This is a genomic window from Parabacteroides sp. Y3-G-102 (genome assembly GCF_023656845.1).
GTDB lineage: Bacteria > Bacteroidota > Bacteroidia > Bacteroidales > Tannerellaceae > Parabacteroides > Parabacteroides distasonis.
The window spans coordinates 1-43,216 of sequence record NZ_JAMOKU010000046.1 but is presented as its reverse complement, the minus strand read 5'-3'; the positions used below and the strand labels follow the sequence as shown (position 1 = coordinate 43,216).

Here is a 43,216-nt window from a genome sequence, read left to right as displayed (position 1 = left end):
TCTTTTAATGCTAAAATTAAGGCGTTTAGAGCTGCTTTAAGAGGAGTAACGGATATAAAATTCTTTCTTTTCAGACTTACAAAGCTGTATGCTTAATCCCCCAGGTTTATCGGGTGAGCCATCCTTAGGGGGATTTGTGGTTTTCCTCTTGAGGTATTCATCTTCTAATGGCTGTTGCATGATTGTCCACCATCCGTTGCATGATCATGCAACGGATGGTGGACAATCATGCAACAGATGGTGGATAATGAATATCTCAGGAAGAAAGGCGTAATAGGACAAGGGAAGATCCTTTAAAAGTATCGTGATAAGGAAGAATATTTGCCCAGTGTGTTTATGCTTCCCGAATTTATTACTACCTTTGCGCCACTCAATTAAATAATCATAATTGCATGCACGAGAAACTTATTATTCTTGATTTCGGCTCGCAAACAACCCAGCTTATCGGCCGTAGGGTCAGAGAGTTGAATATGTATTGTGAGATCGTTCCTTATAACAAATTCCCGCATGACGCTACCGACGTGAAAGGTGTGATCCTTTCCGGAAGTCCTTATTCCGTATACGATGAGAATGCCTTTAAGGCTGATTTGACCGAGATACGGGGGAAGTATCCCGTCTTAGGTATTTGTTATGGAGCGCAGTTTCTAGCTTATACATCCGGAGGTAATGTGGAACCGGCTAATTCACGTGAGTATGGACGTGCTAATTTGTCGCACATTGATGGTGAGGATGAATTACTGAAAGGGATCCATGTGGGTTCGCAGATATGGATGTCTCATGGAGATACGATTACCGTATTGCCGGATAATTTCAAGGTGATCGCCAGCACGGACGACGTGAGGGCTGCCGCTTACCATGTGGAAGGTGAGCAAACGTGGGGCGTTCAGTTTCATCCGGAAGTATTCCATTCGACAGACGGTACGAAGTTGCTGGATAACTTCTTGAATATTTGCGGATGTGCCAAGGATTGGACACCGGCTTCCTTTATCGAATCTACCGTAGCTGAGTTGAAGGAGCAATTGGGAGATGATAAAGTGATCTTGGCTCTTTCCGGCGGTGTGGATTCATCTGTTACGGCCGTATTGCTGAATAAGGCGATCGGTAAGAACTTGACTTGCATTTTCGTGGATCATGGTTTGCTGCGCAAGAATGAGTTCGAGAACGTAATGAGGGATTATGAGCATTTAGGATTGAACGTGATCGGCGTAAACGCAAAAGATAAGTTCTATAAAGAACTAGCGGGCGTTACGGAACCGGAGAAGAAACGTAAGATCATCGGCAAAGGATTTATCGATGTCTTCGATGAGGAGGCGCATAAGCTGAAAGATATCAAGTGGCTGGGGCAAGGTACGATTTATCCGGATGTGATCGAGTCGCTGTCTATCACAGGTACGGTTATCAAGAGCCATCATAATGTGGGCGGACTTCCGGATACGATGAACTTGAAACTCGTCGAGCCGCTTCGTCTTCTTTTCAAGGATGAGGTTCGCCGTGTCGGTATGGAGTTGGGTATGCAACCGCATTTGATCAAGCGCCATCCGTTCCCGGGACCGGGATTGGGTATCCGTATCTTGGGTGATATCACGCCGGAAAAGGTACGTATCCTGCAAGACGCTGACGATATCTATATGTCATTGATGCGTGAGTGGGGACTTTACGATAAGATTTGGCAAGCTGGGGTAATCTTACTTCCGATTCAATCCGTAGGTGTAATGGGCGATGAGCGTACCTATGAGAATACGGTAGCTTTACGTGCGGTAACTTCCACGGACGCCATGACCGCCGATTGGGCGCAGCTTCCGTACGAGTTCCTCGCCAAAGTTTCCAACGAGATTATCAATAAGGTGAAAGGCGTAAATAGAGTCGTGTACGACATCAGCTCGAAGCCGCCTGCAACCATCGAGTGGGAGTGACATTTGTCTTAGGTATAACAAAGTGTAAAATCAATAAAATTTAAAAGTCACATGAAGCAAGATATGATTGTTATCTTGGATTTAGGTAGTCATGAGAATACGGTGTTGGCTCGTGCTATTCGTGCGTTAGGCGTTTATAGTGAGATTTATCCGCATGACATCACGGTTGAGGAATTAAAAGCCTTGCCAAACGTGAAAGGTATCATTATCAATGGTGGTCCAAACAATGTTATCGACGGTGTAGCTATCGACGTGAATCCGGGTATTTACGAGATGGGCACTCCTGTAATGGCCGCAGGTCACGATAAGGCGTTGTGCGAGGTTAAATTACCGGAGTTTACGGATGATGTCGAGGCGATCAAGGGCGCTGTCAAGTCTTTCGTGTTCGATACTTGCAAGGCTGAGGCAAACTGGAATATGACGAATTTTGTCAATGACCAGATTGAATTGGTAAAGCGTCAGGTAGGGGATAAGAAAGTTCTGCTGGCCTTGTCTGGAGGTGTCGATAGCTCTGTAGTAGCCGCTTTGCTTTTGAAAGCGATCGGCGATAAATTGGTTTGCGTGCATGTGAATCATGGTTTGATGCGTAAGGGCGAGTCCGAGGATGTCGTTGAGGTCTTCAAGAACCAGTTGAATGCCAATTTGGTGTATGTAGACGCTACAGATCGTTTCTTGAACAAGCTAGCTGACGTGGAAGATCCGGAGCAAAAGCGTAAGATTATCGGTGGTGAGTTTATCCGTGTATTTGAGGAAGAAGCTCGCAAATTAGATGGAATCGATTTCTTGGCTCAAGGAACGATCTATCCGGATATCGTGGAGAGTGGAACGAAGACGGCTAAGATGGTGAAATCCCATCATAACGTAGGCGGTCTGCCGGAAGATTTGCAATTTGAGTTGGTTGAGCCTTTGCGTCAATTATTCAAGGACGAGGTTCGTGCTTGTGGCGTAGAGTTAGGTTTGCCTTATGACATGGTTTATCGCCAGCCGTTCCCCGGACCGGGTTTGGGCGTACGTTGCTTGGGCGCTATCACTCGTGATAGACTGGAAGCGGTACGTGAGTCGGATGCGATCTTACGGGAGGAGTTCAAGAACGCCGGATTGGATAAAAAGGTATGGCAATACTTTACGGTAGTACCCGACTTTAAGTCGGTTGGCGTACGTGATAACGCCCGTTCTTTCGAATGGCCCGTGATTATCCGTGCCGTCAATACGGTAGATGCCATGACCGCTACGATCGAGCCGGTTGATTGGCCTATCTTGATGAAGATTACGGATCGTATTTTGAAAGAGGTGAAGAACGTGAACCGTGTATGCTACGATATGTCTCCGAAACCGAATGCGACAATTGAGTGGGAGTAATTAGGCTTACTTATTAAACAGATATAAAAAGGCCCGGTGATTTATCTGAATCCCGGGCTTTTTATTTATATACGATAGATTCGAAGAACTATTTTAGTTCACGGATCTTGATATTACGGAACCAGATCGGATAGCCATGATCTTGCAGACCGATATAACCTTCTTTAGAAATACCTTCGGTAAAGCCCGGGAAGTTCTTGAATTTACTGTTAGCTACCAAATCATCCCACTCTTTGCTCCATAAAGTATACTCAACAACTTTCTTACCATTTTGGGTATGCGTTACTTTTCCTTCTTTTACACGGATTACGATCGTATTCCACTCGCCGGCAGGATTAACTGTTTTCGGATCTGCGGGAAGCATGTCATATAGAGAACCTGCTAAGTGGTTCGCTAATTTGTTGTCGGTTGCGTCCACGTTATCTAGTACCTGTACTTCGGGAGCCGCATAATAAATAGGTTTACCGGGTACTTCGCGTACATAATAGAAGATACCGGAGTTTCCCATCTTGCTCGCTTTCCAGTCTACCGAGAGCTCGAAGTTTTTGAATTTCTTGTTCTGGTAAAGGATATCGCCATTAGCGCCTTGTCCCGGTTTCTTACCTTCGCCGGTAAATACTTTCATGGCATTGTCTTCTATAACCCAGTTTGCGGGCATAGCGGTACCGTTACATTGGCGCCATCCAGAGAAGTCTTTTCCGTTGAATAATAATTCCCAGCCAGCTTTTTTTTCCTTCTTAGTCAATGTATTCGGAGTTTGAGCGAAACAGGGGATAGCCATAGCTATGGCCGAAAGAATCAAGAATGATTTGAACAACTTTTTCATGTTACTTAAATTGTTATTAGATTAGATTTGTTAATATCATTACAAATGTAGCAATTTGCTTAATAACCCTTATGAGGATTAACGTATTTTTAATGGAAATAGGATTATTCTATTGATTTAACACATGAATCGTATGGCAAGCCACTAGCGCAGCCGTTTCCGTACGCAGCCGGCTCTCTCCTAAAGAGATCGGCTCGAAGCCATTCTCTTGAGCCAGCTTGATTTCTTCCGGGCTAAAATCACCTTCCGGTCCGATGAGGATTAAGGCATTCTCTCCCGGCTGATACGTATGTTTTAATAGTGGCTTCTCGCCTTCCTCGCAATGGGCGATAAACTTACGCCCGTCAAAGGGAGTGGCGACAAACTTCTTGAAATCTGTCATTCCTTCTAACGCCGGCAAAGTCGCTTTCTGGGATTGCTTCATGGCACTGACCAATATCTTCTCCAATCGAATCGGCTTGATCTCTTTACGCTCCGAGAAACGACAATTCAAACAGGTGATCGCATTGATCCCTATTTCCGTCGCTTTCTCCACGAACCACTCCATCCGGTCCATGTTTTTGGTAGGAGCTATGGCTATATGGAGATTGAAGTTCCAGAGATCGGGTTGTTTCCAACTCTCTAAGAGGGTCACCTCACAATGTTTGGGATGCGCCCGACTAATAGCCGCTTTATAAAAAGAGCCTTGCCCATCCGTCAATACTATCTCATCGCCTTCACCTAGACGAAGTACCCGTATACAATGTCCTGCTTCTTCTTCCGGTAATTCCGGCTTGATAGCTATATCTGGTGTATAAAAAATCTGCATGACCATCTAATTTTCAATTCTCAATTCTCAATTACCCAAGGATCATACCAATTATAGTAGCCGATAGCACAGAGACCAGGGCTCCGCCGATCATGGCCGGTACGCCGATACGTGAAATTAATCCTCGTTTTTCCGGGGCTAATACGCCCAATCCGCCTAATAAGATACCGATAGACGATATATTAGCGAATCCGCAAAGGATATAAGTAGACATCAAGATCGATTTCTCATACATGAATAATCCGGCATCTTTCCATTGCTGTAATTGGAAATAGGCGACAAATTCGTTCAATATGGTCTTTTGTCCCAATAAAGAACCAACTAACATGATGTCTTGGCTGGGAACCCCGATCAACCACATGAAAGGAGAGGTGATTACGCCCAGTATAAATTGGAAGGTCAAGCCCTGCGCCTTACCGTCCGTAATCTTTACAATCCAGTCGTTCAGTCCGGTATAACGCCCTATCACACCTTCCGTAATATAATTCGCTAACGCTACAAGGGATATGAATACCAATAACATCGCGGCAATATTCGTCATCAACTTTACGCCGGTAACCGTACCCGATGAGATGGCATCTAGAATATTCGAGTTCTCTTTTTCCTTACCGGAGATAGCTACATGGTCCGTGGCTTCTTCCGTCTGCGGACAAAGCATTTTCGCTAAAACGATTGAACCCGGTACTGCCATTACGGAAGCCGAGAGCAAGTGAGTGGCGAATAAAACCTTCGCCGCCGGGTCTGTTCCTCCCAACATACCTATGTAAGTACCCATTACGGAACCGGCGATCGTACCCATTCCGGATACCATGACCAAAAATATCTCCGAACGATTCATCGTCGGCAGGTAATTCTTGATCAACACAGGAGATTCTGTCATTCCCATAAAAATATTACCGGCGGCCACTAATCCCTCCGAGCCGGATATATTCATGAATTTACGCAATACCCACGCAAAGGCACCGACTACTTTCTGGATAATCCCCCAATGGTAAAACATGGAAACCAAGGCGGAGAAGAAAATAACAATCGGTAGCGAATGAAGCAAGAAACTGAATCCTGCCGCTTTAGAGGCATACGGGCCTAATAAGAAAGTAAGACCGGCATCCGTGAAGTCCATCAACTTAACAAATATCTTGCCACATCCTTCCAATAGGATTCCGACGAACGGCACATATAAAACCGCCAAGGCGAATACGATCTGCATGAACAAACCTCCACCTACTAATTTCCAATCGATCCGTTTACGATCATAACTCATCGCATAGGCGATACCTAAAATCGTAATGATCCCAAGCAGACCCCTTAAAAGTGAGACCAGTCCGAATCCTCCTTGTTCTCCAATCATTTGTTTGTGTCCTCCTCTTCTTCTCGACGGCGCAACTCGTCTTTATACATTTTCGCGTATTCGTAATTTTCGTCGGCTATAGCGTCTTCCAATCGCTCGTTTATTTCTTGGATATCCAATAGGCTTAACCATTTCTTTAACTGGGCTTCGTCCTTAATCTCATCCGGTTCTAATTCTAATAAATTGTCATCCTCCTCCGGTTCGTCAGCGGGGATGGACAGGGTGTCTTCCAGTACGACACCGCATTCCTTTACAATCTCCTCGGAAGTAAAGATGTCGCAATTTACCCGAAGCGCTATGGCAATCGCGTCGGAAGTACGAGAGTCCAGCTTTATCGAGCGCTCACCGTCGCTAAACTCTAATTCTGAGTAAAACACACCATCTTCGAATTTGTATATGTAGACTTCCTTAAGAATGACGTTGAAGGCTTGCGCAAAAGTGGCGAATAAGTCGTGTGTTAATGGACGAGGAGGTACGATATGCTCCAAAGCGATCGCTATAGACTGTGCTTCAGCGGTTCCTACGATGATTGGAATTCGCCGTGGACCATTTTCCTCTGCCAAAATTAACGCATAGGCCCCGGATTGAATTTGGCTGTTCGCTAATCCTTGAACCCTTAATTTTATTCTTGTACTCACAGATCTGAAATTTAAAATTGTATACAAAAGCAAAAGTAATATTATTTTCGGGATTATCGCGAATAAATGTGATTAATCACTTTCAGTGTGTTTGGGGTTAAGGGGAAGGATAATGGAAAAACGGCTTCCTTTTCCTATTTCGGACTCTACGGCGATATACCCATCGAAACGTTCGGCTATCACTTTACAAATGGATAGTCCCAAGCCGGTACCTTTGGCGAATTCATCCAGTTTCGTGAAACGATTGAAAACGGCGTCTTGCTTTTCTTTCGGGATACCAATGCCGGTATCTTCTACGAAAATATGTACATGCCGCTCTTCCTCTCGGTATTCATAACCAATCAATATATATCCCTTTTGCGTGAATTTAATAGCGTTGCTAAGAAAGTTGGTAATCACTTGTGTCAACCGAAGCTTATCCGTGAGAATGGATATGCTTTTTTCCGGTATTTGCATACGAAGTTCTACGTTCTCCGGCATTAAAACTTGGAAAGTCTGGTAAATCGTGCTTATTAATTCATTTAGAGAATATTGCTGGAAGGAGAATGACATACGGCCCGATTCGATACGGGAAAGATCTAAGATATCATTGATAAGGTTCAATAACAGATCGCTGTTCGTATTGATTAACTCGGTAAAGTTTTCCCGTTCTTCCTTACTAAGCTCGATGTCTGTGTTCATAAGATTCGAGAATCCGACAATAGCGTTCAATGGAGTCCGTATCTCATGGCTCATATTCGCTAAAAATGCCGATTTCATTTGGTCGGACTCTTTAGCCTTCTCTAAGGCTACTTCCAGTTCCTTGTTCTGTTTTACCAAATTGGCTTGCGCTAATTTCTTATATTTCTGTTCTCTGGAATATAGCTTCCATAATCCCGTGGCAACGATATTGATAAAAATGAACGCTACGCAAATGAAAGCGATTAGCTGTTTCTTGTATAGCTCATAAAAAGGGATATTGACTAAACGGGCATAAGAAGGGATCTTCTCGATAGGTATTCCCCATGCTTTTATGGTATGCCATACGAGAATATATTCCTTACTGCTTTCTTTGATCGGAATTTCTACGACAGGGGTCCCTTTCAACACTAACGAAGCCATTTCCGCCTGTTCTCGTGCTTGTATTTCTATGGATGTGAAATAACCTCCGATGTATCGATTCCGTCTTTTAGCCGGATGATATTGAATCGGTTCGTAATGAGCGGAGAAGCTGGGATAATTGACTAATTGATAAAAAGCTTCGGAGGTATGATCGTATTTTATATCTAGATAAGTGCTTTGATCCAGAGTGCCGGACAAATTAAAGAGCAAAGAAGATCCCGGTAAAACTCGGTATGGAAGGGTATTTATTTTTGCGATACAGTTTTTTCCCGGTAGCGACCGCATCTGAGTGCCATTTTGGGTAAGGTCTATGAGCCTCTTTACAAATAGACTGTCATTTGTTCCGATTTTATCTAACTCTAGCCCCCGGATTTTAAGGCGGATTATTTCTATTTCCGGGTGTCCTTGTATTTGTTGCCAAAAGTCATTAAAGGATTTTCTTCCAAGGATTGTCCGGTCGCAAGGAATCTGGATTTGCAATACTCCGAATAATTTATGTATAAATTCTATATTCTTGATGAAGTCTTGTTTGTCGTGTAGTCCGGTAACATTGGGGTACTTCTTTAAAAGCGACCAATTCGGATAATTTACGCCGGCGAAAACAATCGGTATTTCTTTTAGATACGGGTGTCCGCAAGCTAATAAAGAGTAGCAAGCTTGATCATCGTTTACTAATATGATATCGGGTTTAATCTCTTTGATCGAGTCAATATAATTATACATTCGGGCTATTTCGGCACTATCCAGATATTGCTCGCAATCTAGATAGAATGTATGAATCTTCGGGTTTATTTTTTGCTTATTGAATGTTCGTTCCAGCACTTCATTAAAAATCGGGTAGGTATCTTTCTTTTGCTCAAAAGAATGGATAAGCACGACTTTCTTTTCTTCTTTTTCTTGGCAACCTAGGGTTAACAAAGAGACAAGAAATATGGATATAGCAAAAATTAAATATTTATGTGTGTGTTTCATGATTCTTAATAGATAGATCTTTTGCAAAGGTAGAAGTTTTTTTGATTATCAAAGCAAAAAAAAATGGTCATCCGTCACGGACGACCAATCTTCATTGCTAACCTTAAATCTAATACCATGAAAAACACGGTGCAAATATATAGTATTTTATGTTGTACAGCATGATTCCGTGGCGCAAATCCTTGATACGTTAGCTTTATTTTAATAATAGTCCTTCCTGCTAAAGGACCGTTAACAGTTATTGCTTGCTTTTCACGTACTCATCGGCCTTCTCTTTTACCCGATCGGCACGTTTTTGAGTTTCGGGATGGCTTGAGAACATCTGCATAAACTTGGACGATTTAGCTTCTGACTCACTCAGTTGTAACAATTTATTTAATGAGTTAGACATTCCGTACGGATCTCGCCCGTTATCTATACAAAACTGGAAACCGAATTCGTCCGCCTCATACTCTTGTTTCTGGGAATATTGAGCGCCGGCCAAGGCCTGTGCCATGTCTCCCAGTTGAGAGTCGGTCAGTTTGGATACGGTTCCACTTACAGCTCCGGCGGCGTTTTTAGCGGCGGAGGTCAAGTAAGCGTTTTTCATGGCGTCTTTAGAGTCGGAATGAACGACGTGCCCGATCTCATGACCGATAACGGCGAATACCTCGTCATCGTCCATGATTTTCATCAATCCGCCACATACGCGTACACTTCCGTCTCCACAGGCGAAAGCGTTTACATCTACTACATTATATACTTTAAAGTTTAAGTCTAGGCCGGAAACTTTCTTTACATTGGCGGTCAAGCGTTCCAAGCGTTGTCCCATTTCCGTATCCGGACCTGCTACCTCGTTATGAGTGTCCATCCATTGGATGTACTCTTTTGCCATTTTGGCTACATCCTCGTCGGATAGAGTAGCGGCATGCGCTACATCAGTCGCGGCATTAATCACTTTTTTCGTATTAATGGTCTTGCCGCCAATCTTGAATTGGGCGGAAACCGTTAGGCTCACTCCTGCTAAGAAAGCCAAGGACAATAAGATTTTTTTCATGTTTTAAATTAGTTAGTTGTTTGTGATAAATAATTTTCGATCTGTTGAAAAGTAGCGTCTTTCAACAATACTTTTTTCTCTTTGTTTAATAGATATAATGTGGGTATCGCTTTTAAGTCGTAGATCTCGTCGTTTTTAAGCGAAACACTTTTGTCGTATGAGTTGATCCAATCTTTAGGCATGACGGAAACATGCTCTTTCCATGCGTCCAGATCCTCGTCCGGATAAACGGCTAAGATCTTTAGTTTGTTGCTTTTTGAAAATTCATTGATCAAGAAGGACGATTCCATTTGTCTGGTTATTTCTTGACAAGCATGACAGTCCGGATTATAGAAAAATAATAATAGATAATCCGCTTTTATATTGTATAATTTCCCGGTTTTTCCGTTCGCTAATGTGTACGTGAAATCGGTCGCAGGCGTCCCGATTCTGTTTTTTAATGCGAGCTCTAGCAAATGGGCGGGACGTATCTTTTCCACATCGCTTAATGACGAGGATTCGGTAAGATATTCCAATACCGCTATATACATTTCCTCATTCCTTAGGGGGGAGTTCGGGTCGTATAGATATTTCTCCATCATCTCGGAAAAGTACTGAAACATGGCACTGTCTTGTTCTGTTTGTTTCATCATCGCTTTTACGGAAGAAGACATAGCCGCAGGCGAGACATAGTTCATCAAATCTATATAGTTGGATAATGCCTGCTCGGTCACTTGAGGTTCATGGATATAGGTCGTATCCTTGAAGTCGAATTTATCCCAATAATGTTTCACTAAATATTCGGCCCTTTCCACTGGGTCCGTGATTAAGGTGGGGACCGAGACCATTTCAAAGGTGGGTGGCGCTACATTGGATTCCTCCGTTTTTTGATTGCGTTGACCACTGCATGCGTTGACGGTCAACGTCAACAATAAAACATATAGATATTTCATATTCATTCATATATTTATGTTTCAATCCACAAATATATAGTATTTTTTTTATCTTTGTTAAATTAAAACAGCAAAAGGTAGAATATCATGGATTTTCGATTAAAAGTATTTCATAGCGTAGCTTGTAACTTAAGCTTCACGAAAGCGTCCCGGGAATTGTTCATTAGCCAACCCGCTATTAGCAAGCATATCCATGAGTTGGAGGTTCAGTATAAGACGCCTCTCTTTGAACGAACAGGTAGCCAGATCCGTTTAACTCGTGCGGGCGAGTTGTTGTTTTCGCATACCCATTCCTTATTGGCTTCGTATCGTCAATTGGATTTCGAGATGAATCTGTTGACAAATAATTTTCTGGGGGATTTACATTTAGGTGCCAGTACGACAATATCCCAATATGTTCTTCCGCCCGTGCTTGCTTTATTCATTAAGATGTTTCCGGATATACATGTATCTGTATTGAATGGGAATAGCCGGGATATAGAGTTGGCTTTGCGAGATGGAAAAATAACGTTAGGATTGGTGGAAGGGACTACCCGTCAAAATACGATGCATTATATACCTTTTATGAAGGATGAGTTAGTGGTTGTCACTCATGTAGGGTCTAAGTTGGCTGCTTATGACGAACTGACGTTGGAACAACTTTGTGCTTTGCCCGTAGTACTTCGTGAAAACGGCTCCGGTACGCTTGAGGTCTTGGAGGGGACCTTGGCAAAACACCAGATCAAACTGTCGCAATTGAACGTATTATTGCAGCTAGGTAGTACGGAGAGTATCAAATTATTCTTGGAAAATTCCGATGCTTTGGGAATTCTATCTATTCGGGCGGTGACACGTGAGCTGATGGCTGGACGTTTGAAAGTGATCGATATTGAGGGCTTTAAGGCCGAACGGACTTTCTCCTTTGTGGAGCCGCAGGGACAGAACAGCGGTATGGAAGAAAGTTTCATGCGTTTTGCCAGTCAACATTGGCAATAACTTTAGGTTATTCGCTATAAAAACTTGTGAAGTAAGGGATCGGATGAAAATATGTACTTTCGCGAACGAAATCAAATAATGATATGTTGTACTAAATAAATCAATAATTATGTTTAGTGAAAAACGAGGTAACGTATTACATGGTGTCTTGCTGATAGCCCTTTTCTCTTGTTCCGCATTCTATATCGCGGAGTTCCAGTTTATTAAACAATTGTCATTCAGTCCGCTGATTGTCGGTATTATTTTAGGTATGTTGTACGCCAACAGCCTAAGAAACCATTTGCCGGAGACGTGGGTTCCGGGTATCCTGTTTTGTACTAAGCAAGTGCTTCGTGCGGGTATCGTACTATATGGGTTTAAGCTGACCTTCCAGAGCGTGATTGCGATCGGCCTTCCGGCAATCCTGATCGATATGGTGATCGTGGTGCTTACCATCTTGATCGGTGTTTGGGTGGGGCGATTGATGAAAATGGATAAAGACCTTGCTTTACTGACCGCCACGGGTAGCGCTATTTGCGGGGCTGCCGCGGTATTGGGCGCTGAACCGGTCGTGAAGTGCGAGGCTCATAAGACGGCGGTTGCCGTATCGACAGTCGTGATTTTCGGTACGCTTTCTATGTTTATTTATCCGGTGATGTACCGTGCGGGTATTCTTGATTTAGACCCGGAGCAAATGGGACTTTATACGGGTGCGACCTTGCATGAGGTAGCTCATGTGGTAGGAGCCGGTAACGCTATGGGAAAGGAAATTTCGGATGCGGCTATTATCGTGAAAATGATTCGTGTGATGATGTTAGCTCCTGTGCTAGTGGTCATGAGTTTCATGTTGGCTCGAACCGCCGTGAAGTCCGTGGTTAACGGGGGGAGGAATGGCGGAGGCGTTGCCCCTTCTCGTGGTAAGATCACTATTCCTTGGTTTGCGTTTGGTTTCTTGGCCGTGATTGGTTTCAATTCGCTCGACTTGCTTCCTCATGCGGTTGTAGATGGGATCAATCAGGTAGATACATTCATGCTGACAATGGCCATGACTGCTCTTGGTACGGAGACTAGTATCGAGAAATTTAAGAAAGCTGGCGCTAAGCCCTTTGTTTTGGCCGCTATTTTATATGTTTGGTTACTAGCTGGTGGTTATTTGTTGGCGAAATATGTGCCTCAACTTGCATAAGATCGTATTTTCCTCTATTTTTGTGATCTTAAATAGGTCGTTGTGGATAAGATGAGTCTTTTATCCATACCGTGAAATATAAAAAGATGGCATCAAAGATTACAAAAGGTATCCTTATTTCTTGTTGGATAGTATACCTCGCTATATTAGGGGCGGTGGTAATGGTGTTTATGGCGATAGCGAATGGTTCAATTGGTTATATGCCTCCGGTGGAACAATTGGAGAACCCGATTGATAAATATGCTTCCCAAGTTATCTCCTCGGACGGAAAGGCGTTGGGAGCCTATGCGCATAGCAAAGACAATCGTATTTACGTGAATTATGAGGATCTTTCGCCGGATTTGGTGAAAGCCTTGATCGCTACCGAGGATATCCGGTTCGCCGAACATAGCGGTATCGATGCGCAGGGTTTGTTTCGTGCCATCGTGAAGCGGGGTATCTTGATGCAAAAAAGCGGTGGTGGCGGTAGTACCATTACCCAGCAATTAGCGAAGCAATTATTCTCGCCGAGTGCCGATAATATGATGGAACGTCTTTTCCAGAAACCGATCGAATGGGTGATCGCGGTTCAATTGGAACGTTATTACACAAAGGAAGAGATTATAAATATGTATCTGAATAAGTTTGACTTCTTGTACAATGCCGTGGGAATCCAATCCGCATCTCGTGTGTATTTCGGGAAGACCCCTAAAACCTTGAAGATCGAGGAAGCCGCCACGTTGGTAGGCATGTGCAAGAACCCTTCTTATTTCAATCCGGTTCGCCATAACAAGCGTACCATCGGCCGTCGTAATACGGTTTTGGAGCAGATGGAAAAGGCCGGGTACATAACCAAGGCGGAATGTGATTCGTTGAAGGCTTTACCCTTGGTCGTACATTTTACCCGTATGGACCATAAAGACGGTTTGGCTCCTTACTTCCGTGAATACCTTCGTCTGACAATGACCGCGAAGAAACCGGAGCGTAAGGATTACGCCTCTTGGCAATCTCAGAAATTCAGTGAGGACTCATTATCTTGGGCGACGAATCCATTATATGGATGGTGTAACAAAAATAAAAAAGCCGACGGAGAATACTATAATCTTTATACGGATGGCTTGAAAATCTATACGAGTATCGATTCCCGTATGCAGAAATATGCGGAAGACGCTGTCCGTGAACATATGAGTAAAGATCTTCAACCGGCTTTCTTCCGGGAAAAGAAGGGACGTAGCTATGCTCCGTTCTCAAGAGACGTAAGTGTCGGTCAAGTAGACACGATGTTGATGCGTGCGATGCACCAGACAGATCGTTACCGGGCGATGAAGAAGAGTGGAATGGCTGAGGCCGATATGCGCAAGGAGTTTGAGAAGCCTGTCGATATGCGTGTGTTTAGTTGGGATGGTCCGATCGATACGATCATGTCTCCCTTGGATTCGATTCGTTATCATAAGAGTTTCTTGCGTACGGCGTTTATGTCGATGGACCCTCGCACCGGGCAGGTCAAGGCATATGTAGGTGGTATTGACTATAATGACTTCCAATATGATATGGTGAATGGCGGTCGCCGTCAGATCGGTTCTACCATGAAACCGTTCCTTTATTCGTTGGCGATGATCGAGGGGATCAGCCCTTGCGACCAGATGCTACATGTGCAGCAGCAGTTGATGGACGAGAACGGCCGTTTGTGGGTTCCCCGTAACGCCAGCGCGAAGCGAATCGGCGAGATGGTTACGATCAAGTGGGGATTACAGAACTCGGATAACTGGGTAACCGCTTATCTGATGAGCCAGCTCTCACCTTATACGTTTGTTCGTTTGCTTCATTCTTTCGGTTTGAAGAATCATATCGATCCGGTTATCTCGGTCTGTCTGGGTACTCCGGATGTATCGGTGGGTGAGATGGTCGGAGCCTATACGGTATTTGCCAACAAGGGCATCCGGGTAGAACCTTTATTCGTGACCCGTATAGAAGATTCATATGGAAATACAATTGCGAACTTTACCCCACAGATGAGTGAGGTGCTGACGGAAGATGCTTCCTATAAGATGCTACATATGTTGAAAAGCGTAATCGACGGTGGTACCGGAGGACGTGTACGTTTCCGCTACGGTATCAAGGCGGAGATGGGTGGTAAGACCGGAACGACCCAGAATAACTCCGACGGTTGGTTCATGGGATTTACGCCTAGCTTGGTTTCCGGCTGCTGGGTAGGCGGCGAGGACCGTTCCATCCATTTCGACCGCTTGGCGGAAGGGCAGGGAGCGAGTATGGCGTTACCGATTTACGCCCTTTATATGCAAAAGGTTTATAAAGATAAAACGTTAGGCTACTCGGAAGACGAGACTTTCGAGATCCCCGAGAAATACGCGAACCCATGTAGCGAAGGAGGGGAGGAAGATAGCCCTACGACTCCACCGGATACAGGAGGTATCGATAAGATGTTTGAGTGATAATAATCAGACTATTACAGTTTTTTTAATTCCCCGTAAGGAAAACTTTTGTTTCCCTATAGCAAAACAAAAGTTTCTTCAGCAGGAAACTTTTGTTTCTTCCAATAGAAACTGCAGTTATCTTTATGGAAAACAGAAAGCGCTACTGATCCTTTTTCCCAAATCCTTTGTTATACTAAGAATTAATGGTTAGATTTGTGACTGTTAATCTTAATAAAGGAGGAGCTATATGGACCGTAGTAAAATGATTTCTCAGTTGGAAGACCCGTCTGAAGTCTTTGATTTTCTTGTGATCGGAGGAGGAGCTACCGGCATAGGTATCGCTCTGGATGCTTCGACAAGAGGATATAGAGTCGCCTTATTCGAACAATCGGACTTTACGAAAGGAACTTCCAGCCGTAGTACGAAGTTGGTCCATGGCGGTGTCCGTTATTTGGCGCAAGGAGATGTCTCCTTGGTTCTGGAAGCTTTGCGCGAACGAGGCCTGCTACGCCAGAACGCTCCCCATTTGGTAAAAGATCAAACCTTCTTAATCCCTTGTTATCGTTGGTGGGAAGGCCCGTTTTATACGATAGGCCTGATCCTATATGATGTGATGGCCGGAAAATTAGGTCTGGGACGTTCGGTTTGTATCGGCCCGAAACGGGCGCTTCGTACCATTCCGATGCTTCGTCCGAAAGGGATGACCGCCGGGGTGCTTTATCACGACGGCCAGTTCGATGATTCCCGCCTTGCGATTAATATGGTCCGCAGCTCTATCGACGCCGGTGCTTGTATCTTGAACTACGCGAAAGTCATAGGGCTTCTGAAGGACGGTGACCACAAAGTATCCGGCGTTACGGTTCGAGATGAGGAGACCGGTACGGTTTATCAAGTAAGATCCCGTTGCGTGATCAACGCTACTGGTGTCTTCGCCGATGAGATCTTGCAAATGGACGAGCCGGGTAAACGCCCGACCGTTCGCCCCAGTCAAGGCGTCCATTTGGTATTGGATTCCTCTTTCTTGCAAAGTGATTGCGCCATTATGATTCCTAAGACATCGGATGGACGTGTGTTGTTCGCCGTACCTTGGCATGATAAAGTCGTGGTAGGGACAACGGATACCTTGATGGAATCGCCGGAAAAAGAGCCGGTAGCCTTAGAGAAAGAAATCCAATTTATACTCGATACGGCCGCTAACTATTTGACCCGGCCACCCAAGCGAAGCGATGTCTTATCTGTGTTCGCGGGGCTTCGTCCGCTCGCCGCTCCCCGTAGCGAAGGTAAAAAGACAAAAGAGATATCACGTAGCCATAAATTGATCCGGGAGAAATCCGGCTTGATCACCATTATCGGAGGCAAATGGACAACCTACCGGAAAATGGCTCAAGATACCCTAGACCTAGCGATACGTTACATGCATATTCCTACAAAAGACTGTATTACCGAGCGTTACCAAATCCATGGTAGCCGGAAGAATCCGGATTTCTCCGATCCTTTATACGTATATGGTACGGATGCCGACGAAATCCGTAACTTAGTGGCCTCTTCCCCCGCCATGGCGGAGAAGTTGCATCCGGACTATGCCTATACGGTAGGAGAGGTAACTTGGCTGGTCCGTAATGAGATGCCTCGTACTTTGGAGGATGTATTGGCACGCCGTTTGCGTATCTTATTCTTAGACGCACGGGCGGCGATGGCGATGGCTCCTAAAGTAGCGGGGATTCTGGCTACGGAATGGGGGAAGGACGAGACTTGGACCTCTGCTCAGGTAAAGGCGTTTAATGAGGTTGCCTCGAATTATATACTGAATTGACAAATTGATAAACGATACTAATATAGAAGGATATGAATTTTCGAAATAAATATGTGTTGGCGATCGATCAGGGAACCACTAGCTCCCGGGCTATACTGTTTAATCATCAAGGAACTATTATTACGTTGGCTCAGAAGCCATTCCAACAGTATTTCCCGAAACCGGGCTGGGTAGAGCACGACCCGAATGAGATTTGGTACACCCAATCGTCTGTCATCAAGGAGGCGATGGCAAAAGCGGATGTCACGGATAGCCATATCGCCTGTATCGGAATCGCTAACCAACGGGAGACTACCATCATCTGGGACCGGGAGACTGGCTTTCCCGTATACAACGCGATCGTATGGCAGGATCGCCGTACGGCGGATTATTGCGAGGAACTTAAATCGCAAGGTTGGGCGGAACGTATCCAGCAGAAGACCGGATTGGTGATCGACGCTTATTTCTCCGCCACGAAGATAAAATGGATATTGGATAACGTAAAGGGTATCCGGGAGCGTGCGGAGCGGGGAGAGCTATGCTTCGGTACGGTAGATACTTGGCTGGTTTGGAAACTTACCCGGGGCGCTCAATTCATTACGGATGTGACGAACGCTTCCCGTACCATGCTTTTCAATATCCGTACTTTGAGATGGGACCAAGAGTTATTGGACTTGTTTACGATACCTGCCTCGATGTTACCGCAAGTGAAAGCCTGTAGCGAGGTTTACTGCGAGACATCAACCCCTATTTTTAAGAAAGGCATCCCGGTATCCGGTATGGCCGGCGACCAACAGGCGGCTCTGTTCGGTCAGCTCTGCGTAGAGGATGGTATGATCAAGACAACCTACGGAACCGGCTGCTTTATGATCCTGAATACCGGCAAGGAACCCGTTCTTTCCCAGAATAACCTATTGACAACGATCGCGTGGAAATTAGGGGATCAGACGACCTATGCGCTGGAAGGTAGTGTCTTTGTGGGAGGTGCCGTCGTTCAATGGTTGAGGGATGGGATCGGCTTGATTCCGAATGCCTCGATTACGGAGCAAATGGCGAAATCCGTCAGTGATAATGGGGGTGTTTATTTTGTGCCGGCGTTAACGGGTTTGGGTGCGCCGTATTGGGATCAATACGCACGTGGCGCTATTATCGGGATTACCCGCGGAACTACGGCGGCTCATTTAACCCGTGCGGCTTTGGAGGGCATCTGCTATCAAGTATATGATGTATTGATGGCCATGGAAAACGATATTCACGCCAAGCCGAAAGAGATTCGGGTAGATGGCGGTGCTATCGCTAATAACTTCTTGATGCAATTCCAGTCCGATATCTGCCGCTGTCCGGTCGTACGTCCGAATGTATTGGAGACGACTGCTTTGGGAGCCGCTTATTTGGCGGGCTTGGCGATCGGCTATTGGAAGGATATCGATGAACTGAAAGAACAATGGTGCTTGGATAAGGTCTTTAACCCACAAATGAAAGAGGATACTGCCCGTAAATTATTGAACGAATGGCATAAGGCGGTGGGGCGTTCTCAGAATTGGGCTGAATAATGAAAATCATCTTATAGGCAGATTAACAAGTTAACAAATTCTTAAATTATTATCTTATGTCTCCATTTTTAGCGGAATTATTAGGGACTATGCTCTTGATCCTGATGGGAGGAGGAGTTGTAGCGAATGTCTGTTTGTCGAAAACAAAAGGCAATGGAGCGGGCTGGATAGCGATAACGACCGCTTGGGCTTTAGGCGTATTTATCGGTGTTGTGGTAGCCGGCCCTTATAGTGGCGCACATTTGAATCCGGCGGTATCGATCGGCTTGGCGATCGGAGGGACTTTCCCTTGGTGTGATGTATGTACTTATATAGCCGGGCAAATGATAGGTGCCGCTTTGGGCGCTTTATTGGTCTGGCTGGTTTATAAGGATCACTTCAACGCTACGGATGATCCGGATGCGGAATTAGGCGTATTCTGTACGAGTCCTGCTATCAAAGATTATCCAATTAATTTCTTAGGTGAGATGATCGGTACGTTCGCCTTGATGTTTGTCGTATTTTTTATAACGGACGGAGAACTAACCTACGAAAGCAATAGTACCTTGCCGATAGGTTTAGGTTCGGTAGGTGCCATTCCGGTAGCGTTTACGGTCTGGGTAATCGGCCTTTCCTTAGGTGGAACTACCGGTTATGCGATTAACCCTGCCCGTGATTTAGCTCCCCGGTTCATACACTTTATTTTGCCGATCAAGGGAAAAGGCAGCAGCCATTGGGAGTATGCTTGGGTACCTGTTTTAGGGCCGATAGCTGGGGCCGCTATTGCCGGTATGCTCTATTATGTATTGAAATAATCTCTTGTATCATCCGGATCACTTTCGGAACCGCCGCCTTTACCTCGGGTGTCAGATCCATTCCGACCTCGTTGATATTGAGGGTGGAGATGACAATGAGATGGGTTTCTGGGAGATCTTCGGTTAGGATCATGGCGTCGATCATATCTTTTAGACCGATCTCGTGGGCGCTCATGAGCGGGGGAAAGTCGGTGGCGTAACGAGGTTGGATCAGACGGACGGTGCCCGGAGGGTTATTATCCAGCGTGGCGTCGATCATGATGATACGGTCATATCCTTGCAGCCAACTTAATAAATGAAGTCCTCCCGTGCCCCCGTCCATCAAATGGACGTGAGCCGGGAGCTTCTCGTTTTCTAAAGCCTTGATAACGTGTATGCCTACACCTTCGTCTTTCAGCAATAAATTGCCTACTCCTAATACTAATGTTTCCTTCTCCACTTTCATCCTTTTTTAGCGATCTTAGTGATAGTCTCGGCAGTCTCGGTTACCTCTTCCTTGTCCGCTATGTCTTCCTCGATAAACTTCCAGCCACCGATGATGGACGAAGTCTCGCCACGTTGCTCGATATAGTCATGATAAAATACCAGATAAATATGAACGATAGCGAAAAGGATGAAGAACCACATCAGGAAATGATGAATCTGGCGAGCCATCAAATCCCCGCCCATCAACGGGATGGTCCATGCGAACAATTGCGGGAAGAAAGACTGACTCATCTTGGCGTATAGGCCGAATCCTGTGATACTTTGTAACAAAAATGCCCAGAAAGTTCCGAAATAAATTAAGCTAGCCAAGGCGTTATGCCCGATACTGTCTACCGGTTTGTTCTTAATCATCAAGATATCTACCTTGATCACCTCCAATACCTCTTTCCATTGGGATTTCTTTAAAGGGATGAAGTTATTCCATCTGGCATAACGATTCCCGACGAATCCCCAATAAAGCCGGAATACGAAATTGAAGAAGAATACGAACGCTGTTACGAAATGGATAAACCGAACCACGCCGAACCAATAGCTGAAATAAGCCTCCGAAGCGGACATGATCGCGGGAGGATCGGCGATGATAAAGCCTGTCACGCAGAGTATGACGATACAGAGCGCATTCACCCAATGATAGATACGTACGGGTAATTCCCATACATACACTTCTCTTAAACGTTTCTTACGACTCTTCATGGCTCTATTGCTTTTTAGAATGTATCAACTTGGTGCACATATTTTCCTTCCTCGTCATACAGATGCACGGCACAAGCCAGACAAGGATCGAAAGAGTGGATCGTCCGAAGAATCTCTAAGGGTTGCTTCGGATCGTATATCGGCGTACCGATCAAAGCGGACTCGTAGGCGGACAATACGCCGTTCTCATCCCTCGGTGAGGCGTTCCAAGTAGTAGGCACTACCATCTGGTAGTTCTTTACCCGGTTCTTGTCGATCACGATAAAATGGGCTAATGCTCCACGGGGAGCTTCGGCCAATCCTACGCCTTGCTCATGATCGGGCCAGTTCTCCCGTTCCCATTCGGCACTGTTTGCCATCCGGGAATCCCCGTTTTCGAGGTTCTTGATCAATTGGTTGAAAAACTCAAGGGCCCAGTCCGCTGCCATTCTACATTCCAATCCACGAGCAGCGGTGCGTCCTAGGGTAGAGAATAAAGCATCTACCGGCAAGTCGAGCTGACGTAAAGTCTCGTCTACGATACTCTTTTGGGGTTCCTTCCCTGCGGCGTAGGCTACGATCAAACGAGCTAACGGACCCACTTCCATTGGTTCCTGTTTCCACCGTGGCGTCTTGATCCAACTATATTTATCCTCTACGTCCAATAACTTATAGGGGGGACGAGGGCCAGTATATTCCAGATGGGTCTCTCCCTCGTAGGGATGCAAACCGGCTTTGTCTCCTTGCGTGTATTTATACCATGAATGATAAATGTACTCCTTGATTTCTTCCGGGGAGTTAGCGTCTACGGGATGTACCTTGCTAAGGTCACGATCCAAGACGATTCCTCTGGGGATCTTATAACTTTCCACTTCCCCGAGATCGAACACCGGGTAGTCTCCGTAAGACAAATAGTTTCGTACTCCTCCGCCAATCTTACTCCATTTGTCTTTATAGACGTTGGCGATCATCAATAAATCTGGGATATAAACTTGATTGATGAATGTTTTCGCCTCCTCTAGTTTCTGCTTTACCAGAGCGAGTCGATCTGCGTTGATCGCATTGGCCTCATTTAAGTCGATGCTGCAAGGCATACCGCCTACGATATAGTTTGGATGCGGATTCTTGCCCCCGAACACAGCGTGTACCTTGACGACCTCTTTCTGCCATTCCAATGCGTCCAGATAATGGACGGTAGCGATAAGGTTCTGTTCCGGCGTAAGTTTATAGTCCGGATGTCCCCAATACCCATTGGCGAATATACCAAGCTGCCCGCTGGCAACGAACTTCTTTAGTCGTTCTTGAGTGGCGGTGAAATACCCCTCGGTATTCTTTGCCCATGGAGAAAGTTGCTGGGCAAGTAAAGCGGCGGCTTTCGGATCGGCTTTTAAGGCGGATACCACATCTACCCAATCCAATGCATGCAATTGATAGAAATGCACCGTATGGTCATGCATGTACAATACGGCTTGCATGATATTACGAACCATACTGGCGTTGGGAGGGATCACGATACCCCGTGCGTTCTCGACCGCCCGTACCGAGGCAAGCGAGTGGATGGAAGTACATACGCCGCAAACACGGCCTACGAAAGCCCATACATCCCGGGGATCCCGGTCTTTTACGATATTCTCGATGCCCCGCACCATGGTACCCGAGCTATAGGCGTTCTTGATAGTGCCACCTTCTATTTCAGCCTCTACCCGCAGGTGGCCTTCTATACGGGTAATGGGGTCTATGACAATTCTTTCTGACATGATAGTAGTGTTTTATTAGATCGTAGATTTACTTTCCGGCTCATCATTGTCGATAAGCTCTTTTTTCCGTATGTTAGTCGCTACGGCATGTACGGCGATACCGGCGGCGGTAGCGGCTCCTAGAGCCAGACCGATCTGATCCGCCGTGGCCTCGATACCGAATCCGTGTATATCGGGCATACGTTTATAGAACGGGCTGTTGTCCCAGAAATTCTCCTCGCTGCAACCTAAACAGGGGTGACCGCTTTGGATTGGGTAACTGGTGCCCTCGTTCCATTTGATGATACCGCACGAGTTATAGGTGCTTGGACCTTTGCATCCCACTTTATACAGGCAGTAGCCATGCTTGGCGTTCTCATCGTCGAAGCTCTCCACGAACAAACCGGCGTCGAAATTCGCACGGCGGTAGCACGTATCATGTACCCGGCGGGAGTAGAACATCTTCGGACGGCCCAATCCATCCAATTGTGGCATACGATCGAAGGTCAACATATAGATAATGACACCCGCCATCACGTCGGCGATCGGAGGACAGCCTTGTACATTAATAATAGGTTTACCTTTGATGACTTTATGGATACCTTTAGCGCCGGTAGGATTCGGGTTCGCCGCTTGCACGCAACCGGCGGAAGCGCAGTTGCCCCAAGCGATGATCGCTTTAGCTCCTGCGGCGGCCTCTTCGGTGATCTGCAAGGCACTCTTGCCGCCTACGCAACAATAAGCCTCGTCTTTTGTAGGTAACGATCCCTCGATCATCAGCAGATAATTGCCGTAATATTTTTTCATGGTCTCTTCCTTAGCGGCCTCGGCCTGTTCGCCGGCGGCGGCCATCAGCGTCTCGGTATAGTCTAGGGAAATCTTGTCTAACAACAAGGTAGCCACGATCGGGTGGGCGGCACGGATAAACGATTCGGTACAACAGGTACATTCCTGTAGGTGTAGCCAGATGATCGGAAGGCGGGGTTTCGTCTCCAAGGCATTTACTACCTGTGCCACTCCCGAAGCCTCCAATCCCATCAGGGCGGCCATGGTGGTACAGAACTTCAGGAAGTCCCGGCGGGAGATGCCTTTCTGACGGCACTCTTCGTAAACGGACGGTCTTTTATTTTCCATATCTCAGCAATTAAGTATTCTAACAAATACGGGGGAGTTGCTCCCCGCTTAGCATATCGATGATCCGGTAGTTACCGTATAATGTCTTCATCTTGACCCGGGCTTGCTCTCCGCTTTGCTTGGTGATACGGCCGATAACGGTCGCTTGCCTGCCCTCCTCAAAACGTCTCATAAGGGGTAACGCTTGTTCCGCAAGGCTTTCCGGCAGGATCACAAGAACCAATCCTTCGTTCGCTATATAAAGTGGGTCTAATCCTAGCATCTCGGATGCGGCACGTACCGCTTCCGGAATAGGCAGGGCGTCTTCGTCCAGCAGGATATCCACACCAGCGTCTTGGGCGATCTCGTTGAGGGTTCCGCTTACGCCACCTCGGGTGGGGTCACGTAAGACATGTACCTCTCCTATAGTATGTAACAGCTCAGAAATCAGAATGTTTAGCGAAGCGGTATCACTTTTTAGATCCGTCTCGAATCCCAAGCTTTCCCGTGCGGAAAGGATCGTGATACCATGTAGACCAATCGGGCCGCTACAAATGACGACATCGCCGGGAGTCGCTTGGTCTGGGGCGATTCGTATGCCCGGAGGGACGATCCCGATCCCACTAGTGTTGATAAACAATTTATCGCATTTGCCCCGTTCCACCACTTTTGTGTCTCCTGCTACGATCTGTACGCCGGCACGCTCCGCCGCACGTTTCATGGATTGTACGATACGCTGAAGATCTGCTAGAGGCAAGCCCTCTTCCAGTATAAACCCGGCGGTCAGATACAAAGGACGGGCACCACAACAAGCCAAATCGTTAACGGTCCCGTTGATCGCCAGATCACCGATATCTCCTCCGGGGAAAAAGATCGGGTCTACCACGAAGGAGTCGGTAGAGTAGGCCAGTCGCCCTTCTTCCATAGGGAACACGCATCCGTCATGATCCTGCTCCAATAATGGGTTCCGGAAAGCCGGATAAAATACTTGGCTGATCAGTTGGTGTGTCATGCGTCCTCCCCCTCCGTGCGCTAGTAACACACGGTCTGAGTCGGTAAAAGGAATCGGGCAATTCAAGTGTATATTCATATCTTTCTATTTATATCTATAATAAGCGGCACAAACCCCTTCCGAGGAGACCATCGGGGCTCCCAGCGGATGGGTGGGATGGCAGGCCTTCCCGAAATGGGGACAGTCCGAGGGTTGTCTCAAACCTCTCATAATCAGACCGGCGATGCATTCGGATGCGATCTGGTTTTCTTCCGGACACAATTGAAATCTCATTCGGGAGGAATATCTTTTATATTCGGACCGAAGTTGAAGCCCGCTGGAGGGGATGATTCCGATGCCCCGCCAGTCTTGGTCGCAAGGTTCCAGCATCTCGTCCATAAGTTGGCGGGCGGCGGCATTCCCTTGTTCGGGGACGGCCCGTTTGTAAGCGTTCTCTACCTCATAACTTCCGGCTTCCAACTGGGAGACACAGCGGTAGATACCATATAATAGATCTACCGGCTCGAATCCGGTGACGACCATCGGGATTTTATATCGGGCGGTTAATCGGTGATAGGCCCTGTTGCCTGTGATGGCGCAGACATGTCCGGCTGTCAGGAAACCGTCTACTTTACTTTCCGGATCGGATAAGATAGCCTCGATAGCGGGTGGTACCGTGAATAGGGAAGTCAATATGGAAAAGTTCGGAAGTCCTCGGCGTATGGCCTCTTTCAAAGCCATGAGGTGGACAGGTGCGGTTGTCTCAAAACCAATCGCGAAGAATACGATTTCCTTATCCGGGTTCTCCTCGGCCAGTGATAGGGCATCCAAGGGCGTATATAGCATACGGATATCCGCTCCTCTCGCTTTTACGCTCAATAAATCCTCCTTACTTCCCGGAACTCGCATCATATCCCCGAAAGAGGCTAAGATCACATTCGGCTGTGTCGCCAACTTCAAGGCGTAGTCGATTGTCTCGACCGGTGTTACACAGACCGGGCAGCCCGGCCCATGGAGCAGTTGAAGATCCGGCGGCAACATCTCTTCCAGCCGATAACGGGCGATAGCATGTGTTTGCCCGCCACAAATCTCCATGATATACCAAGGTCGTGTCACCTTTTTGCGGATGGCCTCCAGAAGAGTTTGTACCTTCTCGTTGCTTCTATATTCGTCTACGAAACGCACTTTTGTAATTCTTTAAGGTCTTTCAGTGTTTCCTCCGCTTCTTTCTCATCTACAACAGATATAGCGATCCCTGCGTGAGCGAGGATATAATCCCCCTGTTTCACATCCACCCATTCAATACATATATTCTTTAGGATGCCTCCGAAATCAACTTTAGCCATGGTCATTTCGGGGATGCTTCGATCGATTGAGATAATCTTTCCGGGTACCGCTAAACACATATCGTTTCAATTTATTTAATAACCTCAAAGATACTTAATATGTTTAAGTGGGAAAGATAAAATTGATAAATATTATTTATAAGATGATAGATAATATCTCTTTAGTAAATACGATAGTCGATTCGTGTCTGATTAGACATTTATTCCTATATTTGTGCTATGGCGAAGAATAAAGTATATGCGTTGATTATTCAAGGCTTGGTTCAAGGGGTTGGTTTTCGCCCTTTTATCTACCGGATCGCTAAAGATCTGGGGATGAAAGGTTGTGTGGAGAATATGAATAATGGAGTACGTATCTTGGTTGCCGCTACTCCGGATGATCGGGATTTGCTGATAAGTCGTATACGGACCGAGCATCCTCGTGTCGCTTATATCCATCGGATCTCCTATACATCTACGGAAATGGATGAAGATGATTTTTACGATTTTACGATTACGCCTAGCCATTCAGAATCGGATGAGGTCACGCAGGTCTCCCCGGATATCGCTGTTTGTGCGGATTGTATGCGAGACCGGACTACTCAACCCCATCGAATCGGATATCCTTTTATTAATTGTACGCATTGTGGCCCTCGCTTCTCTATTATCCGGGACCTTCCTTACGACCGTTCGCAGACAACGATGGGCGGTTTCCTTATGTGTCCCGATTGTGAGAAAGAATATACGAATGTTATCGATCGCCGTTTCCATGCCCAACCTGTCGCTTGCAATCATTGTGGCCCGACCTATTACGCGACTTATAACGAGGAGACTTATATCGATTATGAGACCTTATTGAAACTTACCTCTCGCTTATTGCTTGGTGGAGAGGTTATTGCGGCTAAAGGAATCGGAGGCTATCATTTGATTTGTGATGCCTCGAATGAGAGAGCGGTTGCCCGTCTGCGAGAGATAAAGCAGCGGGATACCAAACCATTCGCTGTTATGTTCCGTGATCTGGAACATCTGCAAGTCTATACGGTAACGGAGCCGATGGAGGAGCGATGCTTAGTTTCTTGGCGCCGTCCGATCGTACTGCTGAGGCAACGGAGCCGGTTAGCTTCCGGAATCAATCCGGGCATGCATACGCTAGGATGTATGTTGTCTTATATGCCGATTCATTACGATTGGTTTGCTCGTACAGGGATACCTGCGTTGGTAATGACCAGCGGGAATCTAAGCGATTTGCCGATAGCGATCACCCCGGAGGATGCGGAGGCGCAATTAGCGGGAAAGGTAGCGGTCCTCTTGCATCATAATCGCCCGATCCATAACCGGGTAGATGATTCTGTGTTGCAGGTCTGCGGAGGACAACCCTGCTTGATCCGTCGTTCCCGAGGCTATGTGCCGGAACCCTTTTTCACGGATACAAATGTGGAGGGGATCATGGCTTTCGGTGCGGAGAAAGTGAACATGTTCGCTTTGGGGAAAGGAGAGACGATCCTGCAAAGTCAATATATTGGCGACTTAAAGAACTGGGAGACTTTCCGGTTCTATACGGAATCTATGGAGCAGTTTCGTCATTTGTTTCGTTTCAATCCCCAGCGATTGGTTTGTGACCTGCATCCGGATTATCTTTCCAGCCAAGAGGCGGAACGTATCTCGAAATCTCTTTCCTTACCTTTATTAAAGGTACAACATCATCATGCTCATGCCGCTGCTTGTATGTTGGAGCATGGATTGAATGAGCCGGTTCTCGCTATCGTGATGGATGGGACAGGTCTGGGTGATGATGGTAAGGTTTGGGGAGGCGAGTTCTTCCTTTGTGACCGAGCGAAATACCGTCGCCTTTCCCATTTTGAGTATGTCCCGTTACCGGGAGGCGACAAGGCGGCTGAGGAGCCATGGCGAATGGTTGTCGCCTATTTGTGGCATTATTTCAAGGACGAACCGTCGGGTATTCCTTATCCGGCCGATTTCGTGGAACGCATAGGCACGGAAAGGATCGCTATGCTTGAACGAATGATGGAGAAAGGTGTGAATACACCCTATACATCCAGCGCTGGCCGGCTGTTTGATGCGGTAGCTTCTTTATTGGGGATTTGCGATGTCTCCAGCCACCAAGCGGAGGCTCCGGTCTTATTGGAGCAGGCGGCGATGGGAGAGAGGAACGCTTATGCGTATCCAGTCTCGGCGGAGGGAGAGGAAATCTCTTTTTATTCTTTGTTTGAGGCATTATTGCATGATAAGACGAACGAGGTCCCGGTGAGCTTGATATCCGCCCGTTTCCATACGACATTGGCTTCCTTGTTTGTGCAGAAAGCCCGCTTGTTGATTAAACGGACGAAAGCGACACAAGTGGTTATCTCGGGAGGATGTTTCCAGAATAAATTATTGACGGAGTCGATGAGGAGACAGTTCATCATGGCTGGGGTCCCCGTCTATATTCCGTCTCGTATACCTTGTAACGATGGGGGGATAGCCGTGGGGCAATTAACGATCGCCTCGGTGACTCCCTTTTAAAAGAGATCAGATATGCATGAGTTGTCTATCGCCCGTAGTATCGTGGAGCTGGTCGAGGAACAAGCGGATAACCGGGGAGCCTCGGTGGTCGAAGAGTTGGAGTTAGAGATAGGACATTTGTCCGGCGTAGAGATCCAAACCTTAGAGTTCGCATTGGATAGCGCCATAAAAGGTAGCAAGCTGGAAAAGGCCCGGATTATCCGTCATTATATTGAGGGGGAAGGACAGTGTAGCGACTGTGAGACCATTTTCCCAATGAACGCCTTGTTTTCCCCTTGTCCCCATTGTGGCTCCTATTTAGTTAAAATCCTTAAAGGGAAGGAACTTCGGGTGAAGTCGATTGTTATTAAAAAGGAATGATATATTAATGAAATAAAAACTTAAATACTATGTGCGGAACTTGCGGATGCGGAGAGCATCATCACCATCACGATCATACGCATGAGCATTCTCATGGCCATGAACATCATCACCATCCTGATGAAGGGATCGTAATTAATCTGGAACAAGATATACTTCAACGTAACAACTTATTGGCGGAGCGAAACCGGGGATATTTCGAGGCTAAGAACCTGTTCTGCCTGAACTTGATGAGTTCGCCCGGATCCGGTAAGACAACCTTGCTGGAAGAGACGATCCGCCGTTTGAAAGCGAAGCGACCGATCTATGTGATAGAAGGCGATCAACAAACCTCAAACGATGCCGACCGTATAGCGGCGTTGGAGATTCCCGTGTTTCAGGTAAATACCGGTACCGGCTGTCATTTGGAAGCCGACATGGTCAATCATGCCGTTAAGCATCTGAATCCGAAGGAGGGAGCGATCCTTTTTATAGAGAATGTCGGCAATCTGGTCTGTCCGGCCATGTTCGATCTCGGAGAGTCCAAGAAAGTCGTTATCGTGAGTACGACGGAGGGAGATGATAAACCGTTGAAATACCCACATATCTTTCAGGAGGCAGATATCTGCGTAATCAACAAGATTGATCTGGCTCCTTATCTGAATACAAAAGTGGAAGTGCTTCGGGAAAACGCCTTGAAGGTAAATCACCATCTCCAGATATTCGAGGTGTCCGCCACGAAAGGAGACGGGATGGATGCATGGTGTGACTGGTTGCAGACAGAGAGTGCAAAGTGTAAATAAATATCCCGGGTTTTAATGAATAAATGGAGAAAAAAACTATATTTGCTCCCATTCATTGAATCTAACTAATCAAAATGTTATGATTAACCGAGAATTGATTAATCCTCAAAGCATCGTAGTGGTGGGAGGTTCCAACAACGTACATAAACCGGGCGGTCGTATCGTGCGAAACCTGTTGGATGGAAAATATAAAGGAGAATTATGTGTGGTAAACGCCAAGGAGACAGATGTGCAAGGCGTCAAGTCTTATCCTTCTGTACATGATATCCCGGAGACGGAGTTGGCGATCATCTCGATTCCGAGTAAATCGTGCCCCGAGGTGATGGAAGTGCTGGCCCGGCAAAAGGGGGTAAAAGCTTTTATCGTGATCTCGGCCGGCTTCGGCGAGGAGACACACGAGGGCGGTATCTTGGAGCAACAGATGCTGGATGTCGTGAATGAGGCGGGAGCCTCCTTGATCGGCCCGAACTGTATCGGGTTGATGAATATGAATTATCATGGCGTGTTTACGCAACCGATACCGGAATTCCATCCCGATGGCGTGGATTTCATCTCTAGCTCCGGCGGTACGGCCTTGTTCATTATCGAGTCGGCGCTGACAAAAGGGCTGCGTTTCTCTTCTGTTTGGTCGGTTGGGAACTCCAAGCAGAATGGAGTAGAGGATATCCTTGAATATATGGATCGGAACTTTGATCCGGTATTGGATTCCAAGATCAAGATGTTGTATATCGAGCAAATCAAGCAACCGGATAAATTGTTGTATCATGCGTCTTCCTTGATACGTAAGGGATGCAAGATCGCCGCTATCAAGGCGGGAAGTACGGAGTCGGGAAAGCGAGCTGCCTCTTCGCATACGGGCGCTATCGCTAGTTCGGACTCTGCCGTGGAGGCTTTGTTCCGTAAGGCGGGTATCGTGCGTTGTTTTAGCCGTGAGGAATTGACTACCGTGGCGAGTATCTTTACCTTGAAAGACGTGAAAGGGAAGAATTGTGCGATCGTGACACATGCCGGAGGGCCTGCGGTAATGCTGGCGGACGCTTTATCCAAGGGGCGTTTGAATGTTCCTAGTTTGGAAGGCCCTATCGCTGATGAGTTGAAATCCAAACTGTATCCGGGTGCCGCTGTCGGTAATCCGATTGATATTATCGGTACGGGGACACCGGAACATCTGGCTACAGCCATCGATTTCTGTGAGAATCGTTTCGATAATGTGGATTTGATGATGGTCATCTTCGGTAGTCCCGGTTTGGTAAAACTTTATGATACCTACGAGGTACTTCATAAAAAGATGGAAGAGTGCAAGAAGCCGATCTTCCCGATATTACCGTCTATCGTAACGGCCGGACCGGAGGTGAAGAGCTTTGTCAAGAAAGGCCATGTGAACTTCTCGGACGAGGTGACATTGGGTACCGCCCTTTCACGGGTGATCAATACGCCGAAACCGATGAGCACGGATATCCAGCTATATGGCGTGGATGTACCGGAAGTTCGTCGTATCATAGACCGGTTGCCGGGTAGCGGTTATTTAAATCCGGAGGAAGTGCGTACATTGTTGCGTGCCGCTAATATCCCGTTAGTGGAGGAATATGCTTCGGATGATAGGGATGCGTTGCTGGCTTTTGCCAAGAGGGTGAAATATCCGGTGGTAGCCAAGGTTGTGGGGCCTGTGCATAAGAGCGATATCGGTGGTGTGGCCTTGAATATCCGTGGAGAAGAGCATTTATTGTTCGAGTATGAACGTATGATGCGTCTGCCGGGTGTTACGGGCATCATGGTACAACCGATGTTGAAAGGACAGGAATTATTCTTGGGAGCTAAATATGAGGATCGTTTCGGCCATGTGGTACTTTGCGGGTTGGGTGGAATCTTCGTGGAGGTATTGAAGGATGTGTCTTATGGTTTGGCACCGTTATCATATGATGAGACTTATTCAATGATTCGTTCTTTGAGAGGGTATCCGATCATTAAAGGTACGCGTGGGCAAAAGGGCATCGACGAGCAACAATATGCGGACATTATCGTTCGCCTCTCTACCTTATTGCGTTTTGCCAGCGAGATAAAGGAAATGGATATAAATCCGTTGGTGGCTACGGATAGAGGCTTGTTCGCTGTAGACGCCCGTATCCGTATAGAGAAATAATAATGATTCAATGTGCCAATATGCGAATATGCTAATATCTGAATTATCCCTTCTGGTATTTCATTGGCATATTGGCACATTGAATCATTATTTCTTCTTCTTCTTTTTCTTATCGGGAAGATACTCTTTCAGAAAGCGTTTGAAGCTACTTAGCGATACATTGTATTTCTCCGCTATCTGGGCGTAAGTCAAGCTCGGATCTTTCAAGTCTTTCTCGATTTGTTCCTTATAAGGCTCCAAGCGTCCCATTTGTTGACTACCTTTCGGACGGCCCAGCACCACACCTTTACTTCTGATCAAGGCAAGGGCTTCCTTCGTACGGATAGAGACCAGCTTTCGCTCGATCTCGGAGACCAGACCGAAGGTAAAGGCCAAAGTCTTACTGTCGATATTATCCTCGAACACATATCCGTCGCTTACGCTACGAAGCGTTACCTTTCGCTCTATACAAAGCAAAATGATATGGATGATCTCGATCATCTTACGGCTCACACGGGATATATCGGACACAAGTATCTCATCCCCGGGACTTAAAGATTTGACAATACTTTCCAGTCTGCGGTTCGCACGAGGACTATTTCCCACCTCTTTAGCCCACTTCCCGATCTCTATCTTCTGAGATTCGGCAAATTCCCGGATCACAGCTTCTTGGATCTCGGAGTTTTGCTTATTATTATATGTTCGGATAAAAGCAATTGTCATAATGTATATATTTAATTATCTCCTTTTAATAACAGATCGACTTACGATAAGTTCAAATATGACAAATATATGAAACACTTTAATTCGGTTGGCTTAAAAACAAAAAAACCAACTAATAGATTTATTAGTTGGCTCTTTGCGGAAGCGGGGGGATTCGAACCCCCGGTACCCTTACGAGTACGTCAGTTTAGCAAACTGGTGGTTTCAGCCACTCACCCACACTTCCTTGTGTGTTCTGTGCTTCTTCCTTAGAATTGCGATGCAAAGGTAGAACTATAATTTTAAATAAACAAGGCTTTGCACATCATTTTTTTCGAAAAAAGATACTACTTTTGTGCCTTATTCTGATATTCAATAGATTATTCATGGATTTGAACAAACAAATTTTATCGAGGCGTCCGATAATTATCGCCTTGATAGCGATTCTCGTTGTTTTGATAGGCGGTGGAGGCTTTTGGGTGTACCGTTTGGCTTGGGCTCCGAATTTTAAGCCGGATAAGACGGTCTATGTCTATATAGATGATAAAAAGGATTTTGATGATCTTTGCTGGCAGTTGAGGGATTCGGCGAACTGTCTCCGTATCGGTAGCTTTAAGCAATTGAGTGGATTGTTGAAGTATCCTGCGTCCATGCGTACCGGTCGATACGCCGTGAAGCCCGGCATGAGTAATTTAACCTTATTGAATGACTTGCGGAGAGGACATCAAGTAGCGGCCCGGGTTACTTTTAATAATATCCGTTTCAAGGAAGATTTGGCGGAACGTATAAGTGATCAATTGATGTTCGGGAAGGAAAATCTCCTGCGTCTATTGAATGATTCTGTGTATTGCGACTCTTTAGGTTTTACCCCGGAAACGATCAATGCCCTCTTCATTCCTAATACCTATGAGATTTATTGGAATATATCTGCGGATAAATTTATACGTCGCATGAAGCGTGAATATGACGCTTTCTGGACACCGGAACGATTGAAAAAGGCAGAGGAGATCGGGCTTACTCCAGTCGAGGTATCTATCTTGGCTTCTATCGTAGAAGAGGAGACGGCGGCATCGGACGAATATCCAATCGTGGCGGGCCTTTATATCAACCGCCTTCATGCTGGTATTCCTTTACAGGCAGACCCTACCGTAAAGTTCGCGGTGGGGGATTTTTCTTTGCAACGTATCTTATTTGAGCATTTGGAAATAGATTCTCCCTATAATACCTATAAATATGCGGGCCTGCCTCCCGGTCCTCTACGGATTCCTACTATCAAGGGCTTGAATAGCGTATTGAATCATACGAAACATAAATACTTATACATGTGCGCTAAGGAGGATTTCTCGGGACGGCATAATTTCGCCGTGACGTTGGCGGAGCATAACCGTAATGCCAACCGGTATCGGGCGGAGTTGAATAGGCGCCGGATACGGTAATGGATCTAGTATAAATCATAAGTCTCTCATTCTAAATTGAACATTTTTCATTACCTTTGGCGGCTAAATAGTGTGAATAGTCAATATTAAGAAAACAGATACACATGGAAAAACATTTATTTTTGGGGGACGAGGCCATAGCGCAAGCCGCTATAGACGCTGGAATCTCCGGGGTATACGCATACCCGGGAACCCCTTCTACTGAAATCACAGAATATATCCAAGGTTCTCCGGTAACGAAGGAAAGAGGTATCCATTGTCGCTGGAGCGCGAATGAGAAAACCGCCATGGAAGCCGCTTTGGGTATGTGCTATGCCGGTAAACGTGCGCTTTGCTGCATGAAGCACGTGGGTTTGAATGTAGCCGCCGATTGCTTTATGAACGCCGCTATGAGCGGTATCAACGGAGGTATGATCATCCTTACGGCCGACGACCCATCCATGCACTCTTCCCAGAATGAGCAAGACAACCGTATTTATGGCAATTTCGCCATGATCCCGATGTTTGAGCCATCCAGCCAGCAAGAGGCTTATGATATGGTATATCATGGATTCGAGTTATCCGAGAAATTAGGGTATCCTATCTTGCTGCGTGTAACGACCCGTATGGCGCATTCTCGTGCCGGTGTCGTAACCAGCCCGTTGAAGCCGGAGAACCGGATGAATTGTCCGGAAGACGGTCGTCAACGTTTTATCTTACTCCCGGCATTGGCTCGTAAACGTTTCAAGAGTTTGCTGGCGTCTCAAGAGGCTTTCACGGAAGCTTCCGAGAATTCCGCGTATAATAAGTATTTCGATGCCCCAAATAAAGACTTGGGTATCATCACGACGGGTATCGCTTTCAATTATCTTTCCGAGAATTATCCGGACGGTTTCGAGCATCCCGTATTGAAGATCTCCCAGTATCCGCTTCCGAGAAAGCAAGTGGAGAAGATCGTTGGCGAGTGTAAGGAGATCTTGGTGTTGGAAGAGGGATATCCGGTCGTTGAAGAGCAATTAAAAGGTTTCTTGGCGAAAGGCGTGACGGTTCATGGCCGTCTGGACGGTACGCTTCAGCGTGACGGCGAGCTTACGCCAGACGCGGTAGGCAAAGCCTTGGGTAAGGAGATCCAGAGCTATTACGCGATCCCCGAGGTGGTTGAGCAACGTCCGCCCGCCTTGTGCCAAGGTTGTGGACACCGGGATATGTATGAGGCCTTGAACGAGGTGATCGCCGAGTATAACGGTACGGCTAAGGTGTTTGGCGATATCGGCTGTTATACCTTGGGAGCTTTGCCTCCTTTCCGGGCGATCGATTCTTGTATCGATATGGGCGCCTCCATCACGATGGCGAAGGGCGCTTCCGACGCGGGTGTATTCCCGGCTATCTCCGTGATCGGCGATTCTACGTTTACCCATTCCGGTATGACTGGTTTGCTGGATTGCGTGAACGAGAACACGAATATCACCATCGTTATCTCCGATAATGAGACAACGGCCATGACCGGAGGGCAGGATTCCGCCGGAACAGGACGTCTGGAGTCTATCTGCGCCGGTATCGGTGTGGATCCGGCTCACATCCGTGTGATGGTTCCTTTAAAAAAGAACTTCGAGGAGATGAAGTCTATCATCCGTGAGGAAATCGAGTACAAGGGCGTATCCGTATTGATCCCCCGCCGTGAGTGTATCCAGACATTAACCAGAAAGAAAAAAGCAAGCAAGAAATGAAAACAGATATTATACTATCAGGTGTAGGAGGACAGGGTATCCTTTCTATCGCCGCCGTTATTGGAGAAGCCGCCTTAAAAGAAGGTCTGTATATGAAGCAAGCGGAAGTACACGGTATGAGTCAACGGGGTGGAGACGTGCAGTCTAACCTGCGTCTTTCCGACGAGCCGATCGCCTCGGACTTGATCCCGAAGGGCTACGCCGATTTGATCATCTCCTTGGAACCGATGGAGAGCTTGCGTTATCTGCCTTACCTGAAGAAAGAGGGTTGGCTGGTGACGAACTCCCGTCCGTTCGTGAACATCCCGAACTATCCGGAGATCGAGAAAGTGAACGCCGAGTTGGACAAGCTCCCTCACAAGGTCGTATTGGACGTGGAGGAGATCGCCAAGGAAGCGGGTTCTGTCCGTGCCGCCAATATCGTGATGTTGGGTGCAGCTACCCCATTTATCGGGATCGAGTATGATAAGATCGAGGCGGGAATCCGTCAGATATTCGGTCGTAAGGGCGAGGATATAGTTAATATGAACCTAAAGGCATTGAAAGCCGGTTATGACTTAGCGCAAAGTTTGCGGTAAATCTTTCTCCGGGTTTGCATGGTATCAGCGTACGTGACATCTCCGGGTTTCACGTACGTTTTTTTTAACATCTAACCCCCTAGAACTTTTAGAAGAGCTGTCGAGGGGTAGGTACGGCATCAAAAAAACTCCGTAGGCACTGTCGAGGGGTAGGTACGGCATCGTAGAACTTTCGTAAGCCTTAGAATTATGCGGTTTGATGAGAATTTTAATGTATCTTTGTCGCTGAATCCTAAACGAGAAATGATTAAGGTTATGAAGAAGTATTTATTGGCTAGTTTACTAGCGTTATTGGCTTTCGTAGGCAAAGCTCAGGAGGATAATTCCGATATCGTGAAGGTCGGTGATACCATGCCGTCATTTACGATTGTTTCCGACAACGGGAGTAAGTTGCAGTCCGCTTCGTTAAAGGGAAAAGTGATCCTCGTGAATTTCTTCGCCACTTGGTGTCCTCCCTGCCAAAAAGAATTGGCCGCTGTCCAACAAACCCTCTGGCCGAAATACAAGAACAACAAGGACTTCGTTCTCTTGGTGATCGGGCGTGAGCATTCCGATGCCGATCTACAGAAATATAACGAGAAAAAAGGCTTCGATTTTCCTTTGTATCCCGATAAGGACCGGGCTATTTTCGGCGCTTTCGCCAAGAACTTGATCCCTCGTGGCTATTTGGTCGGAAAAGACGGGAAGATCATTTATACGAGCAAAGGCTATACCGATGAGGAATTTGCTGAGTTAATGACTAAAATAGAGGGTGCGTTAAAATAAGAATCATGAAATATAGTAACATACATTTAATTTATTTTTCTCCGACACACACGTCCGCCAAGATCGTTTACGCGATAGCGGAAGGAATGGGTGCCACTTCGATGTCCGAGTCGGATGTCACTTGTGAGAGTCTGGATATGGAAGAGTATATTGATGATGAGCTGACGATTATAGCCGCTCCTGTATACGGTGGCCGTGTGGCGGAGACTGCCATGGAACGTTTTCGCATGTTTCGTTCTGCCCACCATGCGCCAGTAGTCCCCGTGGTACTGTATGGGAACCGGGATTATGAGGATGCCTTGAAAGAGCTCTGTGATTTAGTGTCGGAGCAGGGGTTCGTACCTGTGGCTGCCGGAGCGTTTATCGGCGAGCATTCTTTCAGCCGCAAGGGGATGCCCATTGCCGAGGGGCGTCCGGACGAGTCGGATCTTAATCAGGCTACGGAATTCGGGAAAAAGATTATCGAGGAGCTGGAGAAGGTTTCCTGCGTGGAATGCTTGTCCGCCTTGGAGGTGAAAGGTAATTTCCCGTATCGGGTGAAAGGCCCTTCCACTCCTCAAGCTCCTGTTACGGATAATGATTTATGTACGCAATGTGAGTATTGCGTGGATGTGTGTCCTACACATGCGATATCCTTGGCAGACGAGGGTATGTATAGCGACCCGAACCTATGTATCAAATGTTGCGCCTGCGTGAAAGAGTGTCCCGAGGGCGCACGTACTTTCGATACTCCTTACACGGCGATGCTCCATAAGAACTTTAGCGCACGCAGGGAGCCGGAGATATTCTTCTAATGGAGGACCGGGCATCCGGTATATGGTGAGGGAAAGCGTCAAAAGGCAAAAGTTCTTTTGGCGCTTTCTCTTTTTTTGTACCTTTGTTCGGATCGTTAATCTCAAATAATACCGTGTTTGTATGAAAACCTATTTATTCCTTTTGCTTTTTGTGTTTCAAGCCTTCTCCCTTTCCTCCCAGATTAGCCTGAAAGGGTATAATCAGGAGAAGATCGATCCTTCTCTTTTCGAGGGACGATGGAAAGCCCGTTGGATCTCCTACCCGGGTGAGGCCCCGAATGTATATGGGGTCTATCATTTTCGTAAATCGTTCGATCTGGAGGTGGTTCCTTCCCGGTTTATCGTCCATGTTTCCGCCGATAACCGGTATAAATTATATGTAAACGGGAAATTGGTATCCTTGGGCCCGGCCCGTGGGGATATCTATAACTGGAGTTTCGAGACGGTGGATCTGGCTCCTTATCTGAGGAAAGGGAAGAATACGCTGGCCTCCGTTGTCTGGAATTATGCCGAGCGGAAACCTGTCGCCCAGATCAGTTACGATCAGACGGGTTTTATCCTGCAAGGCAATACGGGGCATGAGGCGGTGGTAAATACGGATACCACTTGGGTCTGCCTGCGTAATAAGGCGTATGCTCCTTGGACCGAATGGCAGGTATTGGGGTATTACGTGGCTGGCCCGGGTGAGGAACTGGAAGCCTCCGCTTATCCTTGGGGCTGGGAACAACCGGATTACGACGACAGGAAATGGGAGAAGGCCGTACGGGGCATGGAGGGTGCCACAAAAGGATCGAGAGATTACCCGGGACGGTTGCTGGTTCCTAGCCCGATACCTCCGATGGACAGCCGGATCGAGCGTCTGGCCAAGCTCCGCCGGTCGGAAGGGATCGAATGCCCGCAAGGATTTCCTTACTGGCCAAAAGCTTTGACGATCCCGGCGAATACGGAGGTCCGCTTGCTTCTGGATAATGATTACTTGACGACGGGTTATTTCTCCTTAGCCTTCAGCAAAGGAAAGGAGGCCGAGATCCATATCGGTTATTCGGAAGCCCTCTATAAGCAAGAAGAGGAATCGACCACTAAATCGTATGCGTTGAATGGCAAGGGACATCGGGACGAGTTAACGGATAAGCAGTTTATCGGGTACGGGGATAAGATACTGGCTGATGGGGGAGATAATCGTCTCTTCACCTCCCTGTGGTGGCGTACATGGAGATATGTGGAGTTGAAAGTGAAGACGGCTTCCGAGCCTTTGGTGATCGAGGATATGTATGGGACTTTCTCCGCCTATCCTTTCCGTAACGAGACCGCTTTCTCCGCTCCGGGACATGAGGAGCTGGGCCGTATGCTCGAGATAGGATGGCGTACCGCCCGTCTGTGCGCCAATGAGACGTATATGGACTGCCCGTATTACGAGCAACTGCAATATTTCGGGGATACACGCATACAGGCAATGATTTCCATGTATAATACATCAGACCCTTATATGGTGAAGAATGCCATAGAGCAAGGACGGCAGTCCATGGTGGCGGAAGGGATTACGATGAGCCGATATCCGTCTAGCGTACATCAGTTTATATCCTCGTTCTCTCTCTGGTGGATTTGTATGGGGCACGATTATTGGATGTACCGTGGGGATGAGGCATACATGAAGACCTTGCTTCCCGCTTACCGTCAGGTTTTGTCGTGGTACGAGCAATGGTTGAAGCCGGATTATAGTTTGTCGTACGTTCCTCATTGGTTCTTCGTGGATTGGGCGGCCGGTTTTGATTATGGCGAGCCGATACGGGAGAAAGAGGGAAACTCGGCGCTCCAAGATTTGATGTATATAATGACCTTGGAGTTTGCGGCGGAGATGGAACAAGCGATCGGCCTCCCTGCCATGGCGGATCATTACCGGAAGATCGCTACCGAGATGCGTAAGACGATCCGCCCGAAATATTGGGACGCTGCCCGTAATCTATTCGCCGATACGCAGGATCATCGTGGCTATTCCCAGCATGTGAACGCCTTGGCGATCTTGACTGGGGTTACGAAAGGGGAGGAGGCCGTAAAGGTGATGAACCAAACCTTGGCGGATACGAGCTTGATCCAGTGTACGATCTATTTCCGTTATTACTTGAATCAAGCGTTGAAAGTTTCCGGTTTAGGGGATCAGTTCTTGGATAACTTACAAATATGGCGGGATCAGATGGCGTTGGGATTGACCACATGGGCAGAGATGCCGGAGCCATCCCGTTCTGATTGCCATGCTTGGGGAGCCAGTCCGAATATCGAGTTTTACCGGATCTTGTTGGGGATAGATAGCGATGCTCCCGGATTTAGGAAGATACGGATCGCTCCGTCTTTGGGAAAACTGAAGGAGGTTTCCGGTACGATCTCACATCCGCTTGGAAGCGTGACCGCCGCTTATAAATTGGATGAGAGAGGTGAGGGAACCGCCCGTCTGGTCTTGCCGGAAGGTACTACGGGTATATTTATCTGGGATGGAAAAGAAATCCCGTTGAAACCGGGCGAACAGGTTATTTCGTTATCTTCGCGTCATTAATCTATCTAAAATCCTGATATGAGACGAGTTTATTCAATTGCCTTATTGCTGCTGGTCGCTCTCGGTCTGTCGGCGACAACGAAGGAAGTAAAGTTGAAATTAGTGGAAACCAGTGATATCCATGGAAACTTCTTCCCGTATAATTTTATCGAGCAGCGGGAGTGGGGAGGAAGTCTGGCACGGGTATATTCGTTCGTGCAAGAAGAACGCCGGGCGTATGGCGATAACCTTTTGCTATTGGATAATGGCGATATCTTGCAAGGACAACCTTCGGCGTATTATTACAATTTCATGGATACGGTCTCTACGCATATAGCTTCCGCCATGATGAATTATATGGGGTACAATGCGGGAAATATGGGTAACCATGATGTAGAGGCTGGCCATGCCGTTTTCGATCGTTGGATCAAACAATGTGATTTCCCTATCTTGGGTGCCAATATTATCCGTACCTCCGACCGGGAGAACTATTTAAAGCCCTATGAGGTATTTGAGCGTGATGGTGTGAAGATCGTTGTACTGGGGATGATTACTCCGGCTATTCCTGTATGGTTACCGGAGACTCTGTGGCAAGGTCTTTATTTCGCCGATATGGAAGAGACGGCCCGTAAATGGATGAAGATCATTCAGGAGAAGGAGAAACCGGATGTTGTGGTAGGTATCTTTCATGCGGGAAATGAGGCTCGTACCATGTCCGGCCAGTACCGTGAGGATGCGTCGATGGAGGTTGCCCAGCACATTCCGGGCTTCGATGTGGTTATGATGGGGCATGATCATCGCCGGTATTGTGGTAAGGTGGCGAATATCGAGGGAGATTCCGTGTTATTGATAAATCCGGCAAGTAATGGGCGTGTAGTCGGTTCCGTTGATGTCGTGTTAAAGATGGAGCATGGAAAGGTTTTGGATAAACAAGTATCGGGTGTTTTGATGGATGTGGATAAGTTGGAGCCTAGCGAGGAGTTTATGGAGAAATTCGCTCCGCAATACAAAGCGGTGAATGATTTTGTCTCCGAGAAGGTGGGAACTTTTACGGAGAGTATCGCGACCCGTCCCGCTTACTTTGGGCCATCCGCTTTTATTGATTTTATTCACTCTTTACAATTGGAGTTGACTGGTGCGGACGTCTCTTTTGCCGCCCCGTTATCCTTTGACGCAAAAATAGATAAAGGGGATATCACGATCAGCGATATGTTCAGTCTTTACAAATATGAGAATATGCTTTATACGATGAATTTGACGGGAGCCGAGATCAAAGGTTTCTTGGAGGAATCATACGCTATGTGGACCAACCGGATGAAATCTCCGGACGATCATGTCTTATTATTGAAAGAGAGAAAGAAAGGACAGGAGAATTATGTCTCATTCGTCAACTTCAGTTTTAACTTTGACTCCGCAGCTGGTATCATTTACACCGTGGATGTAACGAAACCCAAGGGCGAGAAGATCACGATCTTGAAAATGGCGGATGGTAAGCCTTTCGACGAGAATAAAACGTATAAAGTAGCTCTTAACTCTTACCGAGGTAATGGAGGAGGTGAGTTATTGACGAAAGGGGCCGGCATTCCCCAAGACGAGTTAAAGAGTCGTATCATTCATTCGACCGATAAAGACCTCCGTTATTATATGATTCAATATATAAAGGAAAAGGGTGTACTTAGCCCACAACCTTTAAACCAATGGCAAATGATCCCGCAGGATTGGACGAGACCGGCGGCCGAACGGGATTGTAAGTTTCTTTTCGGGGAATGAGTTTCCGTCCTTGAAGTGTCTGGTTTGCGATAGTATCTCAATGGGAAACGGTGGTAAAGTCAATGGAATAGAGATGGTTTCTCAATGACTTTACGGCCGTGTCCCATTGACTTTTTTGTATCCCGTATTAGGGATGTTGCTGATAGGTTAGGGCGCAAGGGGCGCATCTTTACGTATGTTTCTAAAACTTTTTCTGTAAATAACGTTTATACCCCTCTTGTCTGTAGAGTGATGTAAATATTATTTTTCTAAAAATGTTTCTTTGAAAGCGTAAAGATGCGCCTTTTGCGCCCTAGGATTTTTACCGGGGAATTTTCCTGATGCCTTAACATGTGGATATACAGTTGTTTGTGTGCTTCTTCCCTCTTCGGCTTTTTGGGTCTTTGGGGGGCGATATAATGGGTCCTTACCCACGTTTACGTGATCCGAAAGCACTAAAACCAAGTGCATTTCGCATGATTTCATGAGCTAAAAGCCGTTTTTTCTGTGTGATTTCCTATCGGGGCCAAGATCGTTTTTGTCGTTTTCATACGTGCAAATGTACTCGTGGAGCACTTGTTTTAAGTGCACGTGGTGACACGTGAGGCCACGTGGTGGGCCACGTGAGCCGAGAATGGATATCGACGTATTATTAATGTACGCGATCCCCCTCGTGAAAAAAACTTGAAAAATAATACCGGAAAAGTTTGGAGGTTATGTTTTATAACACTACTTTTGCACCCGCATTCGAGAGAGAACGCCGGTACAAAATGATGAAACAAACTTTTAGAAAAAAAGTTCTGAAATAATTTGGAAGTTTAAAATAAAAGTCCTTATCTTTGCAGCCACGTTCGCAAAACGAAAGCGACAAAAGAGTTCTTTGAGAGATTTACATAATTCAACAAGTAGTACAAGTATAGGAGAAGAAATTTTCCGGATTGATACCGTCAAAGAAGTATGACTTTGGACTACAATAACGGATTCCGGAGCGAGGATAATAAAACAATTTAAACAACGAAGAGTTTGATCCTGGCTCAGGATGAACGCTAGCGACAGGCTTAACACATGCAAGTCGAGGGGCAGCGGGGGTAGCAATACCCGCCGGCGACCGGCGCACGGGTGAGTAACGCGTATGCAACTTACCTATCAGAGGGGGATAACCCGGCGAAAGTCGGACTAATACCGCATGAAGCAGGGGCCCCGCATGGGGATATTTGCTAAAGATT

At 46.6% G+C, this 43,216-nt stretch carries 35 protein-coding genes, 1 tRNA gene and 1 rRNA gene; 20 read left to right on the top strand and 17 right to left on the bottom strand.

The features are described from left to right. The first annotated feature begins 392 nt into the window (after positions 1 to 392). Positions 393 to 1,913 (top strand): glutamine-hydrolyzing GMP synthase, encoded by a 1,521-nt coding sequence (gene guaA / locus NBH16_RS18780; protein WP_005854975.1) that lies wholly within the window; start codon positions 393 to 395, stop codon positions 1,911 to 1,913. A 51-nt stretch (positions 1,914 to 1,964) separates the two neighbouring features. Continuing rightward, on the top strand, positions 1,965 to 3,272 hold the full coding sequence (guaA, locus tag NBH16_RS18775; RefSeq protein ID WP_005854978.1) for a glutamine-hydrolyzing GMP synthase: 1,308 nt from the start codon (positions 1,965 to 1,967) through the stop codon (positions 3,270 to 3,272). Positions 3,273 to 3,360: 88 nt separating this feature from the next. On the opposite strand, the gene NBH16_RS18770 is transcribed toward guaA (NBH16_RS18775), so the two are convergent. The 7 genes from NBH16_RS18770 to NBH16_RS18740 all read right to left on the bottom strand — a co-directional run bounded on the left by NBH16_RS18770 (position 3,361) and on the right by NBH16_RS18740 (position 10,939). After that, positions 3,361 to 4,098, bottom strand: coding sequence for a 3-keto-disaccharide hydrolase (locus tag NBH16_RS18770; protein ID WP_250788962.1), 738 nt, complete (start codon positions 4,096 to 4,098; stop codon positions 3,361 to 3,363). A 109-nt stretch (positions 4,099 to 4,207) separates the two neighbouring features. Then, on the bottom strand, positions 4,208 to 4,906 hold the full coding sequence (locus tag NBH16_RS18765) for a 16S rRNA (uracil(1498)-N(3))-methyltransferase (protein WP_005854983.1): 699 nt from the start codon (positions 4,904 to 4,906) through the stop codon (positions 4,208 to 4,210). Positions 4,907 to 4,937: 31 nt separating this feature from the next. Then, positions 4,938 to 6,254, bottom strand: coding sequence for a NupC/NupG family nucleoside CNT transporter (locus NBH16_RS18760; protein ID WP_250788961.1), 1,317 nt, complete (start codon positions 6,252 to 6,254; stop codon positions 4,938 to 4,940). Next, positions 6,251 to 6,892: a bifunctional nuclease family protein gene (locus NBH16_RS18755; RefSeq protein ID WP_005854990.1), complete on the bottom strand. Its 642-nt coding sequence runs from the start codon at positions 6,890 to 6,892 to the stop codon at positions 6,251 to 6,253. Before NBH16_RS18755 ends, NBH16_RS18760 begins: the two co-directional genes overlap by 4 nt. A gap of 72 nt (positions 6,893 to 6,964) precedes the next feature. Beyond that, the gene (locus NBH16_RS18750) at positions 6,965 to 8,965 is read right to left on the bottom strand and encodes a sensor histidine kinase (RefSeq protein ID WP_250788960.1); all 2,001 of its coding nucleotides are present in this window, start codon (positions 8,963 to 8,965) and stop codon (positions 6,965 to 6,967) included. Positions 8,966 to 9,203: 238 nt separating this feature from the next. Then, positions 9,204 to 10,001: a M48 family metallopeptidase gene (locus NBH16_RS18745; RefSeq protein ID WP_008773322.1), complete on the bottom strand. Its 798-nt coding sequence runs from the start codon at positions 9,999 to 10,001 to the stop codon at positions 9,204 to 9,206. 8 nt (positions 10,002 to 10,009) lie between these two features. Next, positions 10,010 to 10,939, bottom strand: a complete 930-nt coding sequence (locus NBH16_RS18740) for a DUF5106 domain-containing protein (protein WP_034530440.1) — start codon at positions 10,937 to 10,939, stop codon at positions 10,010 to 10,012. Between the two features lie 81 nt (positions 10,940 to 11,020). Between NBH16_RS18740 and NBH16_RS18735 the strand changes: the two genes are divergently transcribed. The 6 genes from NBH16_RS18735 (at position 11,021) to NBH16_RS18710 (ending at position 19,626) form a co-directional block, all read left to right on the top strand. After that, a complete protein-coding gene (locus tag NBH16_RS18735; RefSeq protein WP_008773321.1) occupies positions 11,021 to 11,908 on the top strand; it encodes a LysR family transcriptional regulator in 888 nt (295 codons plus the stop codon). 109 nt (positions 11,909 to 12,017) lie between these two features. Then, positions 12,018 to 13,073, top strand: a complete 1,056-nt coding sequence (locus NBH16_RS18730) for a YeiH family protein (protein ID WP_009275901.1) — start codon at positions 12,018 to 12,020, stop codon at positions 13,071 to 13,073. An 86-nt stretch (positions 13,074 to 13,159) separates the two neighbouring features. Then, complete coding sequence (locus NBH16_RS18725; protein WP_005855004.1) at positions 13,160 to 15,505, top strand: transglycosylase domain-containing protein; 2,346 nt, start codon at positions 13,160 to 13,162, stop codon at positions 15,503 to 15,505. Positions 15,506 to 15,734: 229 nt separating this feature from the next. Beyond that, entirely contained in the window at positions 15,735 to 17,300 is a 1,566-nt protein-coding gene (locus NBH16_RS18720) for a glycerol-3-phosphate dehydrogenase/oxidase (RefSeq protein WP_121962819.1), read from the top strand. Positions 17,301 to 17,332: 32 nt separating this feature from the next. Next, positions 17,333 to 18,832: a glycerol kinase GlpK gene (glpK, locus tag NBH16_RS18715; RefSeq protein ID WP_048928652.1), complete on the top strand. Its 1,500-nt coding sequence runs from the start codon at positions 17,333 to 17,335 to the stop codon at positions 18,830 to 18,832. 56 nt (positions 18,833 to 18,888) lie between these two features. Beyond that, complete coding sequence (locus NBH16_RS18710; protein ID WP_005855011.1) at positions 18,889 to 19,626, top strand: MIP/aquaporin family protein; 738 nt, start codon at positions 18,889 to 18,891, stop codon at positions 19,624 to 19,626. On the opposite strand, the gene NBH16_RS18705 is transcribed toward NBH16_RS18710, so the two are convergent. Genes NBH16_RS18705 through NBH16_RS18675 form a run of 7 tightly spaced genes read right to left on the bottom strand, consistent with a single transcriptional unit; the run spans position 19,592 to position 26,030 of the window. Next, the gene (locus tag NBH16_RS18705) at positions 19,592 to 20,071 is read right to left on the bottom strand and encodes a hydrogenase maturation protease (RefSeq protein WP_196009473.1); all 480 of its coding nucleotides are present in this window, start codon (positions 20,069 to 20,071) and stop codon (positions 19,592 to 19,594) included. The two genes, NBH16_RS18710 and NBH16_RS18705, sit on opposite strands and share 35 nt — an antisense overlap. Continuing rightward, positions 20,068 to 20,805, bottom strand: a complete 738-nt coding sequence (gene cybH / locus NBH16_RS18700; protein WP_005865039.1) for a Ni/Fe-hydrogenase, b-type cytochrome subunit — start codon at positions 20,803 to 20,805, stop codon at positions 20,068 to 20,070. Before cybH ends, NBH16_RS18705 begins: the two co-directional genes overlap by 4 nt. A gap of 14 nt (positions 20,806 to 20,819) precedes the next feature. Continuing rightward, positions 20,820 to 22,541, bottom strand: a complete 1,722-nt coding sequence (locus NBH16_RS18695; protein ID WP_005855015.1) for a nickel-dependent hydrogenase large subunit — start codon at positions 22,539 to 22,541, stop codon at positions 20,820 to 20,822. Positions 22,542 to 22,556: 15 nt separating this feature from the next. Next, entirely contained in the window at positions 22,557 to 23,654 is a 1,098-nt protein-coding gene (locus tag NBH16_RS18690) for a hydrogenase small subunit (RefSeq protein WP_005865043.1), read from the bottom strand. Between the two features lie 19 nt (positions 23,655 to 23,673). Next, a complete protein-coding gene (gene hypE / locus NBH16_RS18685) occupies positions 23,674 to 24,723 on the bottom strand; it encodes a hydrogenase expression/formation protein HypE (RefSeq protein WP_122144927.1) in 1,050 nt (349 codons plus the stop codon). A gap of 6 nt (positions 24,724 to 24,729) precedes the next feature. Then, positions 24,730 to 25,809, bottom strand: a complete 1,080-nt coding sequence (gene hypD / locus NBH16_RS18680) for a hydrogenase formation protein HypD (RefSeq protein ID WP_146375161.1) — start codon at positions 25,807 to 25,809, stop codon at positions 24,730 to 24,732. Next, entirely contained in the window at positions 25,797 to 26,030 is a 234-nt protein-coding gene (locus NBH16_RS18675; protein ID WP_005865048.1) for a HypC/HybG/HupF family hydrogenase formation chaperone, read from the bottom strand. Before NBH16_RS18675 ends, hypD begins: the two co-directional genes overlap by 13 nt. Positions 26,031 to 26,189: 159 nt before the next feature. Here NBH16_RS18675 and hypF point away from each other — a divergent pair, with 159 nt between their 5' ends. The 4 genes from hypF (at position 26,190) to NBH16_RS18655 (ending at position 31,754) form a co-directional block, all read left to right on the top strand. Continuing rightward, positions 26,190 to 28,472, top strand: coding sequence for a carbamoyltransferase HypF (hypF, locus tag NBH16_RS18670; protein ID WP_250788959.1), 2,283 nt, complete (start codon positions 26,190 to 26,192; stop codon positions 28,470 to 28,472). 12 nt (positions 28,473 to 28,484) lie between these two features. Then, complete coding sequence (gene hypA / locus NBH16_RS18665) at positions 28,485 to 28,832, top strand: hydrogenase maturation nickel metallochaperone HypA (RefSeq protein WP_005855027.1); 348 nt, start codon at positions 28,485 to 28,487, stop codon at positions 28,830 to 28,832. Positions 28,833 to 28,861: 29 nt separating this feature from the next. Next, the gene (hypB, locus tag NBH16_RS18660) at positions 28,862 to 29,614 is read left to right on the top strand and encodes a hydrogenase nickel incorporation protein HypB (RefSeq protein WP_005865052.1); all 753 of its coding nucleotides are present in this window, start codon (positions 28,862 to 28,864) and stop codon (positions 29,612 to 29,614) included. 79 nt (positions 29,615 to 29,693) lie between these two features. After that, entirely contained in the window at positions 29,694 to 31,754 is a 2,061-nt protein-coding gene (locus NBH16_RS18655) for an acetate--CoA ligase family protein (RefSeq protein ID WP_122380888.1), read from the top strand. An 87-nt stretch (positions 31,755 to 31,841) separates the two neighbouring features. On the opposite strand, the gene NBH16_RS18650 is transcribed toward NBH16_RS18655, so the two are convergent. Together NBH16_RS18650 and NBH16_RS18645 are read right to left on the bottom strand one after the other, a co-directional pair. Then, on the bottom strand, positions 31,842 to 32,456 hold the full coding sequence (locus NBH16_RS18650) for a recombinase family protein (RefSeq protein ID WP_250788958.1): 615 nt from the start codon (positions 32,454 to 32,456) through the stop codon (positions 31,842 to 31,844). A 139-nt stretch (positions 32,457 to 32,595) separates the two neighbouring features. Next, positions 32,596 to 32,682 (bottom strand) — tRNA-Ser (locus NBH16_RS18645). Positions 32,683 to 32,821: 139 nt separating this feature from the next. Between NBH16_RS18645 and mltG the strand changes: the two genes are divergently transcribed. The 7 genes from mltG to NBH16_RS18610 all read left to right on the top strand — a co-directional run bounded on the left by mltG (position 32,822) and on the right by NBH16_RS18610 (position 42,011). Further along, a complete protein-coding gene (mltG, locus tag NBH16_RS18640) occupies positions 32,822 to 33,871 on the top strand; it encodes an endolytic transglycosylase MltG (RefSeq protein ID WP_250788957.1) in 1,050 nt (349 codons plus the stop codon). Positions 33,872 to 33,975: 104 nt separating this feature from the next. Continuing rightward, the gene (locus NBH16_RS18635; RefSeq protein ID WP_008780255.1) at positions 33,976 to 35,577 is read left to right on the top strand and encodes a thiamine pyrophosphate-dependent enzyme; all 1,602 of its coding nucleotides are present in this window, start codon (positions 33,976 to 33,978) and stop codon (positions 35,575 to 35,577) included. Then, a complete protein-coding gene (locus tag NBH16_RS18630) occupies positions 35,574 to 36,155 on the top strand; it encodes an indolepyruvate oxidoreductase subunit beta (protein WP_250788956.1) in 582 nt (193 codons plus the stop codon). Before NBH16_RS18635 ends, NBH16_RS18630 begins: the two co-directional genes overlap by 4 nt. A 255-nt stretch (positions 36,156 to 36,410) precedes the next feature. Then, positions 36,411 to 36,920, top strand: coding sequence for a TlpA family protein disulfide reductase (locus NBH16_RS18625; protein WP_008778142.1), 510 nt, complete (start codon positions 36,411 to 36,413; stop codon positions 36,918 to 36,920). A gap of 5 nt (positions 36,921 to 36,925) precedes the next feature. Then, entirely contained in the window at positions 36,926 to 37,714 is a 789-nt protein-coding gene (locus tag NBH16_RS18620; RefSeq protein ID WP_005865064.1) for a 4Fe-4S binding protein, read from the top strand. A gap of 121 nt (positions 37,715 to 37,835) precedes the next feature. Beyond that, on the top strand, positions 37,836 to 40,262 hold the full coding sequence (locus NBH16_RS18615) for an alpha-L-rhamnosidase-related protein (RefSeq protein WP_250788955.1): 2,427 nt from the start codon (positions 37,836 to 37,838) through the stop codon (positions 40,260 to 40,262). An 18-nt stretch (positions 40,263 to 40,280) separates the two neighbouring features. Further along, entirely contained in the window at positions 40,281 to 42,011 is a 1,731-nt protein-coding gene (locus NBH16_RS18610; protein ID WP_250788954.1) for a bifunctional metallophosphatase/5'-nucleotidase, read from the top strand. Positions 42,012 to 42,251: 240 nt separating this feature from the next. Here NBH16_RS18610 and NBH16_RS18605 read toward each other — a convergent pair whose 3' ends face one another. Further along, the gene (locus tag NBH16_RS18605) at positions 42,252 to 42,476 is read right to left on the bottom strand and encodes a hypothetical protein (RefSeq protein WP_044546713.1); all 225 of its coding nucleotides are present in this window, start codon (positions 42,474 to 42,476) and stop codon (positions 42,252 to 42,254) included. Positions 42,477 to 43,001: 525 nt separating this feature from the next. Between NBH16_RS18605 and NBH16_RS18600 the strand changes: the two genes are divergently transcribed. Next, positions 43,002 to 43,216, top strand: a 16S ribosomal RNA gene (locus NBH16_RS18600); the annotation flags it as partial.

Bases quoted from the DNA above. Each gene is read 5' to 3' on its own strand.
- guaA (WP_005854975.1), top strand. From the start codon at position 393: ATGCACGAGAAACTTATTATTCTTGATTTCGGCTCGCAAACAACCCAG.
- guaA (WP_005854978.1), top strand. From the start codon at position 1,965: ATGAAGCAAGATATGATTGTTATCTTGGATTTAGGTAGTCATGAGAAT.
- NBH16_RS18770 (WP_250788962.1), bottom strand. From the start codon at position 4,098: ATGAAAAAGTTGTTCAAATCATTCTTGATTCTTTCGGCCATAGCTATG.
- NBH16_RS18765 (WP_005854983.1), bottom strand. From the start codon at position 4,906: ATGCAGATTTTTTATACACCAGATATAGCTATCAAGCCGGAATTACCG.
- NBH16_RS18760 (WP_250788961.1), bottom strand. From the start codon at position 6,254: ATGATTGGAGAACAAGGAGGATTCGGACTGGTCTCACTTTTAAGGGGT.
- NBH16_RS18750 (WP_250788960.1), bottom strand. From the start codon at position 8,965: ATGAAACACACACATAAATATTTAATTTTTGCTATATCCATATTTCTT.
- NBH16_RS18745 (WP_008773322.1), bottom strand. From the start codon at position 10,001: ATGAAAAAAATCTTATTGTCCTTGGCTTTCTTAGCAGGAGTGAGCCTA.
- NBH16_RS18740 (WP_034530440.1), bottom strand. From the start codon at position 10,939: ATGAATATGAAATATCTATATGTTTTATTGTTGACGTTGACCGTCAAC.
- NBH16_RS18735 (WP_008773321.1), top strand. From the start codon at position 11,021: ATGGATTTTCGATTAAAAGTATTTCATAGCGTAGCTTGTAACTTAAGC.
- NBH16_RS18730 (WP_009275901.1), top strand. From the start codon at position 12,018: ATGTTTAGTGAAAAACGAGGTAACGTATTACATGGTGTCTTGCTGATA.
- NBH16_RS18725 (WP_005855004.1), top strand. From the start codon at position 13,160: ATGGCATCAAAGATTACAAAAGGTATCCTTATTTCTTGTTGGATAGTA.
- NBH16_RS18720 (WP_121962819.1), top strand. From the start codon at position 15,735: ATGGACCGTAGTAAAATGATTTCTCAGTTGGAAGACCCGTCTGAAGTC.
- glpK (WP_048928652.1), top strand. From the start codon at position 17,333: ATGAATTTTCGAAATAAATATGTGTTGGCGATCGATCAGGGAACCACT.
- NBH16_RS18710 (WP_005855011.1), top strand. From the start codon at position 18,889: ATGTCTCCATTTTTAGCGGAATTATTAGGGACTATGCTCTTGATCCTG.
- NBH16_RS18705 (WP_196009473.1), bottom strand. From the start codon at position 20,071: ATGAAAGTGGAGAAGGAAACATTAGTATTAGGAGTAGGCAATTTATTG.
- cybH (WP_005865039.1), bottom strand. From the start codon at position 20,805: ATGAAGAGTCGTAAGAAACGTTTAAGAGAAGTGTATGTATGGGAATTA.
- NBH16_RS18695 (WP_005855015.1), bottom strand. From the start codon at position 22,541: ATGTCAGAAAGAATTGTCATAGACCCCATTACCCGTATAGAAGGCCAC.
- NBH16_RS18690 (WP_005865043.1), bottom strand. From the start codon at position 23,654: ATGGAAAATAAAAGACCGTCCGTTTACGAAGAGTGCCGTCAGAAAGGC.
- hypE (WP_122144927.1), bottom strand. From the start codon at position 24,723: ATGAATATACACTTGAATTGCCCGATTCCTTTTACCGACTCAGACCGT.
- NBH16_RS18675 (WP_005865048.1), bottom strand. From the start codon at position 26,030: ATGTGTTTAGCGGTACCCGGAAAGATTATCTCAATCGATCGAAGCATC.
- hypF (WP_250788959.1), top strand. From the start codon at position 26,190: ATGGCGAAGAATAAAGTATATGCGTTGATTATTCAAGGCTTGGTTCAA.
- hypA (WP_005855027.1), top strand. From the start codon at position 28,485: ATGCATGAGTTGTCTATCGCCCGTAGTATCGTGGAGCTGGTCGAGGAA.
- hypB (WP_005865052.1), top strand. From the start codon at position 28,862: ATGTGCGGAACTTGCGGATGCGGAGAGCATCATCACCATCACGATCAT.
- NBH16_RS18655 (WP_122380888.1), top strand. From the start codon at position 29,694: ATGATTAACCGAGAATTGATTAATCCTCAAAGCATCGTAGTGGTGGGA.
- NBH16_RS18650 (WP_250788958.1), bottom strand. From the start codon at position 32,456: ATGACAATTGCTTTTATCCGAACATATAATAATAAGCAAAACTCCGAG.
- mltG (WP_250788957.1), top strand. From the start codon at position 32,822: ATGGATTTGAACAAACAAATTTTATCGAGGCGTCCGATAATTATCGCC.
- NBH16_RS18635 (WP_008780255.1), top strand. From the start codon at position 33,976: ATGGAAAAACATTTATTTTTGGGGGACGAGGCCATAGCGCAAGCCGCT.
- NBH16_RS18630 (WP_250788956.1), top strand. From the start codon at position 35,574: ATGAAAACAGATATTATACTATCAGGTGTAGGAGGACAGGGTATCCTT.
- NBH16_RS18625 (WP_008778142.1), top strand. From the start codon at position 36,411: ATGAAGAAGTATTTATTGGCTAGTTTACTAGCGTTATTGGCTTTCGTA.
- NBH16_RS18620 (WP_005865064.1), top strand. From the start codon at position 36,926: ATGAAATATAGTAACATACATTTAATTTATTTTTCTCCGACACACACG.
- NBH16_RS18615 (WP_250788955.1), top strand. From the start codon at position 37,836: ATGAAAACCTATTTATTCCTTTTGCTTTTTGTGTTTCAAGCCTTCTCC.
- NBH16_RS18610 (WP_250788954.1), top strand. From the start codon at position 40,281: ATGAGACGAGTTTATTCAATTGCCTTATTGCTGCTGGTCGCTCTCGGT.
- NBH16_RS18605 (WP_044546713.1), bottom strand. From the start codon at position 42,476: ATGAAATCATGCGAAATGCACTTGGTTTTAGTGCTTTCGGATCACGTA.